Raw genomic sequence first — 41,521 nt, forward strand, 5'->3', positions numbered from 1 at the left:
CGAGGCACTGCGCAGCTCGTCGAACGTGGACGAGGTGCTGGAGCTCCTGTCGGGTATCGGGGACGACGACGAGTGACGGTCGCGCCACGGGCACCGCGACCACGGTGACCCTCGAGCCCTGACCAGGATCACCTCGAACGGCACCCCCGCCGGACTCCGGCGGGGGTGCCGTTCGGCGTTACCGAGGAGTTGCACGACCGGGGCACGTTTGTGTGATCGGGTGGATCACCGGGAATGTTCGGTTCGTGGACCAGGGAACCGTCGCGACCACCGGGGCCGACCCGGTCGTCGTCGGCGGCCGCTACGAACTCGGGGCGCTGCTCGGCACGGGAGCGTCGGCCGTGGTCCGCCGCGCGTCGGACCGGATCTCCGGCCAGACGTTCGCCGTGAAGCTCTTCCACGTCGGCGCCTCGGCGCACGACCGCCGCCGCCAGCAGCGCGAGATGCGCGCCCTCGCCATGCTGCACCACCCCGGGCTCGTCGCCCTGCACGACGGCGGGGTGGAGGACGGCCGCCCGTTCATCGTCACCGACCTCGTCGAGGGCCCCACGCTGGCCGAGCGCCTCGAGAAGGGCCCGCTCGACCCGGACGACGCGCTGCGCATCGGCGCGCGGCTGGCCGACGCGTTGGCCCACGTGCATCGCGGCGGGATCGTGCACCGCGACCTCAAGCCGGCGAACGTGCTGCTCGGTGCGGACGGCCCGCGGCTGGCCGACTTCGGAATTGCCCGCGCGCTCGACGGCACTGCGGTGACCGGCACCGGATACGTCGTCGGCACCGCCGCCTACCTCGCGCCCGAGCAGGTGCGGGGCGAGTGGGTCGGGCCCGAGGCCGACGTCTACGCCCTCGGGCTGGTGCTGCTCGAGTCGCTGACCGGGCGCCGGGAGTACCCCGGGGCACTGGTGGAATCGGCGACGGCACGGCTGCACCGGCCGCCGGGGATCCCGGACCACCTGCCCTTCGCCCTCGACTCGGCGCTGCGGGCGATGACGGCGCTGGATCCTGCGGACCGGCCGACCGCGGCCGACGTCGCGGCCATGCTGGCCGCCGGGTCGGCCCGGCGCGGTCGCCGGGGCGCGCACCGTCGGTCGGCCGCCCGATCGCCGCGGCTCGCGGGGGCGGCGACCGCCGTGGCCGTCGCGGTGGCGGTGACGACGGCCGCACTGCCGTCCGTCGAGCGCCCCGCTGCGCCGGCTGCGGGGCGGGAGATGGTCCTTCCCGAGGTCCGCCGCGGGGCGGTGGTCCCGTTGCCGGAGGCGAGTTCGCGGCTGCCGTCGGCGGTCGTCCCGGTCGACGTGGTCGCGGCGACCCTCAGTGAGGGCAGGGACGCCGCCCGCCGCAGGGCCGACGCCGTCGCGAAGACGCTGAACGTCCGCAAGCGTGCCGATTCGGGTGATCTCGCCGGAACGTCCCGGCAGGCGGGTCAGCGCCGATAGGCTGTGTGAGTGACGTCCCTGGCCGACGGCTCTCCTGCCGCCGGTGGTCAGGCCGCCGGCGGGGCAGCCACTTCCTATCGCGCCGTGCCCGCTCCCGCCGTTTTCGACAGCGCCCCGTCCGTCGACGGCGATCCCGATCTCCTGCTCCTGCGCACGTACCAGCCCGTGCTGCGCTACACGGCCGGCGAGCTGTTCCTGCCGACCGCCGTGGAGCCGTACCTGGCGCGGTGCAGCCTGTGGGCGGACGACGGCGGCAGCCGGCGCAAGCGCCGGGTCGAGGAGCTGGTGCCCGCCGGGGGGCTCACGCCGGACGGGCTCGCCGCGGCGGGCGTCCGGTACCGCCACCGGCCGCTGTACCTGCGGTTCGTCCAGGAACAGCTCACCCGGTCGGAGGTCGCGGCGTGGCGACGGGAAGACCGGCCACGGCTGCGGGGCAAGGCGAGGTTCGCCGCGGTGGGTGTGCTCGCCCGGCTGATCGACGCACTCGTCCGGCTCTCGCTGCTCGTCCGCGGCCGGGTGCCCGGCGGGCTCGTCGCGGCCGCGCACCGGCTCGCGGCCGCGGTGCTCGCGCAGGCCGGCGAGACGCCCGACCGCGCCGGATCGGTCCGCACCGCCTACGGGCGGGTGCTGCGCAGCGGCGACTACACGGTGCTGCAGTACTGGTACTTCTACCCGTTCAACGACTGGCGCTCCACGTTCTACGGGGTCAACGACCACGAGGCCGACTGGGAGACGATCTCGGTCTACCTCGTGCCGGACGACGACGGCGGCGTGGCACCCGCCTGGGTCGCGGCGTCGTCGCACGACCTCGCCGGTGCGGACCTGCGGCGGCGCTGGGACGATCCGCAGCTGCGCCGCGAGGGCGACCACCCGGTGATCTACCCCGGAGCCGGGTCGCACTCGGGCGCCTTCCTCCCCGGCGACTACGTCGTCTCCGTCGAGCTCCCCGCGCTGCGGCGGGTGGTCAACTGGTTGCAGCACGCCCGCAGGCGGCTGCTGCCCTGGACCGCGGAGCCGGGCCGGGGCGCGTTCGCGATCCCGTTCGTCGACTACGCACGCGGCGACGGCGCCGCGATCGGCGAAGGTCACGACCTCACCTGGCGGCTGGAGCTGATCGACGACGGCACCCCCTGGGTGCGCGACTACCGCGGGCTCTGGGGGCTCGACACGCACGACCCGTTCGGCGGCGAACGAGCGCCGGCGGGGCCCCGCTACGAGCGCACGGGCGCGCTGCGCCGGTCGTGGACGAGCCCGCTGGGCTGGGTGGGTCTGGACGGCGTGCCGGCCACGGCGGACGAGGAGGAGCAGCACCTGCGGTCGCGGATCGTCGTGATCGACGAGGAGCTGACCGCGCTGGAGGAGGAGGTCGCCGCGGAGCGCACGGCCGTCCGGGGGCTGGCCGCGCAGGTCCGGTCGCTGGAGGCCGCCGCCGACGGCCGGGCCCTGCGCCGGGAACGGCTCGCCGAGCGCGAGCGGCGGGAACGCGAGCTCAAGGCGCTCACGGCGCGCTGCTCCGCGCTGGCCGAGGAGCGGGCCGCGCACGAGGCGTACCTCGCAGGCCCACGCGAGCCCGCCCGCCCGGACGCACACCTGCGCCACCCGCACATGCCCTACGCGGCCGACACGGACGTGCGTTCGCGCTTCCTGCGGGTGTGGGCGGCGGTCAGCACGCCGGTGCTGGTCCTGGGCCTCGGGGGGTTGCTGATCCGGCCGACGGTGCCGGTGCTCGTCGGGTTCCTGACGTTCCTCATGGTGTTCGGCGTGGTCGAGGCGATCGGCCGGCGCCGCGTGTTGGCGTTCGCGACGGTCCTGGGCGCGTTGGCGCTGTGGATCTTCGCGGTGGCCGGGTTGATCCTCGCGCTGCTGTCGAGCTGGCACCTGGTGCTGGCCGGTCTGCTCGCCGTCCTCGCGCTGGTTCTGCTCGTGGTCAACGTGCGGGAGTTGCGCAGCGGCTGAGTCGCTGAACCGGTCAGGGGGCTCCAGGCGCCGGAGTGACGGCCTGGCCGGGAGTGCAGGCCCAGCGCTCGCCCCACGCCCGGAGCGCGCGGATCACCGGCACGAGCTCCTGCCCGGCGTCGGTGAGGTGGTACTCGTACCGCTCCGGCGCCTCGCAGTAGCGCTCGCGGCGTAGGACGCCCGCGTCGACGAGGGTCTTCAGCCGCGCCGCGAGCCGGTCGCGCGGCGCGCCGGTGCCCTCCTGGATGCGGGTGAAGCGGTGAGCTCCGAAGCTCACCTCGCGGATGACCAGCAGCGACCACCGGTCGCCGACGAGCTCCAGCGCGGCCGCTGCGGGACACGGGCGCCCGGGCAGGTCAGCCAGGTCCATGTGACGTGCACTCCCTCGGTTTGGACTTCGAACCGACGCCAGTCTAGTGTCGCAGTCGGTTGGATAGTCAAACTGACAGGGGGTGACCGGTGACCGAACGGGCGATCGACACAGCGCCGTCGCACGACGCCGGCCGTCGGGCTGCGTCACAGCCCGGCGACGTGGTGGCCGAGCAGCCCGGACCGGGGAACGTGCTCGGCCTCGTCGCCGGCAGCACGGTCCTCGTGCTCCTCGCCTTCGTCACGCCGCTGGCCACGGGCGTGCGCACCGCCACCGCGCTGCAGGCCGGGCCCGCCGGTCTCACGTGGATGCTCAGCGCGATGAGCGTCGGTCTGGCGGTCAGCCTGCTCACGGCCGGCGTGCTCGCCGACGACCGCGGGCGCCGTCGGGTCTTCGTCATCGGCCTGGTCGTGCTGGGGATCGCCTCGGCCGCCGCCGCGGCGGCAGGCCACACCGGAGTCGTCATCGCCGCCCGGCTCGTCGAGGGGGCGGGCGGAGCGGCGGTGCTCGTCGGGGGGCTGGGAATGATCGGGCACGCCTACCCGACGGGGCCCGCACGGGCCCGGGCCACGGCGATCTGGGGCGCCGCGGTCGGTGCCGGTACGGGGCTCGGCGGGATCCTCGCCGTGCTGCTCGACGGCGCCGACGGCAGCTGGCGGGTCACCTACGTCGTCACCGCGGTCGCCGCGCTGCTCTTCGCCGTCGTCGCCCGCCGGGTGCTCCCCGAGTCGGTGACGGCGCAGCCCCGTCCGGTGGACCTCGCGGGCGTGGTGCTGCTGGCAGCGGGGATGGGCGCGCTGCTGGCGGGTCTGGTCGAGAGCCGGTCGGGCGGGCCCTGGGTGTCGGTGACACTGATCGTGATCGGGGTCGCGCTGCTCGGCGGCTTCGTCGCGGTGCAGGCCCGGCGCCGCGCGCCGCTCATCGACCTCGCGCTGTTCCGGTCGCGCGGATTCGTCGCCGCCACCGTCGGTGCGCTGGTAGCGGGGATCGGCGTGGTCGGCGTGGTGTCCTACGTGCCGACGGTGCTGCAGCGCGGCCTCGGTGCCGCGCTGCCGTCGGTGATGGTGTTGATGCTGGTGTGGTCGGTGGTGGGCACGGCGACGTCGTGGCTGCTCCGCCGAGCACACGCCGTCAGCGGGGGATTGCTGCTCGTGGTGTCGCTCGGGGTGAGTGCAGCCGGGCTGGTGGGGCTCGCGGTGCTGGCGCCCGGCGCGTCGCTGTGGCGGCTGCTTCCCGGGATCGTCGTCCTCGGCCTGGGCTACGGCGGCGCGAACGCGGCGCTGGGCCGCGAGGCCATCGCCCACGTGCCGGCGGCCAAGGCGGGGATGGGCAGCGGCACCGGCAACACGGCCCGCTACCTGGGCTCCGCGCTCGGGGTCACACTCGCGGCGCTGCTCGCCACCCCGACGGCGGCGCCGGCCGAGCTGCTGCACGGCTTCGACGAGGCGGTGCTGGGCGGCGCCGCGCTCTCCGCGGTCGGCGCGGTGCTCGTGGCGCTGCTCGGCCGGGCCGCCGCGTCCCCGACGAGCGGCCCAACCGTCCGCTAGGTTCCGACGAGCGTGCCGTTCGTCGGAGCCCCGCTCTTGTCCACTACCAGCCAGCCTCCGTGGTGCTCGTCGACTATGTACGGCAGGCCGGTCGCTACGCCAAGGGCGTCCAGGTCGTCGAGATCGAACGTGCGGACGTGACCCCAGGCCGGCGCGGGTTCGTCCTCGAACGGGACGGCGACCACCACCCGCTGTCGGGCGACCCGCAGCATCTCGGCGAGCACGGCCGCGTCGAGGCCTCGCGGCAGGTGTTCGAGCAGGTGGACGGCGAAGACGGTGTCGGCCGACGCGTCCTGGAGCGGCACGGCGAGCGCGTTCCCCGCCAGCGTGGTGACGGGTGTGCCCAGCTGCTTCGAGAGGTGTGCCAGCAACCGGGCGGTGCCGGGCACGAGGTCGACGGCCGTGACCCGGTGTCCGTCGGCGGCGAGGCGCAGCGAGAGGAAGCCGAAGCAGCAGCCGAGCTCGACGACGTGCGGGCCGACGGTGAGCGCCGCGGCCCGGTCGTGCACCGGGGCCATGCCGGCGTTCGTCCCGCCGTGAACGCCGCCGGTGGCGAGGGCGACGAGGGTGTTGCGGTAGAAGATCGTCCAGCCGGGGTCGACGTCGTGCACGACCGCGACGAACGTCTCCTCGAAGGCGGCGGGGTCGAGGTAGCCCGGGGCGACGAGGTCGTCGGCGATCCAGCCGGCGAGGTCGTTGCTCAGCTCGGCGGGCGTGATGTCGTGCTCGACGCGGCCGTCGACGTCGAGGCGGAGCCGCGGTCGCGCTGATCGTGGTTCTTCCCCGACGATCAGCTCGGTTGATCGTGCGATAGGAAAACGGCCCGGATCGGCCCCGGTCCCTCCCGGACGATCAGCTCGGCCCCGGCTCACCTGCCGACCAGTTCCGTCGCGAGCTCGGCGGCCGCCGTGTCCAGGCCCGTCAGGTCGCGCACCACCCGCACCCGGCTGCAGTACTCGGCGTACCCGGGCAGGTCGCAGCCGCCCAGACCCCACGAGTACCGCGGCTCCGGCGTCAGCCAGATCGTCTCCCGGGCGCGGCGGGTGATCTCCTCGAACGCGGGCAGGTTCGGGTCGTTGCCGTTGCCGCGTCCGTCGCCGAGGACCAGCACCGTCGTCCGGCGCGTGACGGCCGACGAGAAGTCTTCGTGGAACGCGCCGAACGCCGCCCCGTAGTCGGAGTTCGCGTCGACGTCGAGGATGTCGCCACCGAACACGAGCCCCAGCGCCTGCTCGACGGGATGGTCCTCGAACAGGTCGGTGATCTCCACCAGCTCGGCGACGAACGCGAACGTGCGCACCTGGCCGAACAGGTTCTGCAGGCCGTGCACGAGGTGCAGGGTGAAGCGGGCGGTCGCGCGCACGGACAGCGAGACGTCGGTCAGCACGACCAGGCGCGGCTTGTCCTCCGCACGGCGGACCGTCACCGGCGAGAACGGGATGCCGTCGAAACGCATGTTGCGGCGCATCGTGCGGCCGGAGTCGATCCGCCCCGACGCCGAGACGCGCCGCTTGTGCGTCAGCCCGCCGTGCAGCGAGTGCGCGAGCCGGCGCAGCGACTCCTCCAGTTCCATGCGCTCGTGCTCGCCGACCCGGTCGACAGTCGCGACCGCGCGCTCGTTCGACTCGACGATCCGCTGCTCCAGCGCGAGCAGCGCCTCCAAGTGGCGCTTGATCGCCTCGGGCAGGCCTTCCAGGACGCCGGTGAGCCGACGCCGGAGCGCCGCCGCGTCGTCTTCGGTGCCGTCGGACCCGGGGTCGTCCTCGACGTTGTTCAGCCACCCCAGCAGCGCCTCCTGCTCGGCGACCGACAGGTCGGCGTCGACCTTCGTGCCCTGCTGCTGGGAGATCTGCCCGGGAGCGCCCGCGTTGCTGAGTCGGTCCGTCTCGATCTGGACCCGGTTGCCGTCGCCCTGGATGCCCTGGTTGTCCTTCGAGAGGATGATCTCCTCGGTCATCGCAGCCAGGTCGATCTTGTTGGCCTCCTGGTGGAGGTTGTACTGCTGGGCGAGGTCCTCGGGGTTGAAGTAGTCGCGGATGTCGACCGGCTTGCCGTGGCTGTGTCCCTGCTGCGGGGTCTCGCTCGGCTCCTCGGAGAGCGTGAAGTCGTCGAGCGCGCCGGTGTCGGAGAGGTCGTCGTGGCCGTGCCCGTGGCCGTGGCCCGCCTCGGTGGGACCGACCTTCACCAGTGCGAAGAACCGGTCGAAGATCTCGTCGAACACCTCCTCGTCGCGCCGGTCCTTGATCAGCGCGACGCGCAGGGCGGCCTTGAGGTGGGCCTTGTCGGCGAGCATGCCGGGCTCGCGGGCGCAGGCCATCGCGTCGAGGGCCTCGGGGATCGAGATCCGGACCTGCCGCAGCCGCAACAGGCGCACGAACCGGTGCAGCGCGTTCTCCATCAGCCCTCCCCGGGGTCGCCTCGATGTAGCGGAAGCGGCGTTCGCTGCGTTGAGTGCACCCAACGCCGCTTTCGCTGCATACCGGCGGCGCTCACAGCGCGCGGCGGCGGCCCAGGCCCGCGCCGAAGCTCCGGCTCCCGCGGTCCGCCGTCACCGTCGGCTTCGGGCCCGGCGGGCGCTCGGGCTGCACCGAGTCGCGGGTCCGGTAGTAGGCGGCGTCGTGGCGCCCCTCGGCGTCCTTGGCGGCACGCACCGTGCGCCCGTCGAGCTCGCCGTCGTCGGCGGGGGTCACCGGGTCGTGGTGCTGGTCGTCGTCGTGCCCGTGGCCATGCCCGTGTCCGTGGCCATGTCCGTGCCCGTGCTCCGGCACCGACGCGTTGGGGTCGACGAGCCGGGGCAGCGCCTCGAGCGTGCGCCGGACGTCGCGGTCGTACTTCACGACCACCGCCGCGGTGTCCGAGAGCATCGACGCCGTCAGCTCCTCCGCGCCGAGCACCGCCAGCGTCCGCGCCCAGTCGATCGTCTCCGAGATCGACGGCGACTTGCGCAGCTCCAGCTCCCGGATCCCGCGCACGATCTCCACCAGCTGCGCCGCCAGCGCGTCGGGCAGCCCCGTCTTCTTCGACCGGACGATCTCCAGCTCACGCTCGGCCGTCGGGTAGTCGAGGAACAGGTGCAGGCAGCGGCGCTTGAGCGCGGCGGAGAGGTCGCGGGTGTTGTTGCTGGTCAGGATGACGTACGGGGGCTGCTTCGCGACGAACGTGCCCACCTCCGGCACCGACACCTGGTTCTCGGCGAGCGTCTCCAGCAGCACGGCCTCCAGCGCCTCGTCGGCGCGGTCGACCTCGTCGATGAGCAGGACCACCGGTTCCTCGGAACGGATCGCCTCCAGCAGGGGGCGCGGCGCGAGGAACCGCTCGGAGAAGAACACGCTCTCCTGCGCCCCGATGCGGTCGACCGCCGACTCCAGGTCCGGGGCGTCCGCGACGACCTGGCCGATCTTCTCGCGCAGGATCTGGGTGTAGAGCAGCTGCTTGCCGTAGTCCCACTCGTAGAGGGCCTTGGTCTCGTCCTGGCCCTCGTAGCACTGAAGCCGCAGCAGCCGCCGGCCGGTGGCGGCGGCGAGTGCCTTCGCCAGCTCGGTCTTGCCGACGCCGGCCGGGCCCTCGATCAGCAGCGGCTTCTCCAGCCGGGTGACGAGGAAGACGGTGGTGGCGAGGCGGGTGTCGGCGATGTAGCCCTGCGCCCCGAGGGCGTCGACCACGTCGTCGACTTCTGCGAAGGGGGCGTCGAGCGACTGCGTCATGCTGCTCCGATCCTCGAGCTGGAGTGTCACTCAGGGGGTGAGGGGGCGCCGCCCGAAGCGGCGCCCCCGTCGACCGTCGGCTCAGGACAGGAGGTCGTCCAGGTCGCCGTTCATGCAGTGGTCCACCACCGGGCGGACCGTCTCGAACGTGCACTCCTTGGCGTTGCCAGGGGTGCAGGCGTCGCCGAGGACGTGGTTGGTGATGCGGTCGACGTCGTCGGCGTCACCCTTGATCACCGAGGCGTTCTCGTAGAACTTCGTCGGGCCGACGCCGAGCCTGTTCTTCGAGTAGCTGTCCTGCTTCACGTCGACGAACCGCTCCGGGATACCCACGTCGCGCAGCAGCCGGATCGCGGCGGCCAGCGCCGCCTCCGCGGCCTGCACCTTGGTCATGCCGTGCGTGTCGATGTCCATGGCCTCGGCGATCTCGGCGAAGCGCTTGTACGCGACGGGCATGTTGAACGCCCACACGCGGGGGAGCGCGACGGCGTTGTTCAGGCCGTGGTGGGTGTCGTAGAACGCGCTCACCGCGTGCGAGATCGAGTGGATGATGCCCAGACCGCCCGAGTTGAACGCCTGCGCGGCGATGTACTGGGCGTACATCATGCCTTCGCGGCCGGCCAGCGACGTCGGGTTCCAGACGGCCTCGCGCAGGCTGTCGTTGGTCAGCTTGATCGCGCGGATCGCGTTGCCCAGCGACGGCTCGAAGTTCAGCCGCGAGACGTAGGGCTCCGAGGCGTGCGCGAGCACGTCGAACCCGCACTGTGCGGTGTAGTCGATCGGGCAGCTGTAGTAGAGCACCGGGTCGTCGATCGCCAGGCTGGTGACCGAGGCGTCGTCGAAGGCGACGTACTTGTGCGGGTTGTCGGGGTCCGTCGTCGTGTCGGTGATGACGTAGGCCCACGAGGTCTCCGAGCCGGTGCCGGCGGTGGTGGAGACCGCGATGTGCGGCGGGTTCTTCGGGTTCTCGCTCTTGTTGAAGCCCTCGAACTCGTTGACGTTGCGGCCGTCGTGCGCGACCGACACGCGCGCGCCCTTGCAGGCGTCGTGGGACGAGCCGCCACCGATGGAGACGAAGCTGTCGCAGGCGTTCTGCTGGTACAGCGCCACGGCGTCCATGACGTTGTAGTCCTTGGGGTTGGACTCGACCTTGTCGTACAGGACGACCTCGAGCCCGTGCCACTTCAGCGACTCGACGATCTTGTGGACGATGTCGCTGCCCCGCAGCCCCGACGTCATCACCAGCGTCTTCTTGAAGCCCAGCTTGAGGGCCTCCGGACCGATGAGCTCGTGCGAGCCGGGTCCCAGCAGCGCCCGCGGGAACGGGTGGAACTCCTTGATCGGGAACGGCTGGAGAAGTTCGTCTACCTGCATCGTGGCCCCTTTGCGTGACGGGTGGATCGAGCCGGACGTTAGGCCCGTCACGTCCCGCCGAGGGCAAAGACCGTCACGCGGGGCGGGGCCTAACCCTCCGATCGGGCAGGTCCCGCTCCCCGCCCCGGTCAGGGCGCGGGCAGCTCCGGCGGAGCCGGGAACGTGCCGTCCGAGCTGGGCGGATACGGCAGAACCGCGACGACGGCCGAGGTCGGGACCGTGCCGTAGGCGTGCGGGAACCGCATCCCGGGCGGGTCGTAGGGCATCCCGGGTTCGAACCGGACGTCGAGCCCGGTGGGGTCGACGACGAGCAGCAGCAGGTCGGTGCGCCCCGCGAAGAGCCGGTCGGCGGGCAGCTGCACCTGCTCGGGGGTCGACAGGTGGACGAACCCGTCGCCGGAGGCCGCGAGGGTGCCGCGGGCGCGGGCGTCCTCCCAGTCTGAGGCGGTGACGAGGTGCAGCAGGCGACCGGTCATGCCCTGAGCGTGCCAGCCGGCGCCCCCTCCGAGGCGACCTGTCCGCTGCTCTCCGAACGGACGGGCTCTGCCCGCTTTCCTTGTGGGCAGCTCCGGCGTCGACCTACCGTCCGACCACGCGACCCACCCGAGGAGGACACATGGCCGAGGAGCAGAACGTCGAAACTCGTGACATTCAGGATGGTGTCGTCGAGGAGACCCTGGTCGAGGAGGTCTCGATCGACGGCATGTGCGGTGTCTACTAGCCAGCGCGTGCGGGCCGGGTCGACCTTCGACCCGGCTCGCGGGTACCGGTGCAGCCCGTCGGTCGCGTTGCGGCCGGAGCCGTTCGGGGCGCTGGTGTACCACTTCGGCACCCGTCGGCTGTCATTCCTGAAGACCCCGCAGCTGGTGACGGTGGTCTCCGGGCTGGCCGAGCACCCCGACGTGCATTCCGCGCTCGACGCGGCGGACGTCGATCCCGCGCAGCGCCCTGCCTATCTCCGCGCCCTGGCCGGCCTGGCCGACAACGGCACCATCGAACCTTTTTCGGCTGAAGAGCGGGAGCTTCCATGAAGCTGGTCGACCACTTCCAGTACGGCCTGAACTCCCCGATCTGCCTGACCTGGGAGCTCACCTACGCCTGCAACCTCGCCTGCGTGCACTGCCTGTCGTCGTCGGGCCGCCGTGACCCGCGCGAACTCTCGACCGCCGAGGCGAAGTCGGTGATCGACGAGCTGCAGCGGATGCAGGTCTTCTACGTCAACATCGGCGGCGGCGAGCCGACCGTGCGCCCGGACTTCTGGGGGCTGCTCGACTACGCGATCGGCCACCAGGTGGGGGTCAAGTTCTCCACCAACGGCATCAAGCTCGACAAGAGTCGCGCCGCGCAGCTGGCGGCGACCGACTACGTCGACATCCAGATCTCCCTCGACGGGGCGACCGCTTCAGTGAACGACGCGGTGCGGGGCCCGGGCTCCTACGACACCGCGATGCGGGCGTTGGAGAACCTGGCCGAGGCGGGGTTCGGCCAGCCGAAGATCTCTGTGGTGATGACACGGCAGAACGTGGATCAGCTCGACGAGTTCAAGGCGATCGCCGACAAGTTCGGCGCGCAGCTGCGGATCACCCGGCTGCGCCCGTCGGGTCGGGGCGCGGACGTGTGGGACGAGCTGCACCCCACCGCGGCGCAGCAGCGCACGCTCTACGACTGGCTCGTCGCCCGCGGAGAGGGCGTGCTGACCGGCGACTCGTTCTTCCACCTCTCGGCCTACGGCCAGGCGCTGCCCGGTTTGAACCTGTGCGGGGCGGGGCGGGTGGTGTGTCTGATCGACCCGGTCGGTGACGTCTACGCGTGCCCGTTCGCGATCCACGAGAACCTCCTGGCCGGCAACGTCCGCTCGCCGGGCGGGTTCGAGGGCGTGTGGCGCGACTCGGCCCTGTTCGCGGATCTGCGTAAGCCGCAGACCGGGGGCGCCTGCAGCTCGTGCTCGTTCTTCGACTCGTGCCAGGGCGGGTGCATGGCGGCGAAGTTCTTCACGGGGCTGCCGCTGGACGGGCCCGACCCCGAATGCGTGCGCGGGTTCGGCGAGCAGGCCCTGGCCGCCCGGTCGGGCGAGGTCGCGATCCCGCGCTCCGACGTCGACCACTCGCGGTCCGCGCCCCGGAACTCACGCAAGCCGAAGGCGCCGGTGCCGCTCACTCTGACCCGACGCCCGGACAAGGCGTGCGACGAGAGCCCGCTCGCCGGGTTCGCGCCACTCGTGTGACGCTCGGCGAGCGAGTCTGGCCGGAGATCGACGGCCGGCCGACGCTGCTCGTGCCGGTCGGCTCCGTCGAACAGCACGGTCCGCACCTCCCGCTCGACACCGACACCCGGATCGCCGCGGCGGTCGCCGCCCGTGCAGCGACCGGTGCCCTGCTCGTCGCCCCATCCGTCGCCTACGGCGCCTCGGGGGAGCACGAGGGCTTCGCGGGCACGGTGTCGATCGGGCACGAGGCGCTGCGGCTGCTGCTGGTCGAGCTGGGCCGGTCGGCCTCCCGCTGGGCCGCCCGCCTGGTGTTCGTCAACGGCCACGGCGGCAACCTGTCGAGTCTCGTCGAGGCCGTCCGGCTGCTCCGGTACGAAAGGCGCGACGCCGCCTGGTTCGCCTGCGCCGCCGGCGGCGACGCCCACGCGGGCCGCACGGAGACGTCGCTGATGCTCGCGCTCGGCCCCGCGCTCGTCCGTCCGCAGCGGGCTGCGGGCAACACGGCCCCGCTCGCGGATCTCTTGCCGACGATGCGCGCGGGCGGGGTGGCAGCCGTGAGCCCGAACGGGGTGCTCGGCGATCCGGCCGGTGCGTCCGCGGACGAGGGTGAGCAACTGCTCGCGGCGATGTCCGACTCGCTTCGTGCCGCCATCACCCGCTGGACCCCCGACGCCGGCGGCCGCCTCCGCTGATCCGAGGCCCTCTGCCGATGACCCGCGAGTCGGCACGTTCGTCAGCGCGAGTCGGCACGTTCGTCGGCATGAGTTCGCACGTTCGTTCCCGCGCGTTGGCGCTGTCGAAGTTGCGGACTCGCGCTGTCGAAGTCGCGGACTCGCGGTGGTGAACGTGCCGACTCGCGGGGTGGGGCCGGCGGGGTCAGGCGTTGTGGGCCAGGCGGAGGGGGACCCACTGCTCGTCGGGGGTCAGGCCGCCGTGCTGGCCGATCAGCGCCGCGAGGCCGGGCTCCACCTGCGTGCGGGTGAGTGCCGTTCCGCCCCGGGCCACCACGACCACGTCGCCGAGCCGGTTGGCGACCCGCGAGGCCACCGGGCCGAAGAGGCCGTCCGCGACCGCCTGTGCGCTCGGAAGGACGAGCGCCCCGTCGCCGAGGACCTCCCGCCACGTCGCGAACACGTCGTCGGCGGCGCCGGAGCGGGCGTAGACCAGCCGGGCGCGGGCGTCACCGCCGACGAGGTCCACGCCCCGCATCAGGTCCGGGGTCGTGTCGATGTCGACCTTCCGGTCGACTGTCATCATCCCGTGGTCGCCGGTCACGGCCAGGACCGCGTCCGACGGCAGGTTCTCGGCGACGAGTGCGGCCAACCGGTCGACGGCGCCGAGCTGCATCCGCCACGGCAGCGACCCCGGGCCGTGGTCGTGCCCCAGCGCGTCGAGGTCGGCGTGGTAGCCGTAGCAGAGCCGGCGGCCCGGAGCGTTGAGCGAGGTGATCATTTCCGCGGCGAGGTCGCCGAGCGCCATGACTCCGCGGAACCGCCCGCCGCGCAGCGCGGCCCTCGTCAGGCCGGAGTTCTCGAACCGCCGCGCCGACACCACCGTCACCCCGACGCCGGCCGCCGCGGCTCGTTCCAAGGCCGTCGGGCCGGACTGGACGCCCTCGGGCGGGAAGTCGCCCCGCAGGTCCACAGGCGGCTTCTGACCGACCCCGGTCCAGTGCAGCGTGTGCAGCAGCCGCGCCCGCCGCCCGGAGCCCACGCGCATCGTGATGCCGACCATCCCGTGGTGCCCCGGCACCGTCCCCGTCCCGAGCGACGTCAGGCTCGTCGACGTGCTCGACGGGAAGCCCGCCGTGAGCGGCCCGGCGTCGGGCAGGCTCGAGAGGAACGGCGCGTCGGCCGCGTACCGGTCCAGCAACCGGGCGCCGAGCCCGTCGATGAGGAGCAGGCCGGCGGCGCGCACCGGTGGGATCACGATCCCGTCCTGGCCGCCGGGCAGTCCGAGTGCGGCCATCAGAGCCGGCAGCACCTCCGCCAACGACCGCTCGCCGTACCGCGGGAGGACGGGCTCGGGCGAGGCAGGCTCATGTCCGTCGAAGGGCACCCGGTCAGCGTGTCACGATCGGGGCATGGTCGAGGCGGTGGAGCGTGTGACCCCGGACCGGCCCGGGCCGTCGGACGTCACCCTGCCCGACGGATTGCGCGTCGTCGTCGACCGGCACGTCGTCGCGCTCGACGGCGGCCGGGTGCTGCTCGGCGGTGCGCCTCCGCGCATGCTGCGGCTCACTCCCGCCGGTCGTGCGCTGCTGGCCGACGGCGGTTTCGCCGTCACCGACCCCACGTCACGCGCCCTGGCCAGACGGCTGCTCGACGGCGGCGTCGTGCATCCCGTCCCGGGCACCGGCGGGCCCGGGCCGGAGCAGGTGACCGTCGTCGTCCCGGTCAAGGACCGGACCGGCGCCGTCGCCCGGCTGCTGGCCGCTCTCCCGACGGACCTGGGCGGCGTGATCGTGGTCGACGACGGGTCCGCCGATCCCGACGCCCTGCGGGCGGTCGCGGGCAAGGTCGGCGCCCGCGTCCTGCGCCACGCGCGCCCACGCGGTCCGGCTGCCGCGCGCAACGCCGGGCTCGCGGAGGCGATGACCCCCGTCGTCGCCTTCCTCGACTCCGACGTGCTGCCGACCCCCGGCTGGCTCGAGCCGCTGCTGGCCCACCTGGCCGATCCGGCGGTCGGACTGGTCGCCCCGAGGATCGTGGCCCTGCCGCCGGTCCGCGGCTGGCTCGGCCGGTACGAGGCGGTGCGCTCGTCGCTCGACCTGGGCCCGGATCCGGCCGTCGTCGTGCCGCGCACCCGAGTCGCGTACGTGCCCAGCGCGGCGATGCTCGTGCGCCGGTCGGCCGTCGGGGTCGGCTTCGACGACGACATGGACGTCGCGGAGGACGTCGACCTCGTCCTGCGCCTGCACGCCGCGGGCTGGCGGCTGCGCTACGAGCCGGCGTCGCGGGTCGCGCACGACCACCGCACGGGACTGCGCGCCTGGTGGCTGCGCAAGGCCTACTACGGAACCGGCGCGGCCCCGCTCGCGCTACGCCATCGCGGCGCGGTGCCGCCGATGGTGCTGAGCCCGTGGGCGGCCGCGGTCGCCGGAGCCCTGCTCGCCCGCCGCCCGCTCGTCGCCGCGGGAGTGGCCGCCTGGGCCGTGCAGCGGCTGGTGCCGCAGCTGCCGGAGCTCTCGCGGCCGTGGTCGGCGGCGGCCCGGATCGTCGGGCTGGGCGCGGTGGGCGCGGTCGCCCAGACCGCGGACGCGATCAACCGCCACTACTGGCCGTTGACCGCGCTGGCCTGCGCGGTCTCGGCGCGGGCCCGCCGGACGGTCGCGGCCGTCGCGCTCGTCGAAGGAGTGGTCGACTGGGTGCGCCACCGCGACCGCGACCCGTCGGTGCGGCCGGGGCTGCTCGGCCACGTCGTGGCGCACCGGCTCGACGACCTCGCCTACGGTGCCGGGCTCTGGTGGGGCGCGCTGCGGTATCGCACGCTGGAGCCGTTGCGACCGACCGGCCCGGGGTTTGCGCGGCCGGGAGCCGGGCATCCGCAGCGCGACGGGAAGGAGTCGACGATGACCGGACCGGACGAGCAGGACAAGGGGACCGAGGTGCCTGACGCCGCGGGCCTGCCCCACCTGGACCCGCCTCGTGGCGGCATGAGCGAGGACCCCGACTCGCCGGACCCCGTCGACGTGTTTCCACCGCGCCCCGGTCCGCCGCCCGCCGAGAGCGGACCGGACGTCTCCTGACCCGGACTACCCACCAAGAGTATTGCATCGAACGGGTGAACTCAGTCGATGCTGTACTCCGTGGCTGCGGGCAACATCTCGTAATAGACCCGTAGATGCGGAGCCACCTCACGGTGCGTGCCGTCAGTTCTCCCTGGCGTGCCGTCAGCGGGTATCGGCGGGACGCGCTCTTGTTGCCGTGGCCGTTGATCGGCGATCCAATGTGGTCGCCGCCACACCGGCGCGGCGCGCGGTCGCGTGCGCCGACCACGGAAGACCGGCGCGGCCCGATGGGCATCCCGACCCGTCGCGGTCCGCGGCGAGGAGGAAGGGCTCATGGCACAGGTCCGGGTCACCGTCGACGGCGTGCAGTACGTCGACGAGGTCGAACCCCGCATGCTTCTGGTCTACTACCTGCGCGAACGGCTGGGAAAGACCGGAACCGTCGTCGGGTGCGACACCAGCAACTGCGGCGCCTGCACGGTCCATCTGAACGGGCAGAGCGTGAAGTCGTGCTCGGTGCTCGCCGTCCAGGCCGACGGCGCAGAGGTCACGACCATCGAGGGCCTCGCCCGCGACGGGCAACTGCACCCCGTCCAGAAGGCCTTCAACGAGTGTCACGCCCTGCAGTGCGGCTTCTGTACCCCGGGGATGGTCATGCAGGCCGTCGACCTGCTGGGGGACAACCCCGACCCGGACGAGCACGAGGTCCGCGAGGGCATCGAGGGCAACCTCTGCCGCTGCACGGGCTACCAGAACATCGTGCGGGCCGTGCAGAGCGCCGCGCACGCGATGAAGCCCGGCGTGGCGGCTCCCGTGGAGACCCCCGCGCCCGTGGCAGGGAGCTGACCCATGACCGACACCCAGCTGACCGCCGAACCCACCACAGGCGAATTCGGGAAGTCCCGGACCCGCAAGGAAGACGCCCGCCTCATCACCGGGCGGACCCGCTGGACCGACAACATCACGCTGCCCGGGATGCTGCACCTTGCTCTCGTGCGCTCGCCCGTCGCCCACGCCCGGATCACCGGGATCGACGCCGACGAGGCCCGCGCACTGCCCGGCGTCATCGCGGTCTACACCGCCGCGGACCTCGGGCTGGCCGAGGCGAGCCTGCCCAACGCCTGGCCGGTCACCCCCGACCAGAAGGCGCCGCAGGCGCCACCGCTGGCCGTCGACACCGTGCACTTCGCCGGCGACGCCGTCGCCGTCGTGATCGCCCGCGACACGGCCACGGCCCGCGACGCCACCGAGCTCGTCCTCGTCGACTACGACGACCTTCCGCCCGTTCTGGACATGGAGGAGGCGCTCGCCGAGGGCGCCACCCTGCTGCATCCGGACCTGGGCACGAACGCCAGCGCGCACTGGGTGTTCGACTCCGGTGAGGCCGGCACCGGCGGCAGCGCGAAGGAGGCGATCGCCGCAGCGGAGAACGACCCCGACGCGATCGTGGTCCGCCGCCGGTTCCGCCAGCAGCGGCTCATCCCGGCGTTCATGGAGCCGCGCTCCGTGGTCGTCGACCCCTCCGGCGAGCAGCTGACCATGTGGTCGGCGACGCAGATCCCGCACATCCTCAAGACGATGGCGGCCGCCACCACCGGCGTGCCCGAGCACAAGCTGCGGGTCATCGCCCCGGACGTCGGCGGCGGCTTCGGCGGGAAGCTGCAGGTCACGCCCGAGGAGATCGTCGTCCTCGCGGCGTCGGTGAAGCTCGGCAAGCCGGTGAAGTGGACCGAGACGCGCTCGGAGTCGCTGCTCTCGGCGCACCACGGCCGCGACCAGATCCAGGACATCACGATCGCCGCCAAGCGCGACGGCACCGTCCTCGCGCTGGACGTCGACCTGCTCGCCGACATGGGCGCCTACCTGCGCCTCGTGACGTCGGGCATCCCGATCCTCGGCGCGTTCATGTTCAACTCGATCTACAAGTTCCCGGCGTACCGGTTCGCCTGCACGAACGTGTTCACGTCCAAGACGCCCACCGACGCCTACCGCGGCGCCGGTCGTCCGGAGGCCACGTTCGCCATCGAGCGGATCATGGACGAGCTGGCGGCCGAGCTGGGTCGTGAGCCGCTGGAGCTGCGCGAGCAGAACTGGATCAAGCACGAGGAGTTCCCGTTCACCACGGTGTGCGGGCTGGAGTACGACTCGGGCAACTACGAGGCCGCCACGGCGAAGGCCAAGGAACTGCTCGGCTACGACGCGCTGCGCCGCGAGCAGCAGGAGCGGCGCGCGTCGGGCGACCCGGTGCAACTGGGCATCGGCATCTCGACCTTCACCGAGATGTGTGGGCTCGCCCCGAGTCGCGTCCTCGGGTCGCTGGCGTACGGCGCAGGCGGCTGGGAGAACGCGTCGATCCGGATGCTCCCGTTCGGCAAGGTCGAGGTGGTCACCGGCGTCTCGGCGCACGGTCAGGGTCACGAGACGGCGTGGAGCCAGATCGTCGCGGACCAGCTCGGGGTCCCGTTCGAGGACATCGAGGTGCTGCACGGCGACACCCAGATCTCGCCGAAGGGCATGGACACCTACGGCTCGCGGTCGCTGGCCGTGGGCGGGATCGCCGTGGTCAAAGCCGCGGAGAAGGTGGTCGCGAAGGCCCGCACGATCGCCGCGCACATGCTGGAGGCGTCCGAGGACGACCTGGAGTTCTCCGGCGGCCGGTTCGGGGTCAAGGGCACGGGCAAGGGCGTGACGATCCAGGAGGTCGCGACGACCGCGTGGGCGGCGCACGACCTGCCCGACGGCGTCGAGCCGTCGATCGACGCCGACGCCACCTACGACCCGGACAACTTCTCGTTCCCGCACGGCACGCACCTCGCCGCGATGGAGGTCGACACGGACACCGGGCGGGTGACGATCCGCAAGTACGTCTGCGTCGATGACGTCGGCAACGCGCTCAACCCGCTCATCATCGAGGGCCAGGTGCACGGCGGCCTCGCCCAGGGCATCGCGCAGGCGCTGTTCGAAGAGGCGAACTACGACGAGCAGGGAACGCTGGTCAACGGCACGTTCGTCGACTACACGCTGCCCTCGGCCTCGGACCTGCCGAGCTTCACCACGGACCGCACGACGACGCCGGCCACGAGCAATCCACTGGGCGTCAAGGGCGTCGGCGAGGCGGGCACGATCGCCTCGACCCCGGCGATCGTCAACGGGGTGATCGACGCGGTGCGGCACCTGGGCGTCAACGAGGTCGAGATGCCGTGCACGCCGCAGCGTGTGTGGCGGGCGGTCCAGGCGGCGCAAGGACGCGCCACCCAGGAGACGCCGGTCGACACCCACTCGCCAGGCGCAGGCCTCGGCTCGATCGACCCGAACAACCCGCAGGAAGAAGAGGTCCAGTGATTCCCGCGCAGTTCGACTACGTCAAGCCCGGCACGGTCGAGGAGGCCGTGGCGGCGCTGCAGGCGGGCGGCGAGGACGCCAAGATCCTCGCCGGCGGCCAGAGCCTCATCCCGGTGCTGCGGCTGCGGCTGGCCGCGCCGTCCGTGCTGATCGACCTCGGCGGGATCCCGGAGCTGCGGCGCATCCGCGACGACGGCGACCGGATCGCGATCGGGGCGATGGCACCGCACCACGAGGTGCTGCGCAACCACCTGGTCGGCGAGCACCTCGGGCTCCTGGCCCAGGCGACGGCCACCGTCGCCGACAACCAGGTCCGGCACCGCGGCACCCTGGGCGGCGCGCTCGCGCACGCCGATCCCGCGGGTGACCTCGGCGGGGTAGCACTGGCCCTGGAGGCGGAGTTCGTCATCGCCGGGTCGGGCGGTACGCGGACGGTGTCGGCCGACGAGTTCTTCGTCGACTACTTCACCACCGCGATCGGCGAGGACGAGATCCTCACCGAGGTGCGGTTCCCGAAGTACACGGGCTGGGGCAGCCACTACGAGAAGTTCAACCGCACCGCGCAGTCGTGGTCGATGGTGGCGATCGCCGCGGCTGTCCGGGTCGAGGGCGGCACGATCGCGGAGGCCCGGGTCGGGCTGACGAACATGGGCACCACCCCGCTGCGGGCGCGTGGCGTCGAGGAGGCCCTGGTCGGGCAGCCGGCGACGGCCGAGGCCGTGCGGACGGCGGCCGAGCGCGTCACCGAGGGCACGGCGGCGCCGAGCGACGCCGACGCCGCCGCGGACTACCGTGAGCACCTCGCCAGGGTCCTCACCGGCCGCGCGGTGCTGGCTGCGGCGGGCTGACGACCTTTTCGGACGCCCGCCCCTCTCCGGGGCGGGCGTTCGTCTTCTGTGGAGGAGACTTCCATGAAGCTCGAGAACAACTTCACGATCGACGCGCCGGTCGAGAAGGCCTGGGCGGCCCTCAACAACCCCGAGACAGTCGCCCCCTGCTTCCCCGGCGCAACGCTCACGACGTACGAGGGCGACTCGTTCGCCGGCACGGTCAAGGTCAAGCTCGGCCCGATCGCGATGACCTACAAGGGCAAGGGCACCTACGTCACCCGCGACGAGGCCGCCCACGAGGTCGTGATCGAGGCCAACGGGCGCGACTCGCGCGGTAACGGCACGGCGAACGCCACGGTGACGGCCTCGCTGGCGGCGGAGGGGGCTGACCGGACGGCCGTCTCGATGGTCACCGACATGACGATCACCGGGAAGCCGGCGCAGTTCGGCCGCGGGGTGATCTCGGACGTGGCCGACAAGATCATCGGGCAGTTCGCCGCGTGTGTGGCGCGGAAGCTGGCGCCGGCCCCTGAGGAGTCCACGGCGGAGGAGGCCGTGCCGGTGGCGGCGACGGCCGCACCCGCGTCGGAGGCGACCTCCGACATCCCGGCGCCCTCCGCCCAGCCGGCTCGGCCTGCGCCGGCACCGGCGGGGGGCTCGGAGGCGATCTCGGACTCGGTCGCGGAGCGGACCGCGTCGTCGAACGGGGCGGCTCCGGGGGCTCCCGGCGCTTCGGAGGTCGAGGCGCCGGTCTCGGCGGAGGTCGCCCCGGATCCCGCGACGACGTCGCCGGTGTCCACGCCGTCCTCCACGGCCCGCACCGCGGCAGCCCCGGCCTCGGCCGCGGGCGGGACGGGCCTGCGCGCCCCGGTGCGCAGCGAGGTCGACGCGATCGACCTGCTCGACACCGCCGGAGCACCGGTCCTGCAGCGCCTCGTCCCGGTGCTGGGCGGCGGCCTGCTCCTGGTGCTGGTGGTCCTGCTGGTCCGGCGGCTGCGCGCCGGCTGACCGCAACGCAGGACTCGCGTGCACGAACGCAAGACTCGCGTACCTGAGTCGTGCGTTCGTGTACGTCGGGGCGTGCGGTGGCGGGCGGTGCGCTCCACGATGGCGACGTGCACCCCGGACCGAACAACGCCCTGACCGACGTCGCAGGCCTCCGGGTCGGACACGCACAGGTGCCCACCGCGCTGTCGGGCACCACCGTCGTGCTCACCCCGCCGGACGGCGCCGTCGCCGGGGTCGACGTCCGGGGTGCCGCGCCGGGCACCCGCGAGACCGACCTGCTCGAGCCGCACACCACGGTTCAGCGCGTGCACGCCGTCGTCCTGAGCGGCGGCAGTGCGTTCGGGCTCGCCGCCGTCGACGGGGTCATGACGCGGCTCGCCGCCGCGGGTGTCGGCTTCCCGGTCCCCGGCGCGGTGGTGCCGATCGTGCCCGCGGCGGTGCTGTTCGACCTGGGCCGCGGCGGCCCGGCGGACGATCCCGCGCTGCGCCCGACCGCCGCGACCGGTTCGGCGGCCGTCGACGCCGCGTCCGGCGGGCCGGTGACCCAAGGTGCGGTCGGGGCCGGGACCGGTGCCCTGGTGGGCGGCCTCAAGGGCGGGATCGGGACGGCGAGCGCGGTCCTCGACGACGGCACCACCGTGGCGGCCCTCGCGGCCGTGAACGCGGCCGGCTCGGCCGTGGACCCGGCGACCGGGGAGCTGCACGCGACGCGGCTCGGGCTGCCGGGCGAGTTCGCGCAGCCGCGCGTCGGCGCAGCGGCGCGTGCGGCGTTGCAGGCGATTGCCGACTCCGTCCGACCGCGGCTCGGCACGGCGACCACCCTCGCGGTCGTCGCCACCGACGCGACCCTGGACAAGGCCGGGTGCGGGCGGCTGGCGACGATGGGCCACGACGGGCTGGCCCGCGCACTCGCGCCGGTGCACACGGCGGTGGACGGCGATACGGTGTTCGGGCTCGCGACGTGCTCGCGTCCGGTCCTCGACGTCGCCGGGCTCATGGCGCTGCACGCCGCCGCCGCGGACGTCGTCAGCAGGGCCGTGGCGCACGCCGTGCTGGCGGCGGAGACGGCGACGACGCCCGCGGGCACCTTCCGGTCGTACCGCGACGTGGCGACGTCGGGCTGATCGCGCCGGGCCGCCCATCCTGTGGCCGTGCTGTGGCAGCATGACCGCCGTGGAACCGGCTGGTCTTGCGGCTTTCCTGGCCGAGCATCCGCCCTTCGAGGCGCTCGGTCCGGAGGCGCTCGACGAGATCGCCCACGACGCGCATGTCGAACGGTTCGACGACGCCGCCCTCATCCACGACGGCTTCAAGGAGCCGACCGACGAGGTGTTCGTCGTGGTCGCGGGGCAGGTGGCCGTCCTGTGGAACGACTCCCGTCAGGCGTCGTCCGACCCCGACGACATCCTCGGGCCCGGCGACGTGTTCGGCTTCCGGGCGATGCTCACCGGGCGGTCGCTCGGCCCGCGCGCGGTCGCGTGCGGCGCGGCCACGGTGGCGCGCATTCCCGCGTCGCTCGCGGGGCCGGCGTTCGCGACCCGCAGCGGGGCACGGTTCCTGGTCGAGACCATGGTGCCGGACCGCCGGGCGACGGACGTGCCGAGCTACAGCAGCGTCGACGACCTGATCGAGCGCGAACCGCTGCTCGTCGACCCGGACACCACGGTCGGCGAGGTCGCGAGGTGGATGACGGACCGGGGCGTCCCGGCCGTGGTCGACCTCGGCGGCGGACGGTTCGGCCTGATCACCGACGCCGTGCTGCGCGCCCGGGTCCTGGTCGACGGCCGATCGGCCAGCACGCCTGCGCGCGAGATCATGGACACCACGGCACCGGTCGTGCACCTGGACGACACCGCCGCCGAGGCGCTGATGCTGCTGCTCGAACGCGACGCCGAGTTCCTCCTGGTGACCGACCGCGCCGGGGTGCTCCGCGGGGTCGTGTGCCCCCGTGACTTCGCCATCTCGCCGATCACCGTCGGGGTCTCCCTGCACGAGCAGCTGCGCCGGGCCACGAGCATCGAGGAGCTGGCCACATTCGCGGGTCGGGTCCCGCCCATGCTCGGCGATCTCCTGTCGCGTGGGCTGGGCGCCGGCCGGGTGATCGCGGTGTACTCCGGTTTCCTCGACACGATCATCCGGCGGGCGATCGGTCTGGTGTTCGCCCGGCACCCGGAACTGTCCGTCGACGCCTTCACCTGGCTGTCGCTGGGGAGCAACGGCCGCAGGGAAGCGGTGCTGAGCTCGGACGTCGACTCGGCGGTCGCGTTCGACGACGCCGTCGACGCCGAGACCGTGCCGGCCTACCGCGCCGCGTTCGCCGAGGTCTCGGGCGTGCTGGCCACCGCAGGCCTCAGCGCGGACGGCCACGGCACCACAGCGCAGGCGGCCATGTTCTCGCGGACGAACGCCGACTGGCGCGCCGCCGCTCGGCAGTGGCTGGCGGCGCCTGCCGACCACAACGGCGCCATGATGACCTCGCTGCTCGTGGACGGCCGTCCCATCCACGGGGATCCGGGCCTCCCTGCCGTGAGCCGCGTGTTCAACGATCTGCGTGAGCATCCGGGAACGATGCGGCTGCTGCTGCGCGAGTCGCTGGCGTACCGGGCGAAGCTCCGGTCGGCGTGGTTCCCGGCCCGTCGCCAGGAGACCTTCGACATCAAGACGCACGGGCTGCTGCCGGTCGTGAATGTCGCGCGCTGGGCCGCGCTGAGCGTGGGCTCGGCCGTGCTGCCGACCACCGAACGGCTCCGGGCCGCGTCCGGCTCCGCCATGCTCCCGGCCGACTCGGCCGCCACGCTGATCGAGGTGTTCGACGTGCTGCAGCGGCTGCGTCTGCGCTACCAGATCCGGCAGTACGGGGCAGGCGAGCAGCCGACCGACGTCGTCACGCTGAAGTGGCTGTCGCCGCTGGACCGGAGCGTGATCGCCCAGGCGGTCCGGGAGATCTCCGCCGTCCAGCGCCGGATGGACAACGTGTCGAACTACGTCGCCGTCGAGGAGTGGGCCTCACCGGGACGGGCATGACCCGGACGTCACACCGCCCCCGACCGCAGCTCGGTCGGGGGCGGTGTGACGGCACCAGTCAGGCGGCGCCCGGAGTCGGCGGCCCGGGCAGCCGGTAGCCGGACGGCGCGACGGTGATCCGCAGCGCCGCGGCCCACGACCCGTCGGCCACGTACTGCTTCAACGCGGCGTTGACCTGGTCGACCAGCGCCGTGTTGCCCTTCTTGATCCCGACGCCGTAGTTCTCGTCGGAGAAGCCCTTACCGACGACCTTGAGCTTGCCCTGGTACTGCGGCTGCGCCGCGAAGCCGGCGAGGATCACGTCGTCCGTGGTCACCGCGTCGACCTCGCTGTTGTTCAGCGCCTGCACGCAGTCGGAGAACCGCGGGAGCTCCTTGAGCTGGATGCGCCCCCGGTAGAAGTTGAGCACGTTCTCCGCCGACGTCGTGCCCGGCACGGAACACAGGTCCTTGCCGTCCAACGTGGTCGGTCCGCTGATCTCGGTCTCGTTGCGCCGGACCAGCAGGTCCTGGTGGGCGACGAAGTACGGGCCGGCGAAGTCGACGACCTGCTTGCGGGCGTCGGTGATCGTGTAGGTGGAGAACACCATGTCGGCCTGGCCGCTGGTGAGCAGGGACTCCCGGTTGCCCGGATCGGCCTGCACCCAGGTGATCCCGGACTCCGGAACGCCCAGCGCCTTGGCGACGTACTTCGCCGTCTCCACGTCGAAGCCGCTGTAGGTGTCGCCGTCCTTGAACCCGAGTCCGGGCTGGTCGAACGAGATGCCGATGGTGACCTTGTCGAGCTTGGCCGCGCCGGGTATCGGGGCGGGCTGCTGGTTCGGCCCCTCGCTCGAGCCCCCGCAGGCGGCCAGCGTGGTCACGATCAACCCGGCGAGGGCGACGACCACGCCCGCCCGCCGTAGCTTTCCCATCACCGCGAGTCCTTCCCGTCATCGTCACGCCGCACGAAGCTGCCGTCGTCGTTCAGGTCTTCCGAGTCGCGTCCCTTGGTGACCGGGTCGTGCTCGGCGACGTCGAGGTCGTCGGGGCCGACGCCCTCTCCATAGGTCGGGCCGTCGTCCGACCAGACCGGCTTGAGCCTGTCGCCGGTGTTCTCCACGACCTTCGGTTTCACCACCCGCCAGCCGATGGCGAGGGCGAGGGCGATGAGCGGGATCCCGAAGACGACCACCAGGAAGTTGACCTTGTGGCTGAGGTAGGGCGAACTCTGCCAGCCGGAGATGCCCATGCCGACGACCACCAGCGCGAGGAAGGCCAGCCCGATGTAGCTCGTGTACGGGGAGCCCGGCATCTGGAACGTGCTGGGTGGAATCACCCCGCGGTCGCTCAGCTGTCGCAGCCGGATCTGGCAGACGAAGATCGTGCCCCAGGTGAAGATCACGCCGATCGCGGCCGCCTCGAGGGCGATCTCGAACGCGTCGGGGGCGAAGAAGTTCAGCAGCGACCCGAAGACGTACACCACCGACGTCATGACGATGCCGGCCCAGGGCACGCCCTGGCTGCTCATCTTGAGGGTGAAAGGAGGTGCCTGCTTGCTCATGCCCAGGCTGCGCAGCACGCGCCCGGTCGAGTACAGACCGGCGTTCAGGCTCGACAGGGCGGCGATGATGAGCACGACCTGGATCGCCGTGGTCATCCAGGTCAGGCCGAGCCGCTCGAAGACCGTCACGAACGGGCTGGTGCCGGACTTGTACTCCGAGGTGGGCAGCATCGACACCAGCAGCAGGATCGAGCCGCAGTAGAAGACGGCGATGCGCATGATGACCGCGTTGACCGCCTTCGGTACTTCGGTCTTCGCGTCTTCCATCTCCCCGGCCGCCACGCCGACCATCTCGATCGCGGCGTAGGCGAACACCACGCCGGACATGGCGAGGATCGGCCCGTACCAGTTGAAGTCACCGGAGCTCGGCCAGAACCCGCCGGGGTTGCTCCACAGGTTGTGGAAGCCGGCCTCGTGGCCGCCGATGCTGAACCCGCCGATCACGACCACGAGCCCGACGACCAGGAAGATCACGATCGCACCGACCTTGGCGATCGCCGCCCAGAACTCGAACTCGCCGAACGCCCTGGCCGACAGGAGGTTGACCACCAGCACCACGGCCAGGGCGATGAGCACCGTCGCCCAGGTGGGCATCAGCGGGAACCAGTACTGCACGTAGAGGCCGACCGCCGAGAGCTCGGCGATCCCGGTGAGCGCCCAGTTCAGCCAGTACATCCAGCCGGTGACGAAGGCCCACTTCTCGCCGTAGAACTCCCGCATGTAGGAGACGAAGGCGCCGGAGGTGGCGCGGTGCAGTACCAGCTCGCCCAGCGCCCGCATCAGGAAGTACGCGATGACGCCCACGAAGGCGTAGGTGAACAGCAGTGCCGGGCCGTTGTTGTGCAGCCGGGAGGCCGAGCCCAGGAACAGGCCCGTGCCGATCGCCCCGCCGATCGCGATCATCTGGACGTGGCGGCGCCCGAGCGACTGTTTGTATCCGGCCTGTTCGGCGTCGAGAGAATTGCGTGGAGCTTCGGTCTGCGTCATGGCACCGTCCTCACCTGGGGGTCGTCACGAACCTGGCGCCCTTGCCGTGCTGTCGCTCTGAAGGCGGAAGTCGGGAAGATCCCGAGGTGCACGGAGCGTATGGGCGAGCCGGAACGGCGGCAAGAGAAGGCAAGGACGTTGACGGTGCACGACTCATCCGTTACAAAACGGCGCTCGCGGGCAGGCCTGACCTGCGGCAATGGTCCGTTTCGGGCTTTTTGTCGCGGCGGGTGCCGTCGTCAGCCGCCGGCGAACGGTGGCAGCACGTCGAGGAGTGCACCGTCGTGCAGAGAGAGCTCCCGGTCACGGACCGCGACCTCGTCCAGCAGGAAGCTGCACCGGCCGAGCACCCGGCCGAAATCGTTGCCGTGCGTCGCGCCCACGGTCTTGAGCAGGATGTCGACCGTCGCGCCGGGTGGCACCTCGACGGCCTCCGTCTCGACGCCCGCGGCGGCGCGGGCCGCGGCGTAGTAGCGCACCGTCACCGTCACGGGTTCTAGCCCCCGATCGCGCTCATCGGCCGGTCCGGCTGCAGGAACCCCGGCTCGTCGATCCCGTGCCCGGCGAGCTTGCCCCACATCGCGGTCCGCCAGACGTCGGCGATCTCCGTGTCCGCCGCGCCGCCGCGGACCAGCGCCCGCAGGTCGGTCTCCCCGCGGGCGAACAGGCACGACCGCACCTGGCCGTCCGCCGTCAGGCGGGTGCGGTCGCAGGCCCCGCAGAACGGGCGGGTGACCGAGGCGATCACGCCCACCGCGGCCGGACCGCCGTCGACGAGCCAGCGCTCGGCAGGCGCGGCGCCGCGCTCGTGGCCGTCGGCGGTCAGGGTGAACGCGGTGCGCAGGGCGGCGAGGATCTCTCCGGCCGTGACCATCTCGGCGCGCTCCCAGCCGTGCTGGGCGTCGAGCGGCATCTGCTCGATGAAGCGCAGCTCGTAGCGGTGGTCGACGGCGAAGCGCAGCAGGTCGACGGCCTCGTCGTCGTTGACCCCCCGCAGCAGGACCGTATTGATCTTCACGGGGGACAGGCCTGCCTCGCGGGCGGCGGCCATGCCGTCGAGGACGTCGCCCAGCCGGTCGCGGCGGGTGATCTCGGCGAAGCGCTCGGGGCGCAGGGTGTCGAGCGAGACGTTGAGCCGATTGACGCCGGCGGCGGCGAGCGCGGCGGCGCGGCGGGCGAGGCCGATGCCGTTGGTCGTCAGCGAGATGTCCGGACGCGGGGTGAGCGCGGCCGACGCGGTGATCACGTCTTCGAGCCCGCGGCGCAGCAGCGGCTCGCCACCGGTGAAGCGCAGTTCGTGCACGCCCAGGTCGCGGACGGCGATCGTGATCAGCCGGACCAGCTCGGCGTCGGTGAGCTGCTCGGCGCGGGGCATCCAGGGCAGGCCCTCGGCGGGCATGCAGTAGGTGCAGCGCAGGTTGCAGCGGTCGGTGAGCGAGATCCGGAGGTCCGTGGCCACCCGGCCGAAGCGGTCGACGAGCCGTGGGTCGTCCGGTCGGGCAGGGTCACGGGGCGCCGCGCCGCCCGCACGCAGCGCCGGGAGACCGAGCTCGGTGGTCGTCACCCTACGAGCGTAACCGCCCTGCGCGCGCCGTGATCGGGGTCGAATAACTGCAAGGGTAGGTCACTCCGCAGAAGCGGGGATACAGTGCCGTCCATGCCGCAGTTCCGAATCGCCGAGGCCGCCCGGCTGCTCGGCGTCAGTGACGACACCGTCCGGCGGTGGGTCGATGCCGGCACACTTCCCGTGCAGACCGACGCGTCGAACCGCAAGGTCGTCGACGGCGCGGCGCTGGCCGAGTTCGCCCGGAGGAACGCGAACGCCGCCCCCGACCCGTCGGGCGTCGGCCGGTCCGCCCGCAACCGCTTCGTCGGCCTGGTCACCGAGGTGATCACGGACAAGGTGATGGCGCAGGTCGAGATGCAGTGCGGTCCGCACCGGGTGGTCTCGCTGATGAGCAGCGAGGCCGCGCGCGAGCTCGGGCTGGCGCCGGGTGTGCTGGCCGTCGCGGTGATCAAGTCGACGAACGTGGTGGTCGAGACCCCCGGCGGAATCTCGTGAGAGCCCGCGTGCTGGCCGTCGCGGGCCTCACCCTGCTGCTGGCGGGCTGCGGCGGGGGGTCGCAGCCCGCCGGCACGGCACCGGCGTCGGCGTCGGGGTCGACTTTCGCGGAGTCCGGCACGCTCACGGTTCTCGCCGCCGCGTCACTGACCGAGGCGTTCACCGCGCTGGAGAAGCAGTTCGAGGCCGCCCACCCGGGCGTCGACGTCAAGCTGAACTACGCCGGGTCGTCCGATCTCGCCCAGCAGATCGTCAACGGCGCGCCCGCCGACGTCTTCGCCGCGGCGAGCGCCGCGACCATGAAGACGGTCACCGACGCCGGCATGACCGCCGGCCCGCCGACGGTCTTCGCCACGAACGTCCTGCAGATCGCGACCGCGCCGGGCAACCCCGAGGGCATCGCGTCGTTCGCCGACCTCGCGAAGCCGGACCTCAAGGTCGTCGTCTGCGCGCCGCAGGTGCCCTGCGGCGCGGCCGCGGAGAAGATCGAGAAGGCCACGGGCGTGGCGCTCCGCCCGGTCAGCGAGGAGGCCGACGTCAAGTCGACCCTGGGCAAGGTGACCAGCGGCGACGCCGACGCCGGGCTCGTCTACGTCACGGACGTCTCCTCCGCGAAGGGCACCGTTCAGGGCGTCGACTTCCCGGAGGCGGATCAGGCGACCACCGACTACCCGATCGCCGTGCTCGAGGAGGCGCCGCAGGCGCAGCTCGCACAGCAGTTCGTCGACCTCGTGACGGGCGACGAGGGGCAGCATGCCCTGAAGACGGCCGGGTTCGGTCCGGGGACGTGACGAGGGCCCGGACCCCGACGCGGGCGTCTGCCGTCGCCCTGCCCCGCCTCCTGTGGGTTCCTGCGGCGTTCGCGTTCGCGCTGGTCGCGTCGCCCGTGGTCGGGCTCCTCCTGCGCGCCGACTGGCCGCGCATGCCCGAGCTCCTGACCAGCGGGGCCGCCCTCGACGCGCTGCGGCTCTCGGTTGTCACCGGCGCGATCTCGACGCTGCTGTGCGTCGTCCTCGGCGGCCCGCTCGCGGTGGTCCTCGCCCGCGGGCAGCTGCCCGGACTGCGGGTGCTCAGATCGGTGGTGCTGCTGCCGCTGGTGCTGCCGCCGGTCGTCGGCGGGCTCGCGCTGCTGTTCCTGCTGGGTCGGACCGGCCTGCTCGGCAAGCGTCTCGACACGTGGTTCGGCATCACGATCCCGTTCACGACGACGGCGGTGGTGCTCGCGCAGACCTTCGTCGCACTGCCGTTCCTCGTGGTCAGCGTGGAGGGTGCGTTGCGCACGGCGGGCGGGCGGTACGAGGCCGTCGCCGCGACGCTGGGCGCCCGTCCCGGCTACGCGTTCCGGCACGTCACCGTCCCGCTCGTGCTGCCCGGACTCGCCTCGGGCTCGGTGCTGGCGTTCGCCCGGTGCCTGGGCGAGTTCGGTGCGACGACGGCGTTCGCCGGCAGCCTGCAAGGCACCACCCGCACGCTGCCCCTGCTCGTGTACCTGCAGCGCGAGACCGACGTCGACGGCGCGGTGGCCTTGTCGCTGCTGCTCGTGGCGGTCGCGGTGGTGGTGATCGCCGTGGGGCGCTCGCGGACGGCGGAGGGTCTGTCGTGACCGGGGGAGTGGCTGCCGGGCTCGACGCCGCCGTCGTCGTCCACCGTTCCGGCTTCACCGTCGACGTCGCGCTCACCGTCGCGCCCGGCGACGTGCTGGCCGTCCTCGGCCCCAACGGGGCGGGCAAGTCGACGGTGCTCGACGTGCTCGCGGGGCTGCTGCAGCCCGATGCCGGGCACGTCCGGCTCGGCGGTCGCACGTTGACCGGCGACGGTGCACACGTGCCCCCGCACCGCCGCGGCGTGGGTCTCCTGGCCCAGCAACCCCTGCTCTTCCCGCACCTGTCCGCCCTGGCCAACGTCGCGTTCGGGCCGCGGGCCCAAGGCCTGCCCCGCCGGGCTGCGCTGACCCGCGCCGGGGAACTGCTCGACGCCGTCGACATGGGTGCGTTCGCGGAGCGACGGCCGGGTCAGCTCTCCGGAGGCCAGCAGCAGCGGGTTGCGCTCGCCCGTGCGCTGGCCGCCGGCCCCGACCTGCTGCTGCTCGACGAGCCCCTCGCGGCGCTGGACGTCGACACCATGCCCGCGATGCGGGCGTTGCTGCGCCGCACGATCCGGGACAGCGGGCGGACGGCCGTCCTCGTCACCCACGCCGCCCTCGACGCGCTGGTGCTCGCCGACCGGGTGGCGGTGCTGTCCGACGGGGCCGTCGTCGAGGAGGGGGCGACGCGCGAGGTGCTCGCCCGCCCGCGCAGCCCCTTCGCCGCCCGGATCGCCGGGCTCGACCTCGTGCCCGGCACCGCCTGCCCCGAGGGACTGCGCACGGCCGACGGGCTCGTCGTCGCCGGGCACGCCGAGGGCACCGTCGTCGGGGATCCGGCGGTCGCGGTGTTCCCGCCCGCAGCCGTGGCGGTGTTCGCGGAGAGGCCGCACGGCAGCCCGCGCAACGCCGTGCCGGTCCGGCTCGCGGCGGTCGAGCCGCACGGCGACCTCGTGCGGCTGCGTGCCGCGGTGCGCGACGGCGGTCCGGTGTGGGCCGAGGGGCTGGCCGCGGACGTCACTCCCGCGGCGCTCGTCGACCTGCCTGCTGAACCAGGCGCTCAGCTGTGGTTCGTGGTGAAGGCGACGGAGGTGGCGATCCACCCGGCCGGCCGACGGGCGTGACCGGAGAGCCACGGGACGACATTCCCGCTGGGGTGAGCTGGTCAAACGAGGTCTCACTCCGTGGTGCCCGAGCGTCACCCGACCACCGATCGTGTGTCTTACGCACACGTCGGAGGGCTCGTAGCGTCGCGCGGCGTGACCCGGTCCCTGCGTGCACTCCCGTGGGTGATCGCCCTGGTGCTCTTTGCGGGCCTCGTCGGCCCGGGGTTCGGACGGGCGGCGGCGGACCCGGCGACGTGGATCGTGCACACCCGTACCGCGGCCGACTCGGACGCGGTCGTGCACGACGGCGGGATCACGCCGACGGCGGTGTTCGGCAGCGCGGTCGCCGGCTTCGCGGCACCCCTGACGTCGGCGCAGTTGGGCGTGGTCCGCAGGCATCCGGGTGTGCTCGGGGTGGAGCGCGACCAGGCGGGTGCACCGGCCGAACCGCGGACCACGCGGCTGTCGGCCGCGGACGCCGGAGGGCAGGGCAACTGGGGCCTCGACCGGATCGACCAGCGCGCCCTGCCCCTGGACGGCCGGCACGCCGTGAAGGCGACGGGCGCGGGGGTGGCGATCTACGTGCTCGACACCGGTGTCGACACCACACATCCCGAGTTCGACGGCCGTGCGCAGCCGGCGTTCAACGCTGTCGACCGCACCGCCGACGACTGCGACGGCCACGGCACGGTCGTCGCCGGGATCGCCGCGTCCCGGCTGCACGGCGTCGCGCCGCAGGCGCAGGTCCGGTCGGTGAAGGTGCTCGACTGCAACGGGGTGGGGACGCTCTCGTCGCTGCTGTCGGGGATCGACTGGGTCGCGCGGAACGCGCAGCGGCCTGCGGTGGCGGTGATGTCGTGGAGCTACGGCCCGTCCGACGCGCTGGCGGCGGCGGTGCGGTCGCTGGTCGACGGCGGGGTGTTCGTGGCGGCGTCGGCGGGCAACACGGGAGCCGACGACTGCGCGGCCCTGCCGCGGGCGGTACCCGGCGTGACGGTCGTGGCGAGCTCGGCGCGCGACGACAGACGGGTCACCGCGTCGAGCACCGGCCCGTGCGTGGACGTCTACGCCCCCGGTGCGTCGATCATGTCGACGGCCGCGAAGGGCGGGGTCCAGTCGTGGTCGGGCACGTCGATGGCGGCGCCGCACGTGGCGGGGGTGGCGGCGCTCTACAAACAGGTGCACGGCGACGCCCCGAGCGCGGACGTCGAGAAGTGGATCGTCGACCACGCGACGCCGGGGGTGGTGCAGGGCGGCGACGTGGGCGGGACCCCGAACCGGCTGCTCTACGCCGGTGATCTCTAACCCCGCGTGTCTTGCGTTCCGAGCCGCCAGGTCGCGATGACGTCGTGGGCCGCCGTTCCCCCGGGCCCGGCGCCCAGTCGGCTGCGGACGAGGTGCAGCGCGTCGGCGGTCCAGGGCGTTCCGGTGAAGTCCTTGAGTGCGTCGACGGCCGGACGCAGGTCGGAGCCAGGCCGCGCCCGGGCAAGGGTGAGGTGCGGGCGGTATGGGCGGTCGTCGACCGGAATGCCGCACCGCCGGGCAACCGCTCCCACCGAGCCGGCGAGACCGCGCACACCGGTGTGACCGCGCCGGGCGTCGGCGCCGAGGTCGTGCACCCGGATCCAGAGCACGCGGTCACCGAACCGTCCGCCTCCGCCCAGCGCGAGTTCCGTCGGCGGATGGCGACGGGCGGCGCGGGCGAGGCGCTCGGCGAGCGCCGGAAGCACGCCGTCGTCGAGCCCGTCGCCCTCGATGTCGCCGAGGAATGCCAACGTGAGGTGCCACTGCCCGGGTGGAGTCCAGCGCAGGCCTGGGTCTGCGGCCTGAACCGGCGCGAGGGCGGCGGCGAGCTCGGCCAGTGCCGATGCCGGCGGGACCAGAGCGACGAACGCGCGCACCCCGTCGGTCAGGCCGGCTCGATGACCTCGAACCCCGCGTACGGCACCAGCGCCTCGGGGATCCGCACCGACCCGTCGCGCTGCTGCCCCTGCTCGAGGATCGCCACCAGGGTCCGCCCGATCGGCATCGCCGAGCTGTTGAGCGTGGCGGCGAACCCGCGGCTGCCGTCGGCGGTGCGCGTCCGGATGCTCGCGCGCCTCGCCTGGAACGTGCCGCAGTCCGACGCCGACGCGATCTCCCGGTACTTCTGCTGCCCCGGCAGCCACACCTCGACGTCGTAGGTCGTCTGCGCCGAGAAGCCCATGTCGCCGGCCGCCAGCTTGATCACCCGGTAGGCCAGCCCGAGCCCCTTCAACACCGCCTCGGCGTGCGTCACGAGCAGTTCCAGCTCGTCGCGCGACGTCGACGCCTCCACGATCCGCACCAGCTCGACCTTGGAGAACTCGTGCATCCGGATCAGCCCGCGGGTGTCGCGGCCGTACGAGCCGGCTTCCGACCGGAAGCACGGGGTGTGCGCGGTGTAGGCGAGCGGGAGGTCGTCGACGGCCAGCGTCTCCCGGGCGTGCATGTTCGTCAGCGGCACCTCGGCCGTCGGGATGAGGTACAGCTCGCGGTCCGCGACGCCGGTCTTGAACAGGTCCTGCTCGAACTTCGGCAGCTGGCCCGTCCCGGTCATCGTCTCCCGGTTGACGAGCGTGGGAACCGAGAACTCGGTGTAGCCGTTCTCCTCGGCGAGGTCCAGGAAGTAGCGGGCCAGCGCGCGCTCCAGCTTCGCGCCCTTCCCGCGCAGCACGGCGAACCGAGGGCCCGCGAGCTTCGTCGCGCGCGGCAGGTCGAGGATGCCGAGCTTCTCGGCGAGGTCGACGTGGTCGAGTGGGGCGAAGTCGAGCACGGGCGGCTCGCCGACGGTCCGGATCAGCTCGGCGTCGTCGTCGCTGCTGCCGTCCGGGACGTCGTCGGCGGGCAGGTTCGGGATGCCCATCAGCAGGTCCTGCAGCTGCGCGTCCAGGTCGCGCGCCTCGGTCTCCGCGTCCGCGACGACCGTCTTCAGCTCGCGGGCGCGCTCCACCAGCGCCGGGCGCTCGTCCGGCGACGCCGATCGGACCGAGGTGGCCGTCCGCTTGGACTCCGCGCGGGCCTCGTCGCCGCGGTGGATCGCGGCGTTGCGGGCGGAGAGCAGCTTCTCCAGCGCGGTGACGTCGAGCGCGTAGCCGCGCCGGGCGAGCCGCCGCACGGCGTCGGTGGCCGGGTCGAGCAGGACGCGAGGGTCGTGCATCTCCTCAGGCTATCGCCGGGCCGCCAACGGGTTTCGGGCGCGTTGCGAAGCGGTACGTGGCGCCGTCGGTGGATCTACGCTCCACCGATCGCGGTCGGAGGAGGAACCCGTGAGAGAGACCGGTGACCCACGCGAGGACGGCATCGAGGCCTTCGGCTACCGCCAGGAGCTGAAGCGCTCGCTGAACTTCACGGACCTGCTGGTCTACGGGCTGATCTTCATGGTGCCGATCGCCCCGTTCGGCATCTTCGGCAGCGTCTTCCAGGCCTCCGGCGGGATGGTCGTGCTGGCCTATCTGGTCGGCGCGGTCGGCATGGCGTTCACCGCTGCGTCGTACGCACAGATGTCGAGGGCGTTCCCGGTGGCCGGGTCGGTGTACACGTACGCAGGCCGCGGGGTCGCCCAGCCCGTGGGCTTCCTGGCCGGGTGGATGGTGCTGCTGGACTACGTGCTGGTCCCCGGACTGCTCTACCTGATCTCCGGGGTGGCCATGAACTCAATCCTGCCGGCGGTTCCGGTGTGGGCGTGGGTGGCCGTGTTCGTCGTGCTCAACACCGTCGTCAACTACTTCGGCATCGAGACCACCGCCCGGATCAACAAGGTGATGCTGGTCGCCGAGCTGATCGTGCTCGCGATCTTCCTGGTGGTCGGCGTGGTCGCGCTGGCGAACGGCGCCGGCCGCGGGTTCGCGCTCACCCCGCTCTACGACAGCAGCACGTTCTCGCTCGGCCTCGTCTTCGGTGCGGTGTCGATCGCGGTGCTGAGCTTCCTCGGCTTCGACGGCATCTCCACCCTCGCGGAGGAGAACCGGGACTCCGCGCGCTCCGTCGGCCGGGCCATGATCGCGGCACTGGCGGTTGCCGGACTGCTGTTCGTCGTGCAGACCTGGGTCGCGGCACTGCTCGTCCCGGACCCGCAGCGGCTGATCGCCGAGGGCGACGCGGGGGGCACGGCTTTCTACGACGCCGCGGCGGTGGCGGGCGGGGCCTGGCTGTCCACCCTGACGGCGGTGGCCACGGCGGTGGCCTGGGGGTTCGCCAACTCACTCGTCGCGCAGGCGGCGACGTCACGCCTGCTGTTCGCGATGGCCCGCGACCGGCAGCTGCCGGCGTTCCTGCGTCGTGTGCACCCCCGGCGCCGTGTCCCGGTGAACGCGACGCTGCTCGTCGCCGTCCTCTCGCTGGTGCTCGGCATCTACATGAGCACCCGTGAGGACGGCATCACGCTCATGTCGACGCTGGTCAACTTCGGTGCGCTGTCGGCGTTCCTGGTCCTGCACGTCTCGGTGGTGGTGCACTACATGATCCGCCGGCGGAGCAGGGACTACTGGCGGCACCTCGCCGTTCCGGTGATCGGCTTCCTGATCCTCGCCTACGTCGTGGTGAACGCCCAGGTCGCCGCCCAGACGCTCGGCTTCGTCTGGCTCGTGCTCGGGATCGTCGTCCTCGTCGTGCTGCTCGCCACCGGCCGCCGGCCGACCATGGCGGTGCCGTCCGAATCGTGAACGGCAGGGGTGGTGCGGCCCTGCCCCGCGGCGCAGGATGTGCGCTACCCCACACATGGTGAGGAGTCGCCGTGCCCCCTGCCGTCCCGTCGTACGCCTCCGGAACCTCCGACGTCCCGCTGCTCGGCGACACCATCGGCGACGGCCTCGACCGCACCGCCGCCCGCCGTCCCGACGGCGAAGCCCTCGTCGAGGTGGCCACCGGGCGCCGCTGGACCTACGCCGAGTTCGTCGCCCAGGTCGACGCGCTGGCGTTCGGGCTGCTCGGCGCCGGTGTCCGCACCGGCGACCGGGTCGGGATCTGGGCCCCGAACGTCGCGGAGTGGGTGTTCGTCCAGTACGCGACGGCGAAGATCGGCGCGATCCTGGTCAACATCAACCCGGCGTACCGCACCCACGAGCTGGAGTACGTGCTCAACCAGGCGGGCGTCTCGGTGCTCGTCGCCGCCCGCAGCTTCAAGACGTCCGACTACGCGGGCATGATCGACGAGGTCCGGCCCCGCTGCGCCGGCCTGCGGCGGGTGGTGCTGCTCGGCTCGGCGGAGTGGGACGCGCTGGCGTCCGCGAGCGGCGACCGCGACGAGCTGGCGCGGGTGCAGGCATCGCTGAGCCCGGACGACCCGATCAACATCCAGTACACGTCCGGCACCACGGGCTTCCCCAAGGGCGCCACGCTGAGCCACCACAACATCGTCAACAACGGGTTCTTCGTCGGGAGCCTCTGCGGCTACACCGAGGACGACCGCGTCTGCATCCCCGTGCCCTTCTACCACTGCTTCGGCATGGTCATGGGCAACCTCGGCTGCACCACCCACGGCGCGACGATGGTCATCCCGGCGCCCGCGTTCGACCCGGCCGCGACGCTGCGCGCCGTCGCCCAGGAGCGGTGCACCTCCCTCTACGGGGTACCGACGATGTTCATCGCGGAGCTGGGCGCGGCCGACTTCGACTCGTACGACCTGTCGTCGCTGCGCACCGGGATCATGGCCGGCTCGCCGTGCCCGGTGGAGGTGATGAAGCAGGTCGTCGACCGGATGGGCATGACCGAGGTGACCATCTGCTACGGCATGACCGAGACCTCGCCGGTGTCGACGCAGACCCGCGCCGACGACACGCTGGACCGGCGCGTGTCGACCGTCGGCAGAGTCCATCCGCACGTCGAGGTCAAGGTCGTCGACCCGGCTACGGGGCGGACGCTGCCCCGCGGCGAGCCCGGTGAGCTGTGCACCCGCGGTTACTCGGTGATGCTCGGCTACTGGGACGAGCCGGAGAAGACGGCGGAGACGATCGACGCCGCACGCTGGATGCACACCGGCGACCTGGCGGTGATGGACTCCGGCGGCTACGTGAACATCACCGGCCGGATCAAGGACATCGTCGTGCGCGGCGGGGAGAACATCTCGCCGCGTGAGGTCGAGGAGTTCCTCTACACGCATCCGGACGTGCGCGACGTGCAGGTCGTCGGGGTGCCGGACGTGCGGTACGGCGAGGAGCTGTGCGCGTGGGTGATCCTGCGCGACGGCGTCTCCGGCCTGACGCCGGAGGCCGTGCGCGAGTTCGCGGGCGGCCGGTTGGCGGCGTACAAGATCCCGCGGTACGTGCTGGTGGTCGACGAGTTCCCGATGACGGTCACGGGCAAGGTGCGCAAGGTCGAGATGCGGGAGCGGTCGGTGGACATGCTGGATCTCGGCGACGCGGCGGCGGTGCGCACGGCGTGACGGCGGGGCGTCGGCGCACGGCGGAAGGCTGCTGCGCGGACGCCCGACTTCGCAGTATCGTTGCGGTCGCGCGTCCCGGTGCACGCACCTGGGGCGCGTTCGTCGTGCGGGCGGTGCTGCGCGCGAGGTGGACGATCGAGGAACGGGTGAGCAGGGTGCCGACCGGCAGGGTCAAGTGGTACAACGCCGACAAGGGCTTCGGGTTCCTCGCCCAGGACGGCGGCGAAGACGTCTACGTCCGCAAGGCCGCGTTGCCGGCCGGGGTGCCGGGGTTGAAGCCGGGGCAGCGTGTCGAGTTCGGCATGGCCGAGGGCCGGCGCGGGCCGCAGGCGCTCTCGGTCCGGCTGGTCGACTCGCCCCCGTCCGTGGTCGAGGCCGCGCGCCGGCCTGCCGAGGAGCTGCACGGCCTGATCGAGGACATGATCCGTCTGCTCGAGACCAAGGTGCAGCCGGACCTGCGCCGCGGCCGCTACCCGGAGCGGCGCACCTGCAAGCTGGCGGCGGAGGTCGTGCGGGCGGTGGGGCGCGACCTCGACGGCTGAGGGCTGTGACCGATCCGGCACGACGCATCCACTCCGGCTCCGCGCGGGGCGGCTGCCCCGCGCCGGATCAGGGGCCGGTCGCGTTCAGCACCCAGCTGCCCCGCACGGGGAACTCGAGCTCGCCGGTGTCCTCGTTGAGCTGCGGTGCCGGGCCGAACTGCTGCACCTGCGCCGCGACGAGCCGGTCCGTGGCCTCGGGGAGCGTCAGCGTGTAGTCGTGCTGCTGCTTCGCCGGGAACAGCGGGCTGCGGGCGTCGACCTGCTCGCCGCCGGCGTTGCGGTAGCTGAACACCACGTGCCAGGGCGCCTCGGCGACGCCGTCGGGCACGTTCACCTGCAGCGGCGTCCCGGCCGGGACGGCGAGCTGGACGGGCGCGGCGGCGTCGTCGGAGCAGTCGGTGAGCTTGAGGTCGCAGTACTGCGTGGGACGGGCGGCGACGCTGGTGCCCGCCGCGGCGAACGTGACCTCGGGCGGTGTGCCGCTCCCGCAGCCGGCCGCGAGCAGGGCGACGGCGGCGAGGACGAGGCGGCGGCGCACGTCGGCAGCCTACGTGCCGGGCGGGAACGCAGGACTCGCGTGCAGGAACGCACGACTCGCCGGGCAGGAACGCGCAACTCACGGTCAGTGGGGCGCGGCGGGGTGGGGCTCGGGGCTGGGGTCGGCGTGGGGTCGGGTGCCGAGGAACGGCAGCAGGGTCTTCCCGCGGCCGACGAGCGCCGCCTGGATCCCGACCAGCACCATCGTGCCGGCGACGATGCCGAAGCCGAGGCGGAAGGAGTCGTGGGGGAGCAGGACACCGAGCGCGCCGCCGGCCACCCACGCGAGCTGCAGCACCGTCTCCGAGCGGCCGAACGCCGAGGCGCGGGAGCGTTCAGGCAGGTCGCGCTGCACCACGGCATCCAGTGCGACCTTGGCCAGCGCGCTGCAGGTCGCGGCCACCAGCGCCGTGAGCGCGGCCGTGCCGATGCCGGGCAGGAAGGCCGCGACCACCGCGGCGGTCGCGGCGATGGCGACGGCCGAGAGCACCAGGGCGTCGGAGTGGTCGAACCGCTGTCGTGACCCGATCGCGTTCCCGACGAACGACCCCACCCCGGCGGCCGCCCCGACCACGCCGATGAGCAGCAGCTGCCGGGTGGGTTCGGTCTCGGTCTGCGCCTTGACGACGAACGCGACGAAGAGCGTGAGGAAGCCGGTCAGCACGCGGGCCGCGCCGTTGCCCCACAGCGCCACCAGCGCAGCGCGCCCCATCGCGATGCGCTCGCGGCGGGCCGGTGGCTCCGTCTCGTGCAGGGTCGCCGGCACCTCGCCCTCGGTGACCTCCACCCACGCCGGGATCCGCAGGCAGAGCAGCACACCGGCGACGCTGAGCGCCGAGGTGAAGAACAGGGCTCCCGGCGAGCCCCACATCGCCGCGATCCCGGCGGCCAGGCCGCCGAACACCGCTCCGGAAGCGAGCCCGAACGTGGTGAGCCGGGAGTTGGTGGTGACGAGAGTGATCGTCTCCGGCAGGACCCGCGGGGTGACGGCAGCCTTGAGGACCACGAACGACTTGCTCAGCACCATCGCCCCGAGCGCCGCCGGGTAGAGCACCCAGCCGTCGTAGCCGAACGCCATGACCACCGCCAGCACGGCGCGTCCACCGAAGGAGACGGCGAGGGCGACGCGTCGCCCGCGCTGCAGGCGGTCGAGCAGGGGCCCGATCACCGGCGCGACGACCGCGAACGGCGCCACGGTGATCGCGAGGTACAGCGCGACGTTCGTCTTGCTCTCCGCGGTGGCTGCGGCGAAGAACAGCGTGTTGGCCAGCGCGACGGCCACGGCGGCGTCCACGGCGTAGGTCATCATCGTCGCGTAGGTCAGCGCGGTGAGCCCGGAGCGGTCGGCGCCGTCGGCGGTCGCCGCGCGATGGAAGGCCCGGATGCCGTTCTCGGTGATCTCGCGGCTGCGCAGCGCCGCGACCCGGGTCACTGTCAACTTGCGCGGCATGCGCCGCGGCGGAGCGGCCGTCGGGATTCCGGTGGGGGGCGTGGCGTCGTCGTCCACGACGTCCGTCGCGGTGTGCCCGGGCCACGGGGTGCCGGCCCCCGGACGGCAGACGGCGGTGTCGACCTCCGGGCTCCACCGGCGGATCACCGGCGCGCCGTCGGTGCCCACCCACCGTCGCCGGTATCCGAACGCCACGCGGCCATTCTGGCCCACCACCCCCACCACCCGGACGCGGCGCCGGGGCCGCCACCCGCCCGGGCGGGTGCCTTCTCTAGGAGACGAACCGGACTCGGAAGGTCACAGGCCAGAGCTTCCCGGTGATGAGCAACGTGCCGTCGTCGCCCGGCACGGCGGCGATGCCGTTGAGCACGTCCGTGTCCGCCCGCTGCGCCGGGTCGAGCAGCCCGGCCGCGTCGACGACGGCGGTGACCCGCCCGGTCGCCGGGTCGATCCGCACGATGCGGTCGGTCTGCCAGACGTTCGCCCACACCTGCCCGTCGACGCACTCCAGCTCGTTGAGCCGGTCGACCGGCGCCCCGTCGAGAGTCACGGCGACCGAGCCCTGCTCGGCGAAGGTGGCGGGGTCGTGGAAGCGCAGGCGGTCCGTGCCGTCGCTGCGGACGAGCCGCGCGCTCTGTCCATTGGACGGCTCGCCGTCGTGTCCATTGGACGGCTCGCCGTCGTGTCCATTGGACGGCTCGCCGTCGTGTCCATTGGACGGCTCGCCGTCGTGTCCATTGGACGGCTCGCCGTCGTGTCCATTGGACGGCTCGCCGTCGTGTCCAT

General features: G+C 72.8%; 39 protein-coding genes and 1 pseudogene (1 of these 40 running past the window's edge). 24 read left to right on the forward strand and 16 right to left on the reverse strand.

The features are described 5' to 3' along the window. From RM445_RS14995 to RM445_RS15005, 3 genes are all read left to right on the forward strand, one after another. Positions 1 to 76, forward strand: partial view of a PTS sugar transporter subunit IIA gene (locus RM445_RS14995; protein ID WP_311556858.1) — the end only. The gene continues 377 nt to the left of window position 1, outside the view; 76 of the gene's 453 nt are visible here — the last part of the coding sequence; its start codon lies beyond the left edge, outside the window; the stop codon is at positions 74 to 76. A 169-nt stretch (positions 77 to 245) separates the two neighbouring features. Continuing rightward, positions 246 to 1,436, forward strand: coding sequence for a serine/threonine-protein kinase (locus tag RM445_RS15000; RefSeq protein ID WP_311556859.1), 1,191 nt, complete (start codon positions 246 to 248; stop codon positions 1,434 to 1,436). Between the two features lie 9 nt (positions 1,437 to 1,445). Further along, positions 1,446 to 3,392, forward strand: a complete 1,947-nt coding sequence (locus RM445_RS15005) for a hypothetical protein (protein WP_311556860.1) — start codon at positions 1,446 to 1,448, stop codon at positions 3,390 to 3,392. Positions 3,393 to 3,405: 13 nt separating this feature from the next. On the opposite strand, the gene RM445_RS15010 is transcribed toward RM445_RS15005, so the two are convergent. Next, on the reverse strand, positions 3,406 to 3,762 hold the full coding sequence (locus RM445_RS15010) for a winged helix-turn-helix transcriptional regulator (RefSeq protein WP_311556861.1): 357 nt from the start codon (positions 3,760 to 3,762) through the stop codon (positions 3,406 to 3,408). A gap of 89 nt (positions 3,763 to 3,851) precedes the next feature. On the opposite strand from RM445_RS15010, the gene RM445_RS15015 reads away from it, so the two are divergent. Beyond that, on the forward strand, positions 3,852 to 5,309 hold the full coding sequence (locus tag RM445_RS15015) for an MFS transporter (RefSeq protein WP_311556862.1): 1,458 nt from the start codon (positions 3,852 to 3,854) through the stop codon (positions 5,307 to 5,309). On the opposite strand, the gene mftM is transcribed toward RM445_RS15015, so the two are convergent. The 5 genes from mftM to RM445_RS15040 form a co-directional block, all read right to left on the reverse strand. After that, entirely contained in the window at positions 5,306 to 6,181 is an 876-nt protein-coding gene (gene mftM / locus RM445_RS15020) for a mycofactocin oligosaccharide methyltransferase MftM (RefSeq protein WP_311556863.1), read from the reverse strand. The genes RM445_RS15015 and mftM overlap by 4 nt on opposite strands. Further along, on the reverse strand, positions 6,178 to 7,707 hold the full coding sequence (locus tag RM445_RS15025; RefSeq protein WP_311556864.1) for a VWA domain-containing protein: 1,530 nt from the start codon (positions 7,705 to 7,707) through the stop codon (positions 6,178 to 6,180). The genes mftM and RM445_RS15025 overlap by 4 nt, the downstream gene beginning before the upstream one ends. A 91-nt stretch (positions 7,708 to 7,798) precedes the next feature. Beyond that, complete coding sequence (locus RM445_RS15030) at positions 7,799 to 9,013, reverse strand: AAA family ATPase (protein WP_311556865.1); 1,215 nt, start codon at positions 9,011 to 9,013, stop codon at positions 7,799 to 7,801. 81 nt (positions 9,014 to 9,094) lie between these two features. Beyond that, positions 9,095 to 10,387, reverse strand: a complete 1,293-nt coding sequence (gene mdo / locus RM445_RS15035) for an NDMA-dependent methanol dehydrogenase (RefSeq protein WP_311556866.1) — start codon at positions 10,385 to 10,387, stop codon at positions 9,095 to 9,097. Positions 10,388 to 10,515: 128 nt separating this feature from the next. Then, positions 10,516 to 10,863 (reverse strand): DUF952 domain-containing protein, encoded by a 348-nt coding sequence (locus RM445_RS15040; protein WP_311556867.1) that lies wholly within the window; start codon positions 10,861 to 10,863, stop codon positions 10,516 to 10,518. A gap of 140 nt (positions 10,864 to 11,003) precedes the next feature. Between RM445_RS15040 and mftA the strand changes: the two genes are divergently transcribed. Genes mftA through mftE form a run of 4 tightly spaced genes read left to right on the forward strand, consistent with a single transcriptional unit; the run spans position 11,004 to position 13,285 of the window. Further along, a complete protein-coding gene (gene mftA, locus RM445_RS15045; RefSeq protein ID WP_311556868.1) occupies positions 11,004 to 11,108 on the forward strand; it encodes a mycofactocin precursor MftA in 105 nt (34 codons plus the stop codon). Between the two features lie 7 nt (positions 11,109 to 11,115). Then, positions 11,116 to 11,418: a mycofactocin biosynthesis chaperone MftB gene (gene mftB, locus RM445_RS15050; protein WP_311556869.1), complete on the forward strand. Its 303-nt coding sequence runs from the start codon at positions 11,116 to 11,118 to the stop codon at positions 11,416 to 11,418. After that, positions 11,415 to 12,611, forward strand: a complete 1,197-nt coding sequence (gene mftC, locus RM445_RS15055; protein WP_311556870.1) for a mycofactocin radical SAM maturase — start codon at positions 11,415 to 11,417, stop codon at positions 12,609 to 12,611. Before mftB ends, mftC begins: the two co-directional genes overlap by 4 nt. After that, a complete protein-coding gene (mftE, locus tag RM445_RS15060; protein ID WP_311556871.1) occupies positions 12,608 to 13,285 on the forward strand; it encodes a mycofactocin biosynthesis peptidyl-dipeptidase MftE in 678 nt (225 codons plus the stop codon). The genes mftC and mftE overlap by 4 nt, the downstream gene beginning before the upstream one ends. 184 nt (positions 13,286 to 13,469) lie before the next feature. Here mftE and RM445_RS15065 read toward each other — a convergent pair whose 3' ends face one another. Then, on the reverse strand, positions 13,470 to 14,651 hold the full coding sequence (locus tag RM445_RS15065; protein ID WP_311556872.1) for an alkaline phosphatase family protein: 1,182 nt from the start codon (positions 14,649 to 14,651) through the stop codon (positions 13,470 to 13,472). A 25-nt stretch (positions 14,652 to 14,676) separates the two neighbouring features. Between RM445_RS15065 and mftF the strand changes: the two genes are divergently transcribed. The 7 genes from mftF to RM445_RS15100 all read left to right on the forward strand — a co-directional run bounded on the left by mftF (position 14,677) and on the right by RM445_RS15100 (position 24,527). Next, positions 14,677 to 16,341, forward strand: coding sequence for a mycofactocin biosynthesis glycosyltransferase MftF (mftF, locus tag RM445_RS15070; protein ID WP_311556873.1), 1,665 nt, complete (start codon positions 14,677 to 14,679; stop codon positions 16,339 to 16,341). Between the two features lie 315 nt (positions 16,342 to 16,656). Beyond that, entirely contained in the window at positions 16,657 to 17,169 is a 513-nt protein-coding gene (locus RM445_RS15075; protein ID WP_311556874.1) for a (2Fe-2S)-binding protein, read from the forward strand. A 3-nt stretch (positions 17,170 to 17,172) separates the two neighbouring features. Next, complete coding sequence (locus RM445_RS15080) at positions 17,173 to 19,665, forward strand: xanthine dehydrogenase family protein molybdopterin-binding subunit (protein ID WP_311556875.1); 2,493 nt, start codon at positions 17,173 to 17,175, stop codon at positions 19,663 to 19,665. Further along, positions 19,662 to 20,513 carry an FAD binding domain-containing protein gene (locus RM445_RS15085; RefSeq protein ID WP_311556876.1) on the forward strand — a complete coding sequence of 284 codons (852 nt, stop codon included), beginning with the start codon at positions 19,662 to 19,664 and terminating at the stop codon, positions 20,511 to 20,513. Before RM445_RS15080 ends, RM445_RS15085 begins: the two co-directional genes overlap by 4 nt. A gap of 63 nt (positions 20,514 to 20,576) precedes the next feature. Next, positions 20,577 to 21,503: an SRPBCC family protein gene (locus RM445_RS15090; protein WP_311556877.1), complete on the forward strand. Its 927-nt coding sequence runs from the start codon at positions 20,577 to 20,579 to the stop codon at positions 21,501 to 21,503. Between the two features lie 107 nt (positions 21,504 to 21,610). Continuing rightward, positions 21,611 to 22,627 (forward strand): P1 family peptidase, encoded by a 1,017-nt coding sequence (locus tag RM445_RS15095; RefSeq protein ID WP_311556878.1) that lies wholly within the window; start codon positions 21,611 to 21,613, stop codon positions 22,625 to 22,627. A 40-nt stretch (positions 22,628 to 22,667) separates the two neighbouring features. Then, on the forward strand, positions 22,668 to 24,527 hold the full coding sequence (locus tag RM445_RS15100; RefSeq protein WP_311556879.1) for a putative nucleotidyltransferase substrate binding domain-containing protein: 1,860 nt from the start codon (positions 22,668 to 22,670) through the stop codon (positions 24,525 to 24,527). Positions 24,528 to 24,585: 58 nt separating this feature from the next. Here the strand turns inward: RM445_RS15100 and RM445_RS15105 are convergent, their stop codons facing one another. From RM445_RS15105 to moaA, 4 genes are all read right to left on the reverse strand, one after another. Further along, positions 24,586 to 25,440 carry a glutamate ABC transporter substrate-binding protein gene (locus tag RM445_RS15105; protein ID WP_311556909.1) on the reverse strand — a complete coding sequence of 285 codons (855 nt, stop codon included), beginning with the start codon at positions 25,438 to 25,440 and terminating at the stop codon, positions 24,586 to 24,588. Next, positions 25,440 to 27,056, reverse strand: a complete 1,617-nt coding sequence (locus RM445_RS15110) for an amino acid permease (RefSeq protein WP_311556880.1) — start codon at positions 27,054 to 27,056, stop codon at positions 25,440 to 25,442. The genes RM445_RS15105 and RM445_RS15110 overlap by 1 nt, the downstream gene beginning before the upstream one ends. 239 nt (positions 27,057 to 27,295) lie before the next feature. Beyond that, a complete protein-coding gene (locus tag RM445_RS15115; RefSeq protein WP_311556881.1) occupies positions 27,296 to 27,547 on the reverse strand; it encodes a MoaD/ThiS family protein in 252 nt (83 codons plus the stop codon). A 5-nt stretch (positions 27,548 to 27,552) separates the two neighbouring features. After that, entirely contained in the window at positions 27,553 to 28,620 is a 1,068-nt protein-coding gene (gene moaA / locus RM445_RS15120) for a GTP 3',8-cyclase MoaA (protein WP_311556882.1), read from the reverse strand. A gap of 93 nt (positions 28,621 to 28,713) precedes the next feature. Between moaA and RM445_RS15125 the strand changes: the two genes are divergently transcribed. The 6 genes and pseudogenes from RM445_RS15125 to RM445_RS15145 all read left to right on the forward strand — a co-directional run bounded on the left by RM445_RS15125 (position 28,714) and on the right by RM445_RS15145 (position 33,111). Further along, a complete protein-coding gene (locus RM445_RS15125; protein ID WP_311556883.1) occupies positions 28,714 to 29,118 on the forward strand; it encodes a TOBE domain-containing protein in 405 nt (134 codons plus the stop codon). Beyond that, the gene (modA, locus tag RM445_RS15130; protein ID WP_397469305.1) at positions 29,115 to 29,909 is read left to right on the forward strand and encodes a molybdate ABC transporter substrate-binding protein; all 795 of its coding nucleotides are present in this window, start codon (positions 29,115 to 29,117) and stop codon (positions 29,907 to 29,909) included. The genes RM445_RS15125 and modA overlap by 4 nt, the downstream gene beginning before the upstream one ends. Then, the gene (locus tag RM445_RS15135; RefSeq protein WP_311556884.1) at positions 29,906 to 30,721 is read left to right on the forward strand and encodes an ABC transporter permease; all 816 of its coding nucleotides are present in this window, start codon (positions 29,906 to 29,908) and stop codon (positions 30,719 to 30,721) included. The genes modA and RM445_RS15135 overlap by 4 nt, the downstream gene beginning before the upstream one ends. Before the next feature lie 68 nt (positions 30,722 to 30,789). After that, positions 30,790 to 31,209, forward strand: a pseudogene (locus RM445_RS32750) (ATP-binding cassette domain-containing protein); the annotation flags it as partial. 39 nt (positions 31,210 to 31,248) lie between these two features. Then, the gene (locus RM445_RS32755; protein WP_449619183.1) at positions 31,249 to 31,824 is read left to right on the forward strand and encodes a TOBE domain-containing protein; all 576 of its coding nucleotides are present in this window, start codon (positions 31,249 to 31,251) and stop codon (positions 31,822 to 31,824) included. A 135-nt stretch (positions 31,825 to 31,959) separates the two neighbouring features. Then, entirely contained in the window at positions 31,960 to 33,111 is a 1,152-nt protein-coding gene (locus RM445_RS15145) for a S8 family peptidase (RefSeq protein WP_311556886.1), read from the forward strand. Here RM445_RS15145 and thpR read toward each other — a convergent pair. Both thpR and serS read right to left on the reverse strand, forming a co-directional pair. After that, on the reverse strand, positions 33,108 to 33,707 hold the full coding sequence (thpR, locus tag RM445_RS15150) for an RNA 2',3'-cyclic phosphodiesterase (RefSeq protein ID WP_311556887.1): 600 nt from the start codon (positions 33,705 to 33,707) through the stop codon (positions 33,108 to 33,110). The genes RM445_RS15145 and thpR overlap by 4 nt on opposite strands. A gap of 8 nt (positions 33,708 to 33,715) precedes the next feature. Continuing rightward, positions 33,716 to 34,984 (reverse strand): serine--tRNA ligase, encoded by a 1,269-nt coding sequence (serS, locus tag RM445_RS15155; protein ID WP_311556888.1) that lies wholly within the window; start codon positions 34,982 to 34,984, stop codon positions 33,716 to 33,718. 109 nt (positions 34,985 to 35,093) lie between these two features. Here serS and RM445_RS15160 point away from each other — a divergent pair, with 109 nt between their 5' ends. The 3 genes from RM445_RS15160 (at position 35,094) to RM445_RS15170 (ending at position 38,748) form a co-directional block, all read left to right on the forward strand. Continuing rightward, positions 35,094 to 36,488 (forward strand): APC family permease, encoded by a 1,395-nt coding sequence (locus RM445_RS15160; RefSeq protein ID WP_311556889.1) that lies wholly within the window; start codon positions 35,094 to 35,096, stop codon positions 36,486 to 36,488. A 71-nt stretch (positions 36,489 to 36,559) separates the two neighbouring features. Beyond that, positions 36,560 to 38,206, forward strand: a complete 1,647-nt coding sequence (locus RM445_RS15165) for an AMP-binding protein (RefSeq protein WP_311556890.1) — start codon at positions 36,560 to 36,562, stop codon at positions 38,204 to 38,206. A 155-nt stretch (positions 38,207 to 38,361) separates the two neighbouring features. Continuing rightward, on the forward strand, positions 38,362 to 38,748 hold the full coding sequence (locus RM445_RS15170; protein WP_311556911.1) for a cold-shock protein: 387 nt from the start codon (positions 38,362 to 38,364) through the stop codon (positions 38,746 to 38,748). Positions 38,749 to 38,815: 67 nt separating this feature from the next. On the opposite strand, the gene RM445_RS15175 is transcribed toward RM445_RS15170, so the two are convergent. The 3 genes from RM445_RS15175 to RM445_RS15185 all read right to left on the reverse strand — a co-directional run. Then, positions 38,816 to 39,286, reverse strand: coding sequence for a DUF2771 family protein (locus RM445_RS15175; RefSeq protein WP_311556891.1), 471 nt, complete (start codon positions 39,284 to 39,286; stop codon positions 38,816 to 38,818). A gap of 84 nt (positions 39,287 to 39,370) precedes the next feature. After that, positions 39,371 to 40,930, reverse strand: coding sequence for an MFS transporter (locus RM445_RS15180; RefSeq protein WP_311556892.1), 1,560 nt, complete (start codon positions 40,928 to 40,930; stop codon positions 39,371 to 39,373). A 76-nt stretch (positions 40,931 to 41,006) separates the two neighbouring features. Then, positions 41,007 to 41,521: glutaminyl-peptide cyclotransferase (locus RM445_RS15185; protein WP_311556893.1), on the reverse strand; the 515-nt coding region annotated here is incomplete at its 5' end.

The sequence above is a fragment of the Pseudonocardia charpentierae genome (genome assembly GCF_031845345.1).
Classification (GTDB): domain Bacteria; phylum Actinomycetota; class Actinomycetes; order Mycobacteriales; family Pseudonocardiaceae; genus Pseudonocardia; species Pseudonocardia charpentierae.

What these genes read in the sequence shown, in the direction of transcription:
- RM445_RS15010 (WP_311556861.1), bottom strand. Translation starts at nt 3,762, where the DNA reads ATGGACCTGGCTGACCTGCCCGGGCGCCCGTGTCCCGCAGCGGCCGCG.
- RM445_RS15025 (WP_311556864.1), bottom strand. Translation starts at nt 7,707, where the DNA reads ATGGAGAACGCGCTGCACCGGTTCGTGCGCCTGTTGCGGCTGCGGCAG.
- RM445_RS15030 (WP_311556865.1), bottom strand. Translation starts at nt 9,013, where the DNA reads ATGACGCAGTCGCTCGACGCCCCCTTCGCAGAAGTCGACGACGTGGTC.
- mdo (WP_311556866.1), bottom strand. Translation starts at nt 10,387, where the DNA reads ATGCAGGTAGACGAACTTCTCCAGCCGTTCCCGATCAAGGAGTTCCAC.
- RM445_RS15040 (WP_311556867.1), bottom strand. Translation starts at nt 10,863, where the DNA reads ATGACCGGTCGCCTGCTGCACCTCGTCACCGCCTCAGACTGGGAGGAC.
- mftA (WP_311556868.1), top strand. Translation starts at nt 11,004, where the DNA reads ATGGCCGAGGAGCAGAACGTCGAAACTCGTGACATTCAGGATGGTGTC.
- mftC (WP_311556870.1), top strand. Translation starts at nt 11,415, where the DNA reads ATGAAGCTGGTCGACCACTTCCAGTACGGCCTGAACTCCCCGATCTGC.
- mftF (WP_311556873.1), top strand. Translation starts at nt 14,677, where the DNA reads ATGGTCGAGGCGGTGGAGCGTGTGACCCCGGACCGGCCCGGGCCGTCG.
- RM445_RS15075 (WP_311556874.1), top strand. Translation starts at nt 16,657, where the DNA reads ATGGCACAGGTCCGGGTCACCGTCGACGGCGTGCAGTACGTCGACGAG.
- RM445_RS15080 (WP_311556875.1), top strand. Translation starts at nt 17,173, where the DNA reads ATGACCGACACCCAGCTGACCGCCGAACCCACCACAGGCGAATTCGGG.
- RM445_RS15090 (WP_311556877.1), top strand. Translation starts at nt 20,577, where the DNA reads ATGAAGCTCGAGAACAACTTCACGATCGACGCGCCGGTCGAGAAGGCC.
- RM445_RS15100 (WP_311556879.1), top strand. Translation starts at nt 22,668, where the DNA reads ATGACCGCCGTGGAACCGGCTGGTCTTGCGGCTTTCCTGGCCGAGCAT.
- RM445_RS15105 (WP_311556909.1), bottom strand. Translation starts at nt 25,440, where the DNA reads ATGGGAAAGCTACGGCGGGCGGGCGTGGTCGTCGCCCTCGCCGGGTTG.
- RM445_RS15110 (WP_311556880.1), bottom strand. Translation starts at nt 27,056, where the DNA reads ATGACGCAGACCGAAGCTCCACGCAATTCTCTCGACGCCGAACAGGCC.
- RM445_RS15125 (WP_311556883.1), top strand. Translation starts at nt 28,714, where the DNA reads ATGCCGCAGTTCCGAATCGCCGAGGCCGCCCGGCTGCTCGGCGTCAGT.
- RM445_RS32755 (WP_449619183.1), top strand. Translation starts at nt 31,249, where the DNA reads ATGCGGGCGTTGCTGCGCCGCACGATCCGGGACAGCGGGCGGACGGCC.
- serS (WP_311556888.1), bottom strand. Translation starts at nt 34,984, where the DNA reads ATGCACGACCCTCGCGTCCTGCTCGACCCGGCCACCGACGCCGTGCGG.